The sequence below is a fragment of the Duganella sp. P38 genome (assembly GCF_050859475.1).
Lineage (GTDB): Bacteria > Pseudomonadota > Gammaproteobacteria > Burkholderiales > Burkholderiaceae_D > Rugamonas.
Genome location: NZ_CP193936.1, coordinates 3,962,162 through 4,019,832 on the forward strand (window position 1 = coordinate 3,962,162; position 57,671 = coordinate 4,019,832).

Sequence of the window (57,671 nt, forward strand, 5' to 3'; positions counted from 1 at the left end):
CCATCTCGATGATCGCCGGCGGCATGGGCATCTCCGAATCGATGGCCGGCCAGTTCATCACGCTATACGCCGTCGGCTCGCTGGTGGCGGCCATTCCGCTGACGGCGGCCACGCTACACTGGCGCCGCAAGCCGCTGCTGCTGGTCACGCTGGGCTGCCTGCTGCTGGCCAATCTGCTGACCGCCTTCGCCAGCCATCTGCCGCTGGTGCTGGCGGTGCGCTTTGTCGCCGGCGTCGCCGGCGCCATGATCTGGGCCATGGCCGCCGGCTATGCCCGCCGCATGGTGGCGGATCACCTCAAAGGCCGCGCGCTGGCGATCGCCGGCGTCGGTGCGCCGCTGGCGCTGTCGATCGGCGTACCGCTCGGCACCTTGCTGGGTGGGCACTTCGGCTGGCGCTTCGCCTTCATCATGCTGGCCGCGCTGACGCTGGCGGCCATGGTCTGGGTGGGGTTGGTGCTGCCGGATTATCCGGGCCAGACGGCCGCACGGCGCGCGCCGCTCACGCGGGTGCTGACGCTGCCCGGCGTGCGGCCGGTGCTGGCCGTATTGATGCTGTGGGTGCTGGCGCACACCATGCTCTACGCCTATATCGTGCCTTTCCTGGCGCCGCTGGGCATGGCCGGGCAAAGCGAAACGGTGCTGATGGCGTTCGGGCTGGCGGCGCTGGCCGGCGTCTGGCTGACCGGCATGCTGATCGACCGCCATCTGCACCGGCAGGTTTTATTGAGCCTGGGCGGGTTCGCGCTGGCAGCCCTGATGCTGGGCGTGGCAGGCGGGTCGACGCAAGCGATCTACGTGGCGGTGGTGTTGTGGGGCGTGTCGTTTGGCGGCTCGCCGGCGTTGCTGCAAACGGCGCTGGCGGAAGCGGCCGGCGACCATGCGGACGTAGCGCAATCCATCCTGGTCACCAGTTGGAACAGCGCCATCGCTGCCGGCGGCGTGGCCGGGGGCGTGTTGCTGGACAAGGCGGGCGTGACGGCGTTCCCGTGGTCGCTGCTGGCACTGTCCGCCGCAGCGATGCTGCTGGCCTGGCGCGCCGGCCAGCACGGCTTCGGCCGCGCGGCAGACGGCTTGCGTAGTACGCGGGCTAAAGGCGCCGCTGACGGCGGCGTGCCGGACACTCAGGCCGAGGGCTGCCGCTGACGGCGGCTAGCCAGCGCGCCCATCAGCAGCAGGCCGGCGCCGAGCATGGCGTAGGTTTCCGGCTCAGGCACCGCAGCCACTTGTTGCAGCGTATCGATACTGGCCTCGAACCGCACAAAATTATCGCCGTGCTGCCACAGCAACTGCAGCGTGCCGTCGAAGTCCCCCAGCGACAGCGCGGATGGCAGCGCCACACTGTTGAACGTGTTGTGGCCGTTCTTGCCGATCAGGGTGATTTGGCCTTGCTGCTCGATGCCGCCGTCAATGTTGTATGCGTACAGATACAACGCGTCGTTATGCCCCTCGCCTGCCGCATGGTAGTTTCGGATGTCGATGGTGGGCTGCAACAATGAATCAGCGGCGTTGGCACCAGGCGCAAAACTGTAGCCGGTATTGGCACTGAACGTCAGACTGGTATTCAGACTGTTATACGTCTTGCTATCGAAGTCGGTGCCGGACTGGCTAACATCCGGTGGCGTCGACAGATCGTAATAGAAGACGCCGCTGATTTTAGTGCCTTGCGCCAGCGCCGGGATGGCGCCAAGGTCGCCACCGGTCTGCGCCGTACTGCCGGTGGCAGTGAATTCAAACTTGACCACCTGCGCTTGACCGACACCGGCCAGCAGCACCAGCGCCATGCCGGACAGCATTTTTCCTGCGTTGATCCATTTCATTTTTATCCCCTGGTCTTGTTAAAAACGGAAACTCATTGTAGCAACGAAATGGTCTTTTGATGTATTTTTGTATATTGTTTATTGCAAGCTTCCGACTCGCCCCACGCCGCTCCCGTTTCGCCCCATGACGCTCGACCAGCGCCGCGCCGCTGGTTAATCTTGTGGCATCGAAAAGGAGCCCGCAATGAACCACCAACGCCTGTATTTCTTCGACTGGATACGCATCTTCGCCTTCTGCCTGTTAATCCTCTACCACACCGGCATGTATTACGTGACGTGGGACTGGCACGTGAAAAGTCCTTTTGCCAGCAGCGCCATCGAACCACTGATGATACTTTCCTCGCCATGGCGGCTGGCGCTGCTGTTCATGATTTCCGGCGTCGCCACCGCCTTCATGCTGAAGCGGATGCGCGTGGGCGCGCTGCTGCGGCAGCGCAGCTGGCGCTTGCTGGTGCCGCTGCTGTTCGGGATGTTCGTCATCGTGCCGCCGCAGGCGTATTTCGAAATCGTCGAGAAGATCGCCTATCAGGGCGGCTATCTTGAATTCATGCGGCACTATGTCAGCGCCTACAACGGCTTTTGCCGCGGCGACGACTGCCTGCGCCTGCCGACCTGGAATCACCTGTGGTTCGTTGCCTACCTGTGGGCTTACACCATGATCGGCGGATTGATCGCCTGGCTGCTGGGCGCCCGCGTTGACGCCGCCAGCGCGGCGCTGGACCGGCTGCTCAGCGGCTGGCGCATCGTCGTGCTGCCGGTGCTGGTGCTGGCCATCGCCCGCTACGCGCTGGTCGACCGCTTCCCCGCCACCCACGCGCTGGTCGACGACTGGTACAACCACGCGCATTACTTCTTCCTGTTCGCCCTGGGCGCGCTGATGGCGATGCAAGGCGGCTTCTGGGCGCGCGTCGAGGCGCAGCGCTGGAGCAGCCTCGGGCTGTGGCTGTGCAGCTGGGCGCTGGTGGTGATCTACTGGTCGATCCCTGACGCGCTGGCCAATACGCCCGCCGTGCAGCAATGGAAGCCGGTCATGCGCGCCGTGTATTGCGTCTGCCAGTGGAGCGCGATCCTGACCATGTGCGGCTTCGGCCGCCGCCACCTGAACTTCGACAGCGCAGCGCGCCGCTACCTGACGGAGGCCGTGTTCCCGGTCTACATCCTGCACCAGACGCTGATCGTCGCCATGGCCCACTGGCTCAAACCGGTGAAGCTGGCGCCGACCGTCGAAGGCGTGTTCCTGGTCGTGCTCACCTTCGGCGTCAGCTTCGGCGTGTTTGAAGCGGTGCGCCGCATCGCCGTATTGCGGCCGCTGTTCGGGCTTGGGCCGCTTACTTCACAAACGTCAGCGTATGCTGCGCGGGCCCCGGCAGCAGCGGCGACTCCCGCCCGGTGAGCCAGTCGGTGCGGCCATCGAGGAAGTACGGCGACAGCGGATGGCCGCTTTGCCCGCCCGGCATGTTGAAGATGCCCTGCTCTTCGCGCCCCGGCGATACCGTCAGGCGTTCCGACTGGCCGAAGGTGGGGCCGGCCACGCGCGGCATGTGCTGGTCGCCGGCCAGCATGTCCGGCGCCACTTTCAGATACTTGCCCAGCAGCGGAATGGCGGACGCCATCGGATGCGCGCTGGCCGCCGTATTGCGCTGCCCCCAGGTGGCGTTCTTCAGCGGCTGGCCGTCCCTGGTCAGGTCGGCGATCACGCGATCCAGCGCCGCCAGTTGCAGTTCCTGCCAGTTGGCGTATTGCGGCGGCAGCCAGCCGTCCGGCTGCTGGTCCAGCACGCGCGCCAGCACCACCGGCCAGCGCGACGTGACGCTGGCGATGGAGGCTTTCGGGTCCACCTTCGCCAGCTCCGCGTTGGCGTTCTCGTAGATGATGTCGTACAGCGCATACATAAAGCCGCGCGTGATGCGGTAGCCGGCCGAGTCCACGCTGGCCCTGCCGGTCCAGTTATCCTTCAGCAGCGCCAAGGCCTCGTCGCGCGGCGCGTGGCCGGCGACCGCCTTCGCATCCAGCGCGGTGATGGCGCGCTCGCGCCAGGCGGCGAGGAATACCGCGCGGTCATCGAGGCCGATGGCGTAGACCTTTTTCACGTCGGTCTTCGCGCCCAGCGCCGCCAGGCTGTCGCGCACCTGATGCGTGCGCGCGCCAAGATCGAAACCGCCGTCGCCTATCAGTGCCGCACCGGCGCCGGACAGCTGGCGGCTGTTGGCGGTGGCAATGTGGCCATCGGCGGGATTCACGATCCTGGGATATTCCGAGGCCGGCAGCCAGCCTTGCCACAGGCCCGCCGCGTCATAGGGCTTGAGCGGATAGGTCGATGCGCTGCCGGTGGCGGCGCGGCGCGGCAGCGGGCCGGCGATGGTCCAGCCGATATTGCCGCTGCTGTCGCCGCCGACGAAGTTCTGCGCCGGTATGCCCAGCGTCGGCGCGATGGCAAGCGCCTCGTCCAGCGTATCGGCCAGTTCCAGCTTGCCCACGTTCAGATTGACCGCGCCCGGCAGATGCGCCGCCCAGTGCACCGCGTAGCTGCGGCCGCGCACTTCCCGGATCGGTCCACGCGGGGTTTCGCGCACGGCGAGCTTGTACGCCGGAGCGCCTTTCACCAGGATGGTTTCGTCGTGGGTGACGATTTTCTCCTTGCCGTCGATCTCGATCAGGTCGAGATAGTCGCCATAGCTGTTGGTGAAGCCCCAGGCGACATGGCCATTGCTGCCCACCACGATAAACGGCGTGCCAGGCAGCGTAACGCCGACCATGCGGCGCTGCCCGCCCTTCCCGTCCGGGAACTGCAAAACGGCGCGATACCAGATGGCCGGCAGCTGTATGCCGAGATGCATATCGTCGGCGATGATGGCGGCGCCGGTGTCGCTGCGGCTGCCCGCCACCGCCCAGTTGTTGCTGCCTACGGTGTGGAGGAAATCCGCTTGCGCCACCTTGGCCGGCGACGGTGCGTCGGCGCTTTTCCGCTTGCCCCACCATGCCGGCGGCGCGGCCGGAATCACCACTTCGGCGGCGGCGATGGTGTGCGCATCGAGCGGCGCGTCCCATGGCGTCGAGTCGGGTGCGAGGAAGGCGCGCTGCGTCTCGTCGGTATTATCGCGGAACCAGCCGCGCGCCAGCTCGCGCGTTTCCAGGTTGCCTTGCAAATCGAAATACATGGCCCACACGGCCAGCAGCGTATCGGCCGGCGACCACGCGCGTGGCGGCAAGCCGGCCAGCGCGTATTCAAAAGGACGGGTGCTCAGCGCATTCAGGCCGTCGTTGACGCCGGCCGCGTAGCGTTCCAGCAGCGCGCGCTCCGCCGCCGGCAGCGCTTTCACAGCCAACTCCGCGCGGGCGCGGAAGCGATGCAGGCGGTGTGACTTGTCGATCGCCAGCGCCCGCTCGCCGAACAGCTCCGACAGCTCGCCGGCCGCCACGCGGCGCAGCAGGTCCATCTGGAAGTAGCGTTCCTGCGCATGCACGAAACCGGTGGCATACGCCACGTCGGCGCGGCTGCCGCCGCTGATGACCGGCACGCCGTGCGCGTCGCGCGCAACGCTGGCGGTGGCGTCAAGGCCGGCCGCCTGGCGGGCGCCGTCAAGCTGCGCAAGGCTGCCGCGCAAATACAGCCAGGCGGCGCCTATCGCCAGTACCAGCAACACCAACGCGGCGATCAGTATCCGCTTGGACCACACCAGCACCCGGCTCTTTTGCATAGCATCCCCGTTGTTACAAGATTCATATTGCCCATAGTGCCAGAGACACGGGCGACGGGCAATCGCCGGCATGCATTAAAAATGCGCCATGGACGCCGTTTAATGTTAGAGTAAGAACAACACGACTACGCGGCCGCCGCGCCGTCCCACGCCATGTTAGCTGCGCCGATCCCTCCGTATGACAAAGAGCGCGTCGCCGCCCTGCGCCAGATGCTGATCCTGGATACGCCGCCCGAAGAACGCTTCGACAAGGTGGTGCAATTCGCGGCGCAGGAGTTCGATGTGCCCATCGCGCTGATTTCGCTGCTCGACGAGAACCGGCAATGGTTCAAAGCCAGCGTCGGCGTGGATATCTGCGAGACCGGCCGCGATATCTCTTTTTGCGGGCATGTGATCCTGCAGCCGGACCTCTTCGTCATCAATGACGCGCGCAGCGACGAGCGCTTTGCCGACAATCCGCTGGTCACCACGCCGCCGCATGTGATCTTCTATGCCGGCGCGCCGCTGCGCATACCGTCCGGTTTCGTCATCGGTACGCTATGCATTATCGACCACGAGCCGCGCACGCTGGACGCCACTGAAATGGCGATCTTCACATCTTTGCGCGACCTGCTACTGGAAGAATTATCCAATCGTCCGGAGGCACTCCATGCCTGACGCACCATCCGGCAATGTCAACATGCTGCTGGTGGAAGAACAGCCGCTGCTGCGCAAGACCGTCTCAATGACGGCGCGTTCGCTGGGCATCGGCACCGTGCACGAGGCGGCCAGCGTGGAGGCGGCGGAGCGCCTGCTGCGCGAGCGCCCATTCCATGGCGCAGTGATCTCGATCGATTGCGGCGCCAATCCCGGCTGTTTTTACAACCTGGCCTTGCTGGACAAGGTCCGCAACGGCATGTCGGCCAGCGCGGCGAGCATTCCCATTGCGGTGATGGTGGACCAGGCCACGGCGGACCTGATGCGCGAGCTGCGCGACCGCCACATCAACCGCGTCATCCTCAAACCCTTCCGCGCCAAAATCCTGCTGGAAGCGTTTGAATCCTTTGGCGCGGCGCCCGCGCAAGGATAGGCAAGACACGGGGCTGCGGCACCGGCGCGCGCCATGGCGCGGCACGCTCAGTAAATTTCGCGCGCGACCTCGCGCACAGACTTGAGCAGCAGCTCCGCGCCCGGCGAAAGAATGTGGCCGTCGACGGTGATGATGCCGAAAGCGTCCATGCGGCACGGCAGCTCGATCGGCAGGATGTTGAGCACACCCTGCGATTCGTAGTATTTGGCCACGGCGATCGGCATGACGTTGAGCGCGTCGGTTTGCTGCAACAGCGGTTTAATCAGCAGCACCGCCGTGGTGTCGACCACGTTGACAGGCACTTCCAGCCCCGCGCGGCGGAACATCAGTTCGCAGCGCGCGCGCAGGATCGAGCCTTGCGGCGGCAGTATCCACGGCTGGTTGGCGATGTCGCGCAGTTGAAGGTTCCTGGACTTCATCAACGGATGGCCGACGCGCACCACGGCGCACGCCGGCTCGTCGCCCAGTTCTTCGTAGCTCAGCCCCTGCGCGCTTTCGCGTTCCGGAATGCGGCCGATCATGAAATCCAGGCGGCCGCGCTGCAACTGCTCCAGCAGCACGTTGGACAGCTCCATCTCGACGCCGATGCGCAGCTTCGGCGCCTGCTGCTTGGTGCGGGTAATGGCGTTAGGCAGCAGCGCGATCCCTGGCGTCATGATGGTGCCGATGTCCACCTGCCCGGTCAGCCCGGCCTTGATGGCGACGATGTCCTCGTGCGCCAGCGAGAGGCTGGTCAGCGCCATGCGGGCGTGGCGTATCATCGTCTCGCCGTAAATGGTCGGCTCCATGCCGCGCGGCAGGCGGTCGAACAGCTGCACGCCCAGCATCTCCTCCAGGTCCTTGAGCTGCTTGGACGCGGCGGGCTGCGTCATGTGCAGCTCCTCGGAGGCGCGGTGAATGTTGCGTTGTTCGTCCAGCGCGATCAGCAGCAGCAGCTGGCGCGTTTTCAGGCGCGCGCGCAGGAACCAGTTCGGGTTTGTATCCATACTCAAATGATATCATGTTAGATATTGATTTTTACTCAATATCGCAGTTTTCAATATCACTTGCACGCAGCGCTAGGGTTGGCCGCAGGGCCTTCCTTGGTCTGCTTGATGAACGGAATGGTGCCGTCGGCGTTGTACTGGAACTCCTCCACCGCTACCGAACGGCGATACTCGCCGCCGCCCGGCAGTTTGGCGTTGTGGTAGAAGATGTAGTTCTTGCCGTTGAATTCCACGATGGCCTGGTGGATGGTCTTTACCTTGTCGTTCTTCGACATGATCACGCCCTGGTACTTCCATGGGCCGATGGCGCTTGGGCCGGTGTAGTACGCGGTCTCCTCCGGGAAGTCGCGCGAGTACGACAGGTAGTAGGTGCCCTTGTGCTTGTGCAGGTACGGCGCCTCGGTGAAGCGGTCCATGCCCACGGTGTGGATCGGGCCATCGAATTCGATCATGTTCGGTTTCAGCTTGGCGTACTTCATCACCGTGTTGCCCCAGTAGAGGTAGGCCTGGCCGTCGTCGTCGATGAACACGCCCGGATCGATATCGTCCCAGGCGATCGGCGCTTCCAGCGTCATGTCGTTGGTGACCAGCGCCGAGCCGCGCGCGTCGACGAACGGGCCTTCCGGCTTATCGGAGACGGCAACGCCGATGGCGCGGCCTGGGATCTTGGCGTGATCGACGGTGGCGTAGAAATAGTATTTGCCGTCACGCTTGGTGATGTCGGCCGCCCAGGCGTCCACCTTGCCGATCGCCCATTTGAACGCCGACGGCTGGATCGGCGAACCACGGTCGGTCCAGTTCTTCATGTCGCAGCTGGAGTACATGCGCCATTCCTTCATCACGTAGTCCTTGTCGGTTGGCGATGCCTGGTCGTGGCCGACGTACAGGTAGACGGTGCCGTTTTCAACAAACGCCGCCGGGTCGGCGGTGAACAGATTCGGGAACAGCGGGTTGGCCGCGTGGGCGGCGCAGGCCAGCAGGCTCGCCGCGGCGAACATCAGACTTTTTTCAAGGTGCTCTCCAGTGTGTAAATATCGTCTTAGTTATTTTTTATTTCCGCGCATGGTCATCACGCGTTGTACTACGCAGAAGATGAACAGCAGACCGCCGATGACGATCTTGGTCCACCAGGAACTGAGCGTGCCGTCAAACGCGATCAGCGTCTGAATCGATCCCAGTACCAGTACGCCGGTCAGCGCGCCGGCCACGTAACCGTAGCCGCCGCTGAGCAGCGTGCCGCCGATGACCACGGCGGCAATCGCGTCCAGCTCCGTGCCCTGCGCATGCAGGCCGTAGCCGGACAACATGTAGAACGAGAACAGTACGCCGGCCAGCGCGGCGCAGAAGCCGGAGAAGGCATAGATCAGCACCTTGGTGCGCGCCACGCGCAGCCCCATCATCAAGGCCGATTGCTCGTTGCCGCCCACGGCGTAGATGGCGCGGCCGAACGGCGTGCAGTGCGCAACGTACACCGCCGCCGCCAGCAAGGCAACCGCGATCAGCGCGCCCGGCGAGATGAAGCAGTCGCCCACCGGCAGCTGCGTTTGCGACATGGCGACGAAGAACGGATCTTCGATGGTGATCGAGTTAATGCTGATCAGGTAGCACAGGCCGCGCGCCAGGAACATGCCTGCCAGCGTAACGATGAACGGTTGCAGCTTGAAGTAGTGGATCAACGCGCCCTGCGCGGCGCCGAACACGGTGCCGATGGCGAGCGCGATGGCGATGACCAGCAGCGGATTCCAGTGCCAGGCTTGCAGCATGTAAGCGCACACCATGGTGGTCAGCGCCAGCACCGAGCCGACCGACAGGTCGATGCCGCCCGACAGAATCACAAAGCTCATGCCGACCGCGATCACCAGCAGGAAGGCGTTGTCGATCAACAGGTTGAACATCACCTGCAGCGACAGGAAGCCGGGATAGGCGGCGCCGCCCGCGCCCAGCAGGACCACCAGCAGGAATAAGGTGATCAGGGATGTGAAGTACGGCGACGAGGTGATCGACGGCGCCGGAATGCTCATGCTGCTCATTATGCTTTACCTCCGCGCGCCGCCGGGAAGGCCCGGCGCCACATGTTCTTGAATTCTGCCGACTGCGAAACGCAGATGATGAAGACCACGATCGATTTGACGACCATGTTGACTTCCGGCGGCAAGCCGAGGGAGTAGATGGTGTAGGTCAGCGTCTGGATGATCAACGCGCCGATCACGCTGCCGGCCAGGCTGAATTTTCCGCCGGCCAGCGAGGTGCCCCCCAGCGTGACAGCGAGGATGGCATCCAGCTCCAGCAGCAGGCCGGCGTTGTTGGCGTCCGCGCTCTTGATGTTGGAGGTAATCATCAGCCCCGCCACGCCGGCGCAGGCGGCGCAGAAAACGTAGACGAAGAAAATCAGCGACGCGGTCTTCAGGCCGGCCAGGCGCGCGGCCACCGGGTTGATGCCGACCGACTGGATGAACAGGCCCAGCGCCGTCTTCCGCAGCAGCAGCGCGGTGACGATGAAGACCGCCGCGACGATGTACAGCGAAAACGGCAGGCCAAGCAGGTAGCCGCTGCCGAGGAAGAAGAACGGCTGGTAGTAGACGGTGACGATCTGGCCATCGGTGAACAGCTGCGCCAGGCCGCGGCCCGCCACCATCAGGATCAGCGTGGCAACGATCGGTTGCAGGCCAAGGCCGGCCACCAGCGCACCGTTCCAGGCGCCGCACAGCAGCGCCGCGCCCATGGCGACCGCCAGCGCGATCCACATCGGCGTGTTGGCGACGTATTCGGGCGTGCCGTTGTTCATGACCATGGTGCCGCCGACCAGCATCGCGGCGACTGTGCCGCTGATAGCGACGGTGGCGCCGACCGATATGTCGATGCCGCGCGTGGCGATCACCAGCGTCATGCCGATCGCCGCGAGGATCAGCGGCGCGGCGCGGTTGGCGATGTCAATCAGGCTGCCGTACAGGTGGCCGTCCTTGATCTCCAGGTGGAAGAAGCCGGGGATCATGATGAAGTCAATCAGCAGCAGGATCGCCAGCGCGGCCAGCGGCCGGAATAACGGGTGTTGCACAAACATGGGCAGACTCGATTTGGTGGATGCCGCCGCCGGCGTGCGTGCGCCGCCGGCAACGGCCGATGCCAGGGCGGCGGGCGCCGGGCGCGCCTCCGTCGGGGACTTATGCATGCTGGTCTCCCGCCGCGATCACATGCAGCACGGAGGTTTCGTCCAGCGCGCCGCGCGGGTATTCGCCGCCCTGCTTGCGGTCGCGCATGACGACGATGCGGTCGCTGACGCGCAGCACTTCGGGCAGTTCGGACGAAATGAACAGGATGGACATGCCTTTCTTGCACAGCGCCGAGACGTAGTCCATGATTTCCTGCTTGGCCCGCACGTCGATGCCGCGGGTCGGCTCGTCGAGGATCAGCAGCTTGGGATCGGTCACCAGCCAGCGGGCCAGCAGCACTTTTTGCTGATTGCCGCCGGAGAGCGAGCCGATAGGCGTTTCGATGCTGGCGGTCTTGATGCCGAGCGCCTTGACGTATTCTTCCGCCAGTTGCTGCTGGCGTTTCAGCGGAATGGCGCGCATGATGCCCATGCGGGCCTGCAGCGCCAGGATCAGGTTCTCGCGCACGGACAGGTCGAGAACCGCGCCCTCGTGCTTGCGGTCCTCCGAGCAGAAGCCGATGCCGGCGGCGATGGCGTCGCGCGGCGAAGTGAAGTTGTGTTCCTTGCCGTCGATGGTGATGGCGCCGCTGTCCGCCTTATCGGCGCCAAACAACAGGCGCGCAGCCTCGGTGCGGCCGGAACCCAGCAGGCCGGCAAGACCCAGCAGTTCACCCTGACGAATTTCCAGATCCATCGGCAGTAGCGCGCCCTTGCGGCTTAGCCCCACAGCGCGCAGGAACGACTTGAAGCGCGATTGTCCAGCGTCCCCGCCGCCAGTCGCCCCACCGCTGGCCTGCCCATCCGGCGCCACGCGGTCCGGCGCTCGCACGCCTTGCGCGCCGGCGGCGGCGCTGTCAGTGGCGGCGGTCGCACCGATCATCTTGTTGACCAGCTCCACGCGCGACAGGTCGGCGGCAAGGTACTCGCCCTCACGCTCGCCGTTGCGCATCACGGTAATGCGGTCTGAAATCGCGTATGTCTGGTCGAGGAAGTGCGTCACAAACAGAATCGCCATGCCCTGCTCGCGCAGGCCGCGCAAAACGCTGAACAGCAGGTCGACTTCCTTCTCATCCAGCGAGGAAGTCGGCTCATCGAGGATCAGCACCTTGGCCGACACCAGCAAGGACCGCGAAATCGCCACCATCTGCTGAATCGCCAGCGGATAATGCGCCAGCGGCAGCGTCACGTCGATACGAATCTGCATCCGCTCCAGCAGCTCGGCCGCCTGCTTCGCCATCCCGGCCCAGTCGATACGCCCGAACTTGCGCGGATAACGGCCAATGAAGATATTCTCCGCCACAGACAAATTCGGGCAAAGATTCACTTCCTGGTAAACAGTGCTGATGCCATGGTTCTGCGCGTCCAGCGTGGACTGCGGCTGAATCGAACGGCCAGCCAGCACAATCTCGCCATGGTCCGGCGTATAAACGCCGGTCAGCACCTTGATCAGCGTCGATTTGCCGGCGCCGTTCTGGCCCATCAGCGTATGAACTTCACCCGGATAGAGGTTGAGCGACACGCCATTCAAAGCCTGCACCCCGGTGAAGGCTTTGCTGATGCCGCGCAGCTCCAGCACCGGGGTCGCGGGTGCGGAAGAATTCGTCGTCATCGGTATCAGTATTTACGGTTCGGGAATTCCTTGGCCGCGACTTCGGCCGGGAACACGCCTTCCTGCGTCACAACGCGCTTAGGTACGGGCTTCTTGGCCACCACGTCTTTGGCGATCTGCATCAGCTGGGGGCCCAGCAGCGGATTGCACTCGACGGTCACGTTCAGCTTACCGGAGATCATCGCCTCGAAGGCGCCCTTCACGCCGTCGATCGAGATCACCAGAATATCCTTGCCCGGTTTCAGGCCGGCTTCCTCGATTGCCTGGATCGCGCCGATGGCCATGTCGTCGTTGTGCGCGTACAGCACATTGATCTTCTTGCCCTCGGCCTTCAGGAAGGCTTCCATCACCTCCTTGCCCTTGGCGCGGGTGAAATCACCGGTCTGCGAGCGGATCACCTTCAGCTTCGGATTGCCGGCGATGACTTCCTCGAAGCCTTTCTTGCGGTCCAGCGCAGGCGCGGAGCCGACGGTGCCTTGCAGCTCAACGATATTCAAAACGGCATCAGGCGCCTTCTTTTGACGCTCCACCAGCCAGCGGCCGGCGCGGCGGCCTTCCTCCACAAAGTCCGAACCGAGGAAGCTGACGTACAGCGAAGGATCGCTGACATTGACCGCGCGGTCGGTCAGTATCACCGGAATGTTGGCGCGCTTGGCTTCGCGCAGCACGGTATCCCAGCCCGACTCCACCACCGGCGAAAACGCGATCACGTCGACACGCTGGGCGATGAAGGAGCGGATGGCCTTGACTTGGTTTTCCTGCTTCTGCTGGGCGTCCGCGAATTTCAGCGTGATGCCCTCTTTCTTGGCCGCTTCCTTGATCGATACGGTGTTCGCGGTACGCCATTCGCTTTCGGCGCCCACCTGGGAGAAGCCAATCACCAGCGGTTTGGCGGCGAAGGCGCTCGGCACGCTCAGGGTGACGGCGGCGGCCAGTGCGGTGGCCAATACGGTTCTGCGATTGCATGTCATGGCAAGTCTCCTGATAAGTTTTTTTATAGTGTTATTCGGATCAATACTATGAGAAACATAAATATCTATCCAATGATATTTTCACACTCTGCAATATCTTTTTCGATATGTCAGCGCAGCAGGCGCACCCCATACAGGCCGCCGGCCACCGAGCCTTCCCGGGCCACGAACTTGACTACCAGTTTGCCAGCTACCGCAGCGCCAGCCGGAATCGGGTAATCGCGGGTGTAGAGTTCCTGCGGCGCGCCGGCGTCCAGGCGTACTTCCGCCAGCAGCTTGCCGTTGATTAGGATATCGAAGCGGCGGCCGGCGTCGAGTTTTGAATATGTCAGCCGCAGCACGCGGGCTTCGCCTTTCCTGTCGTTCAAGTCGTAGCTGAACCAGCCGGTCGCGTGGCGCCAATGCTTGCCTTTATTGATGCCGGCATCCGCACCTTCGCCCTTGAAGAAGTGGTCCGACTCGGGCTGCTGTTCGCCCGGCGCCACCTGGTCGATGGTCCGCGCGTCCAGCGCCAGGCGCTCCTTCTCGTCCGCCGCGGCCTGCGCGCGGCGCCTGGCAAGGTCCGCCGGCGTGGAATACGGCCAGTAGACGACATAGCGGGCGTCGTGCACGCGGAAGAACGGCACGAAGGTGGTCGGGCCGGCGCTCGTGGCCTGCACCAGGCCGGGCGCGGTGAATGTCAGCGGGCGGCCTGGCACTGGACGAAAGCGGCCGGTGAAAGCCGTGCTGTCGCTGACCAGCACCGGCGCCTGCTCCAGCGGCACCACGGGACCGCTGGCGATATGGCCCATGCGGCTGTCGTCGGCGAGGTAGTTGAGCTGCTCGCCGGGTAAAGGGTTGGTTTTCGCGGCCAGCACCACTGGGCCGTGCAGCACGGCGTAGTAGGCGGATTTGTCGGGCATCTGCTCCAGCCGTGTTTTCATCGGCAGCTGGATCTCTACCTTGTCGCCGTCGCGCCAGGCGCGGCGCAGGTTCACGTAACGGTCGGCGCCTATCGCTGCGGCGGCCTGCTTGCCGTTGACGTGGATGCGCAAGGCGCCACGCTCCACCCATTCCGGATAGCGGATCTTCAGCGTGAAGGTCTTGCTGCCCTTCACCGTGATAGTGCTGCGCGCCTCGTCCGGAAAGCGGTTGGACTGGCGGATCTGCACCCCCTGCTCGCGCCAGTCCAGCGACGAAGGGATGAACAGGTTGACGTACAGGTTGTCGCCCTTGTGCGCGTAGATGAATTCCCCGTACTTGGCATGGCTCTCGATACCGGAGCCGACGCAGCACCACATCGCCTTTTGCGGCTGCGAGTAAAACGCGGTAGTGGTTGGGCCGCATCGGCGTAAAGTAGACAAAGCCGCCGCTGTCCGGATGCTGCGACGACAGGATATGGTTGTACAGCGCGCGCTCGTAGTAGTCGGCGTAGCTGGCCCTGGCGTCGCCCTGGAACAGCAGCTCGGTCAACTTGAGCATATTGTAGGTGTTGCAGGTTTCAGGCCCCTCCACTTCGTCGATCATGGACGAGAAGTCCTGCGCGTCGTGGAAGTGTTCCTTGACGCTGTTGCCGCCGATGGCGACTGTGCGGTGATCGTGGACGGTCTGCCAGAAGAAGGCGGCGGCTTTTTGCCAGTTCTTGCGGCCGGTGATGTCGCCAATGCGCTTGAAGCCGATCACTTTCGGGATCTGCGTATTGGCGTGCAGGCCGGTAAGCTGGTCCTTTCCTTGTTCCAGCGGCTGCAGGATGGCCTGGTGTGAGAAGCGTATGGCCAGGTCCATGTATTTTTGCTGGCCGGTCATCTGCGCCACGTCCGCCAGCACTTCGTTCATGCCGCCGTGTTCCGCGCGCAGCATCGATTGCATTTGTTCTTCGCTCAGGCCCGCCGCCAGACTGATGGTCCAGTCGCACAGGGCGATCAGCATGGCGCGGGCATCTTCGTTGCCGGCGTAGGCGTAAGCGTCGCGCAGGCCGGCGTAGGTTTTGTGGAGGTTGTACCACGGGACCCATTTGCCGTTGACGGAAAAGTTGTCTGCCTGGAGCTTGCCGTTGGCGATGTCCTGCCAGGCGGCCGCGCCGCCCGGAATGCCGCCGATATAGCCGTTGCCGTTCGCCTGCTGGCAGCGTTTCAGTTCCGCGACGGCGTAGTTCAGGCGCTTATGAACTTCCTGATCGCCGGTGGAGGCGTACATCAGTGCCAGCGCGGACAGATAGTGACCACCCATGTGACCATCCAGCCCGGTGGACTCCCAGTTGCCGTAGGTCGGCTGCTTCAGCGGCAGGCCGGCTTCCCGCAGGAATGGCGCCAGCAGGCGGTCGGCATCCAGCGACAGGATGTAGCGCAAGTCCGTCTGTTGGGCTGCCAGAAAAGGACTCGGCCCGAGACGCACGGCGTTTAACGAAAACAGCGCCACCGCGCCTTCCGCGCGCGCGACTTCTGCGCCAGGCGCCGAGGCAGCTGGCGCGTCGGCAGCCGCGCTAGTACCCTGCGATCCGAGCGTGGCGGCGAGCGAACCGTGCGACGCGACCGCAGCGGCCGCGCCGGCGGCCAGCTTGAAGGCCTTGCGGCGCGGGGGCATCGGGGCAATGCGGCGTCCGGGCGCGGGGCGCTCATTATTTCGCTGGCAGCTGGTTGCTGCGGTATTTGTTGAGGTCCGCCTGATCGACGGTCGGCCGGCCGGCGGCGTCGAATCGCATCGGCATGATCTTCAGCTTTTGCAGGTAGTTGTCCGCCGTCTCGTAGGCATGCAGCACCAGATAGTCCTTGCCGTCGAAGGTGTAGGCGCTGTTGTGGCCCAGGCCCTTCCAGTCCTTGTCGCCAGCGATCACCAGCGAGCCGCCGCCTTTCATCATGTCGACGCCGTTCTTGTCCACGTATGGCCCGGTGACGGATTTCGAGCGGCCAACCATCACGTGATAGGTACTGTCGGCCTTCTTGCAGCACAAGCCGAACGACACGAACTGGTAGTAGTAATCGCCCTTCTTGAAGATATACGGCGCTTCGATCTCGCCAGCGCCGGCCTTGTCACCGGAGCCGGATGCGCCATTGGTGCGGCTGGCGATGGAGTGCCACTCCTGCGGCTCGGCCAATCCGGTCCACGCCTTATTCAGCTTGACGATTTTCAGGCCGCTCCAGAATGAACCGAAGGACATCCAGGCCTCGCCCCTCTCGTCCTGGATCACATTCGGATCGATGGCGTTCCAGTCGTCGCGGTTGGGCACCGACTGCAGCACCATGCCCTGATCCTCCCACTTGTAATCCGGAGAACGCGGGTTCAGCGTTTTATTGACAGTGACGCCGATGCCGGAGGTATTCTTGCCGAATCCCGAAACGGAATAGTACAGATAGTATTTCCCGTCATGGAACTGGATGTCCGGCGCCCAGATATGATCGTCGAACGTCGGCGCGGCTTGTTTCGCCCATACTGGCTGGCCTTTGAAAACGCGGCCCTCGGGCGTCCAGTTCTTCATGTCCTTCGAACTGTAGAAAGTGATGCCCGGCCCGGTGCTGAACACGTAGTAGGTATCGCCTTCCTTCGCCATCACAGGGTCATGCACGCTGACTTCCTTGGCCGTGCTGCCAGCCGCGGCCAGCGCAAACGCCGCCGTCAATACAACATACTTCATTTAACAACTCCTATCACCCCGTCGTTCCCGCGAAGGCGGGAACCCATAGAGCGCCAGCCCGCACGCCCCCTATGGATCCCCGCCTGCGCGTGGATGATGGGTTTTCTTAATTACCGGTCCGCGCACCCCAGATGGACACGCCATCCACCGACTGCGCAGTCCACGTCACCACAAACGCGTTGGCATTGGAATTCCACTGGCGCGACAACACCCCAACGAAAGTCCCCGCAGCACCCAGCGTCAAGGTAATCCTGTTACCGCCATCATGCTTCCAGGTGCCTGTCGCCGCGCCACTGACCGTACCATCCGCCGCCAGCACCACATTCGAAGACGTCTTGATCGTCGTCGAAATATCCTTGCCGTGGTTGATCATCTTGTACGTGCCCGCCGCATCGGCCGCCGTCACCACCGCCGACAACGCGGTCGCGTTCTTGCTCAGCGGCGCGTAACGGAACGGCGCCACCACCGGCCAGCCATCCGTATTGATGAACATCTCATGGACGCGGATCTGATGCAGCTCTCCCGTACCAGGGAAGCGCGTATGGAAGATCAGGAAGTACTGACCGGTCGCAGCGTCATAGTACGCCGAGTTATGGCCCGGCGACACATAGCCCAACGGCGTCCCGCTCTCGCCGGCAGCCAGCTGGAACCGGTGATTCCCCATGATCTTCTGGCCGAATGGCGCAATGGTCGCATCGTCGAACAGCGGCAGCGCGGGATTCGACTTGACGTTGGCCATGTCGTTGCCCTTCGCATCCAGATACGGGCCGTCCGGGTTGAGCGAGCGCGCCACGCGCATGTTGTACGCGCCATTCGCATCGAGGCCGCCGAAGGACGTGAACATGTAATAGAACTTTGATTCGGGACTGTACAACACATAAGCGCCCTCGATGCGGCTGTGGTTGCCGCCGATCAGATGCTTGCCATAGCCCTGGCCCGGCTTCTGCAAGCCGGTAGTGGTGTCCATCTCAAGAATGAAGATACCGCCCGAGTACGAACCATAGATCATCCATAGTTTGCCGTTTTGGTCGAAGAAGGTGTTCGGGTCCACCACGTTCGGCATGGTCAGCGCGTCGTACACATTCACGCCGTCTTCGCTGGTCTGGCCCCACATGCCGGATTTCAGCAGGATTTGCTTGTTGACGTAGGGCCCTTCCACCTTGTCGGCCACGGCGAGGCCCAGCGCCGAGCGCGGGGAATCGCCTTTGCAGGCGCAGTAGTAGTGATAAAACTTGCCATCGGCCAGGCGCACCACATCTGGCGCCCAGGTGTCGGTGACCTGTGCCCACGTGAAGGTGTCGGCCAGCGCCGTCACCACGTTGGTGAACAGCGGATTGGCATTGTTGACGCCATCGGCGATCTTGGTCCAGTTCATCAGGTCCGTCGATTTGGCAGCGGCCAGGTGTGAGCCGAACACATAGAACGTGCCATCCACCTTGATGACGGATGGATCGTGGACCGATGCTTCGCTGAAGGTGATGCTGGTTGGCGTTGGCGTTGGCGTTGGCGTTGGCGTTGGCGTTGGCGTTGGCGTCGGTGTTGGCGTAGGCGTTGGAGCCGGCGCTGGCGTCGGGGTTGGCGTGGCGCTGCCGCCTCCCCGCCGCCGCAACCGGCCAACACCAAGGCCACACCACCGGCGGTAATCACCTTGCGGCGGGTGAGCTTGATGTCGTCCATGGTCTTACTCCACCGCTACCACGATCACGGCCTTGGCCGGCACCTTGATCGACAGCTTGCCATCGGCGCCAGCGTTGGCGCTGAACGCGGCGGGCTTGATCGCCTGCGGCGCGGCGAAGGTGTTATGCGCATCCATCGCGGCGGCGGTCAGTACGCGGCCCTTGACCGACTTCACCGACTGGCCAGGAATATTCACCGCCACATCCGCAGGCTTGTTCGGATTGGTATTGACCAGCGCCAGATACACCTTGCCGTCCTTGGTGCGCGCCGCCGATGCGCTGATCTCAGGCACCTTGAAGCCGGCCGCCGAATAGTCGGGATTGTCCTTCAGCGTGATCGGCAGCGAGGTCGCGCCCTGGAACGGCACGTACATCTGATACGCATAATAGGTTGGCGTCAGCAGCATCTTGTCCTTGTCGGTGATGATCATCGCCTGCAGCACGTTGACCATCTGCGCGATATTCGTCATGCGCACGCGTTCGGCGTGAGCGTGGAAGATGTTGAAGTTCAGCGCCGCCACCACCGCATCGCGCAGCGTGTTTTGCTGGAACAGGAAGCCGGGATTGGTGCCCTTCTCCACGTCATACCAGGTGCCCCATTCGTCGACGAACAGGCCCAGTTTCTTCTCCGGGTCATGCTTGTCCATCACGGCGCTGTTCTTCTGGATATGGCTTTCCATGCGCAGCGTGTTGGACACGGTGGAGATCCACTCGTTTTCCTGGAAACCGGTCGAAGCGCCCTTGCCTTCCCATTTGCCGGTCGGGATGGTGTAGTAGTGGAAGCTGATGCCCTCGGTCTGCTTCTTCAATTCCTTGGACAGCACGTCGGACCACGTCAGGTCATTGTCATTGCCGCCGCTGGCGATGATCTTCGGACGGTACTGCTTCGGCGCGCGCAGGAAGGTTTCGACCTGCTTGTACAGGTCCGAGTAGTACTGCGGGCTCATATTGCCGCCGCAGCCCCAGGCCTCGTTACCGACGGCGAAGTAAGCCACCTTGAACGGCTTGTCGCGGCCATTCTTGCGGCGCAGGTTGGCCAGCGTGGATTTGCTGTCGGAGGTCATGTACTCGACCCACTCCGACATCTCTTGCGCGCTGCCGGTGCCCAGGTTGCCGTTGACATAGGCGTCGGCGCCCAGCAGGTCGACCAGATCGAAGAATTCATGCGTGCCGACGGCGTTGGATTCATCGACGCCGCCCCAGTTGGTGTTGACCTTGACCGGACGCTTCTCGCGCGGGCCGATACCGTCGCGCCAGTGGTATTCGTCGGCGAAGCAGCCGCCAGGCCAGCGGACCAGGGGCACCTGAATCTCCTTCAGCGCGCCAACCACGTCGTTGCGCCAGCCCTTGGTGTTGGGGATTTTCGATTTAGGGCCGACCCAGATACCTTCGTAGATGCCAGTGCCAAGGTGTTCGGCGAACTGGCCGTACACGTCCTTGTTAATCACCGCGCCAGGTTTGGCGGTATCGATGGTGATTTCGGCGGCGAAAACGCCGCCCGAAGCCAGCATGCACAAGGCGAGTACGCCGCGTTTGATTTGATTCATTCCTCAGTCTCCTGTTTTATAGTTGGATGACAAAGCCGCCATGCGGCTTGACGGTTACTGCCACTTTTTTACCGGCCGCGATACCGCGCTGGCTGAAGCTGCGGGCTTCCTTGCCATCGGTGATGACGACGCCCTGCTTGTTGCCGACGAAGGACAAGTCCAGCGTCAGCGTTTTCTCTTTGTCGGTGCCGTTGATGCCGGCGATGTACCAGGTGTCGCCGGCGCGCCGCGCGACGACGGCATACTTGCCCGGGTAGCCATCGACCAGGCGGCTGTCGTCCCAGCTGCGCGGCACGTCCTGCATGAATTTCTTCACGTAGTCCGGCACGGTCGCCATGCCTTCCGGCGTGTCGGCGAAGTGCTGGATCCCGGACAGGTACAGCACCGAGGTGGCCAGCTCAAAGCCGTTTGTGCTGGCGCGCCTGATTTTCGGGATGTCGCCGAAGACCACTGGCGTGAAGTCCATCGGGTCGAACAGGTTGCGGGTGAATGGCAGCATGGCGGCGTGGCCGGGCATAGCGTCCTGGTCCTTCTGCTCGAAGGTAGTGAACTCGAAGCCCTTGATGGCTTCCATCGTCATCAGGTTCGGCCAGGTGCGCTGCCAGCCGCGCGGCAGCGTGGAGCCGTGGAAGTTGACCAGCAGGCCGGCCGCCGCCGCGTCACGCAGGATGTCGTTGTAGTAGGCGATCATGGACTGGCCGTCGCCGGCAAAGAAGTCGATTTTCAGGCCCTTGACGCCAATCTCGCTGAGACGCTTGAATTCCTTGACGCGCTGTTCATGCGTGAGCAGCTGGCCCTTGGGCGAATACTCGGTCTTGTTCCATGGGCCGGACGAGTTGTACCAAAGGATCAGGCCTACGTTCTTCTTCGCCGCGTAGCCAGCCAGTTCCTTGATCTTGTCATAGCCGATGTTGCGGTCCCAGTTGACGTCGATCAGGGTGTATTCCCACTTCATGTCGGCGGCGTAGTCGATGAATTTCTTCTGCACGTCGTAGACGATGGAGTCATCTTTCAGGATCGCCCAGCTCCACGAGGCGCGACCCGGCTTCACGCGCGCGGCGTCGAAGGCGACAGCCGGTGCGGCGAGGTCCGTGCCTAGCGTGGAGTTGGTGACGGTGGCCAGCGAGCCGAGGGCGATGATGCGCCATGGGGACGTGAGCGTGCCCTCCACTTCCGCCATCAGGCCGCCGTTGGTGTAGACCTCCGCCGGCATCGGGTTGCCGATGCGGTATTCGCCGCCGCTGGAGTCTTGCGCCAGACGCGAGGCTTGCCAGCTGCCGTCCATATTGGCTTCCGAGATGGCGACCCAGTTGGAGCCGGTGCGGAACAGCGCGGGGAATACCCAACCGGCTTCGGTTGGCGACTTGGTGCCGGCCGCGATGTCCATCTGGTAGTGTTCTTCGTAAGACGGATTGGTATTGCTCCAGCCGGTTTGCGCGACCGACATCGGTTGCAGCCACGCCTTCGCGCCTTTAGGCAGCGCGAAGGTGGTGTGCTCCTGCACCAGTTTTTTCAGCGGCAGCGATGGCTCGGCGACGATATAGCGGAAGGCAACGCCGTCGTTCGAGACGCGGAACACAATGTCGATCTTCTGCTGCTTTGCGTTTTGCAGCGAGTAGGTCTGTTCGTTGGCGCGGTAAGTGATGTCCTTGCGTTTGCCGACGGCCATCTGGTAATGGTCTTCGATTGCGCGCGGCGTGGAGGCGGAAACCAGCGACAGGTCGCTGGCCAGGTCGGCGCCGGCCAGTTGCAGGCCAAGGCCGGAGGCTTGCAGCACAGGCTTGCCGTCGCGGGCGACCGTGTAAGTCAGCTTGCCGTCGGCCGCGCGCACGGTGACGGCGATATGGTTGTCAGGGCTGCGCAACGGGCCAGCGGCGCCCGGCGCGCCGGCGGAGGGCGATGGGTTTGATTGTGCGGCGGCCGGCGCGGCCGCGAGGATTGCAGCGGCGCAGGACAGCGCCGTGACTACGGTTGTATTCACCATGTTCCTACCATTTATCTATGGTTGAGATACCCCGCCGCCTCGATGTGCGGTTGTCTCCGGGGGCGAACAGTGCTACTGCAAGCGGCTTATACCCAGCCTGCGTCTACGATAAATTCCTGTGCGGTGCACATGGCGCCGTCGTCGGCGGCCAGGAACAGCACCATCGACGCCACATGCTGCGGCATCAGCTTATTCTGCAAGCACTGATTGCGCTTGATGTCTTCTTCGCCTGCGTCGTCCAGCCACAGATCGATCTGGCGCTGGGTCATGACCCAGCCCGGCGTGACGGTGTTGACACGGATGCCGTGGGCGCCGAACTCGCGCGCCAGACCGCGGGTCAGGCCGTGCGTGGCCGCCTTGGTGGTGGCGTAGGCCGGGTAGCCGGCGTTCTTGACGTGCCAGGAGATCGAGCCGACGTTGATGATGGAGCCGGCGCCCTTTTTCTTCATGCCTTCCAGGACAGCCTGGCAGGTGAAGAACATCGGGCGCTGGTTGACGGCGATACATTTGTCCCAGAATTCGGGCGTGACTTCGGCGGTGTCGTGGCGCTGGTCGTTGGCCGCGTTGTTGACCAGGATGTCGAAGTCGCCAACCAGGCCGGCCAGCTCGGTAATGGTCGCTTGCAACGCGGGGATGTCTGTGATGTCGCACTGGCGGAACAGCGGCTCGGGGTAGCCGGCTTCCTTCACGCGGCGCGCGAGCGCCAGGCTGGCGTCGCGGGCGATATCGACGAAGGCGACTTGCGCGCCCTGCTCGGCGAACGAGATTACCATCGCTTCGCCGATGCCGGTGCCGCCGCCGGTGATGAATACGCGTTTTCCGCGCAAGCTGCCAAACTTGGCCAGTTGGGTCATACAGTCTCCGTTATTTTTCGTCGCTCCCGCGCAGGCGGGAGTCCATAGAACGTCTGCTCAGCATGTATTGCCGCCTGCGCGGCAATGACGGTGGTTTAGTTGCGGGTCAGCTCACCTTCGCGGCGCAGCCAGGTGGCGCTGCCGTTATCGCGCAGGACTTCAGGCAGCAAGGCCTGCGACAGGTTTTGATAGCACACCGGACGCAGGAAGCGCGTGATCGCCCCCGTGCCAACCGAGGTGGTACGGCCATCCGAGGTCGATGGGAACGGGCCGCCGTGCACCATGGCGCTGCACACTTCCACGCCGGTCGGATAACCGTTGGCCAGGATGCGGCCCACTTTACGCTCCAGCACCGGCAGCAGCGATTGCGCCGCTTCCAGATCGCCTTCATCCATTTGCAGCGTGGCGGTCAGCTGGCCTTCCAGCTTCTCCGTGACCTGGCGCAGTTCCGCCACGTCCTTGCACGAGATGACCAGCGATGCAGGGCCAAAGATTTCCTCTTGCAGCGCGTGCTGCGACAGGAAGGACGCCGCGGTCGACACGAACAGCGCCGGAGCGCCCTTGCCTTCCGCCTGCGGCGCCAGCGCCAGCGTCTTCACATCCGCATGTTCGGCCAACTGGCTCACGCCGCGCGCGAAGTTGCCGGCGATCCCCGGCGACAGCATCGAGCAGGCCGCGCCGCCCACCAGCGCCTGCGAGGCGGCGGTGGTGAAGCGCTCCAGGTCAGGGCCCTCGATCGCCAGCACCAGGCCCGGATTGGTGCACATCTGGCCCACGCCCAGCGTCAGCGACGCCGCGAAACCGGCGGCGATGTCCTCGGCGCGGTTCTTCAGCGCGTTCGGCAGCAGGAACACCGGATTGATCGAACTCATTTCGGCGTACACCGGAATCGGCACAGGACGGGCGGCGGCGGCGGCCATCAGCGCCAAGCCGCCACCACGCGAGCCGGTGAAGCCGACCGCCTTGATGGCTGGATGACGCACCAGCTCAATACCCAGCTCGTTGCCAACGCCAGTCAGCAGCGAGAACACGCCGGCCGGCAGGCCGCAAATCTCAACCGCTTTGACGACAGCGCGGCCCACCAGCTCCGACGTGCCTGGGTGCGCGAAGTGCGCCTTCAGCACCACCGGGCAGCCGGCGGCCAGCGCCGACGCGGTGTCGCCGCCAGCGACAGAAAAAGCCAACGGGAAGTTACTGGCCGCGAAAACAGCCACAGGGCCAAGGCCGATCATGCGCATGCGCAGGTCCGGACGCGGCGGCGTGCGGTCTGGCAGAGCTTTATCGAAGCGCACATCGTGCCACGAGCCTTCGCGCAGCAGGTTGGCAAACAGTTTCAGCTGGCCGACGGTGCGGCCACGCTCACCTTCCACGCGCGCGCGCGGCAGGCTGGTTTCTTCCATCACGCGTTCGACCAGCACATCGCCGAGCGCCATGATCTGGTCGGCGATGGTTTCGAGGAAGACCGAGCGCCTCTCGTCGCTGAGGGCGCGGAAAGTGTCGAAGGCCTCGTCGGCCAGGCGGCAGGCCTGGTCGATCTGCGCCGTGTCCACGGTGCGGAACTCGGGTTCGATGACCTGGCCCAGCGCCGGATTGAAGGCGCGGACACCCGCGCCGGTGCCTTTGACGGCTTTGCCGCCGATCAGTGCGTCGCCGGTAATCATCATAAGGTTTTCACTTTCGCGACTTCGGTTTTGAACACGGACAGTTTGTTGCGCAGCGCCGGGCCGAATTGCGGCGCGTCGATTTCAAACGTTTCGCCAGGCTGCACCACGATGTTGTCGGCCACGCTCAGGGTGGCGGTGCCGAAGAAGTGCACGTGCACGTCGCCCGGACGCTTGAACAGCGGGTACTTGAAGTGGTGGTGTTCCAGGTTGGCGATGGTGTGCGACATATTTTGTTCGCCGCTGAAGAATGGCTTCTCCCAGCGTACCTTGCCTTCCTTGTCGTAGATGCGCGAGGTGCCTTCGATGCTGGCTGGCGCTTCGCCGACCAGCAGCGCCGGGCCCAGGCCGCAGACGCGCAGCTTGGAGTGGGCCAGGTACAGGTAGTTCTGGCGTTCGGTCACGTGGTCCGAGAATTCGTTACCGATGGCGAAGCCGACGCGATATGGCTGGCCGTCGTCGCCGATCACGTACAGGCCGGCGACTTCCGGCTCTTCGCCGCCGTCCAGCGCGAAGTCCGGCATGGCCAGGTCCTGGCCGCTGGCGGCCACGATCGAGCCGTCGCCCTTGTAGAACCATTCCGGCTGCACGCCGGCGGCGCCGGCGGCTGGCTTGCCGCCTTCCACGCCCATGCGGAACATCTTCATCGAGTCGCTCAGCGATTCGACGTCGCCGCCGATTTTCTTGTGCATGGCGTCACGGGTGTCGGCGGAGCCCAGGTGGGTCAGGCCGGTGCCGGTGACGTAGGTGTGGGCGTCGTCGGTGTGGTCCAGTGGGGACAGCAGGCGGCCGGCGGCGGCTACCGCGTCGAAGGCGGCGGTTTGGGCGCCTACCGATTTTTCAACCAGTGCGGCCAGGCCGACCGATTTGCGGATCGCATCCTGGGCCAGCGCGTAGGTGGTGCTGTAGCCGTCGATGATGCGGATGGTGTTCTGTTCCAGCACGCCGACCTGGCGCGCGCCTTGTTCGTTTTTGAATTGTACGAGTAACATCAGGAGTCTCCTAAGCGCCGTCATTCCCGCGAAGGCGGGAATCCATAGAACGCTTGCTCAGTATGGGTTCCCGCCTGCGCGGGAACGACGGTTAGTGCGAGTGGCGTGGGACTGCGGAGCCGCGATTGCCGACCAAGAAATCGAAGTCGCAACCTTCGTCAGCCTGCAGCACGTGCTCGATGTACAGCTGCTGGTAACCGGTCTTCGGTCCCGGCGCGCTGCCGGCCACGCGGGCCGCCTGGCGTGCAGCCATTTCCTCGTCAGAGATTTCCAGATCCAGCTTGCCGCCGGCGCAGTCCAGCGTGATCCAGTCGCCATCCTTGACGATGCCCAGCGGGCCACCAGCCATGGCCTCGGGAGCCACGTGCAGCACCACGGTGCCGTAAGCGGTGCCCGACATGCGCGCATCCGAGATACGCACCATGTCCTTGACGCCAGCGGCCAGCAATTTAGGCGGCAGGCCCATATTGCCCACTTCCGCCATGCCCGGATAGCCTTTCGGGCCGCAGTTCTTCATCACCAGCACGGAATCCTTGGTCACTTCCAGGTCCGGGTCCATGATGCGCGACTTGTAATGCTCGAAGTCCTCGAACACCACGGCCTGGCCGCGGTGCTGCATCAGCTCCGGCGTCGCCGCCGAAGGCTTCAGCACCGCGCCGCGCGGCGCCAGGTTGCCGCGCAGGATGCAGATGCCGCCATCCTTGCGGATCGGGTTATCCAGCGTGCGGATCACTTCCTCGTCGTAGATCGGCGCGTCCTGGCAGTTTTCCCAGATGGTCTTGCCGTTGACGGTCAGCGCGTTCGGGTGCGGCAGGATATTACCGTCGCCCATGCGGCGGATCACGCCCGGCAGGCCGCCGGCGTAGTAGAACTCTTCCATCAGGAAGCGGCCCGACGGCAGCAGGTCGACGATGGTTGGCGTGCCACGGCCAACGCGGGTCCAGTCCTCCAGCTCCAGATCGACACCGATACGGCCGGCGATGGCCTTCAGGTGGATCACGGCGTTGGTCGAACCGCCGATGGCGGCGTTGACGCGGATCGCGTTTTCGAAATTCTCTTTGGTCAGGATCTTCGACAGCTTCAGGTCCTGCTTCACCATCTCGACGATGCGGATGCCCGACATGTGCGCCAGCACATAGCGGCGCGCGTCGACGGCAGGAATGGCGGCGTTGTGCGGCAGCGAGGTGCCCAGCGATTCGGCCATGCAGGCCATGGTCGATGCGGTGCCCATGGTATTGCAGGTGCCGGCGGAGCGCGAGTGGCCCGCTTCCGCGCCGATGAATTCGTGCATCGAGATTTCACCGGCCTTGACCTGCTCGTGCAGCTGCCAGACGGCGGTGCCGGAACCGATGTTCTTGCCGTTCAGTTTACCGTTCAGCATAGGGCCGCCGGTAACAACGATGGTCGGAATGTCGACCGAGGCCGCGCCCATTAGCAGCGCCGGCGTGGTCTTGTCGCAGCCCACCAGCAGCACCACGCCGTCCATCGGATTGCCGCGGATCGACTCTTCCACGTCCATCGACGCCAGGTTACGGGTCAGCATGGCGGTCGGACGCAGATTCGATTCGCCATTGGAGAACACTGGGAATTCAACCGGGAAGCCGCCGGCTTCGTAGATGCCGCGCTTGACGTGTTCCGCCAGTTTGCGGAAGTGCGCGTTACATGGGGTCAGCTCGGACCAGGTATTGCAGATGCCGATAATCGGCTTGCCTTCGAATTCGTGATCAGGGATACCCTGATTCTTCATCCAGCTGCGATACATGAAGCCGTTTTTATCTTGGGTACCAAACCACTCGGCGGAGCGCAGCTTCACCTTTTTGTCATTCTCAGACATGCAATTCTCCTCAGTATTTTCCTTGTGCGAGGGCCTGAATGTCATGCCCCCGCATCGATAAGGCATACTAAGTCGTCCTGAGATAACTTTCCAATAAATTGTTTATCGATATCGATACCGAATTCGGTATAGCTCAGACCACGCTGAAGCGGTACGCCATGACCGTGGAATACTCTTCGTTCGGACGCAGGATCGTCGATGGGAAATCGGGACGATTCGGCGAATCCGGGAAGTGCTGCGGTTCGAGGCAGAAGCCGCTGCGATACCCGTAGATGCGCCCTTTTCCACTCACGCCGTCATGCAGGAAGTTCCCGCTGTAGAACTGGATGCCCGGCTCCCGGGTCAGCACTTCCAGCACCCTGCCGGACGCCGGATCGGCCACGCGCGCGGCCAACTCCAGCCCCTCCCCTTCCTTTTTGGAGAGGACGAAGTTATGGTCGTAACCCGAGCCGTAGCCCAATTGCTCATCCTGTTGATCGATACGCTCGCCGATGGCGTGCGGCGTGCGGAAGTCGAACGGCGTGCCCGCCACTTTCGCCGGCGCGCCGGCGGGAATCAGGCCGCTGTCCACCGGCGTAAAGGCGTCGCCGAAGATGGTCAGCTCGTGGCCCAGGATATCGCCCTTGCCGGCCAGGTTGAAATAGGCGTGGTTGGTCAGGTTCATCGGCGTGGCCTTGTCCGCGATGGCGTGGAAGGCGATGCGCAGCTCATTGTCGTTGCGCAGTTCGTAGATGACCGTAACTTCGGCCGTGCCCGGGTAGCCCTGCTCGCCGTCCGGGCTGATATAGGTCAGGATCAGGCCCGCGGATTTCGGCGTGTTGAAGGTTTCGGCGGTCCACAGGCGGCGGTGGAAGCCATCGGCGCCGCCATGCAGGTGATTGACGCCGTTGTTGACGTCCAGCTGATACTCGGCGCCATCCAGCGTGAAGCGGCCATTGGCGATGCGGTTGCCGTAACGGCCGATCAAAGCGCCGAAATAGTGCGAGTCACCCATGTAGGGCGTGACGTTGTCGAAGCCGTGGCAGACGTCGGCCAGTACGCCGTCGCGGTCAGGCACGTGCAGTTCGGTGATGACGCCGCCGAGATTGCTGATCCTGGCGATCATGCCGTTGGCGTTGGTCAGGGTGTAGAGGGTGGCTTCGCGGCCGTCCGGCAGCTTGCCAAATGGCGATTCGGTGATGGTGGCTTGCATTCTCTGGCTCTCTGATGACACGACGGCCGGCGGGGACTGGATCCACGCCGGCCGCTGCGCCGATGTTCTTTGGACTCCCGCCTTCGCGGGAGCGACGTCAGGCGATCGATGGCTTGCCGAATACCGGCATGCCCTGGTCGTCCCACTTCAATGGCTTGACGAACGTGTGACGGTCCGGATTCCACAGCGGGTCGCCGATAATTTCGGTGTAGGTGCGAGCATGATAAACCAACATCACGGTTTCGCCATCATCGGCCACGGTAAAGCTGTTGTGGCCAGGGCCGTAGATTTTGTGCTCGAAGCAGGTTTGCAGCACCGGCTCCTTCGACTTGGTCCACGATTTCGGGTCCAGCAGGTCGGCGTTTTCGTCCGCCCACAGCAGGCCCATGGCGTAGTTCTCGTCGGTGGCGCTGGCCGAGTAGCTGAGGAAGATCTTGCCGTTCTTTTTCAGGATCGACGGGCCTTCGTTGACCCAGAAGCCGCGGATCTCCCAGTCATATTCCGGCTTGGTCAGCATGACCGGCGCGCCGCCCAACTGCCACGGCGTTTTCATCGGCGCGATGTAGATGTTGGAGTTGCCTTCGATGGCCACGTCCTTCTGCGCCCAAACGTAGTACAGCTGCCCCTTGTGGGTGAAGGTGGTGGCGTCCAGGCAGAAGGTGTCGATGCCGGTGTCGATCTGGCCCATGAACTCCCACTCGCCTTCCAGCGGGTTGGCGTTGGTGTTGCGGATGGCGTACATGCGGTGCTGGAACAGCTTGTACTTGATTTCGCGGCTAGGGGCGGCGGCAAAGTACACATACCAGGCGCCGTCGTTGAAGTGCAACTCCGGCGCCCAAATCAGTTCGCTGTATGGGCCGGTGTCCGGCTTGTGCCAGACATCGACCGTCTGCGCATCGACCAGGCCGGCGATGGTTTTCGCGCGGCGCAGTTCGATGCGGTCGTACTGCGGCACCGAGGCGACGAAGTAGTAATAGCCGTCGGTATGGCGATAGATATGAGGATCGGCGCGCTGCTCGATCAGCGGAGTGAGTACGTTTTCCATTTCATCTTCCAAAAATTAGACTGCCACATGAGCCTTGGCTCCCATCTGTGCCTTGACCTCGCCGTAATATTCATCGTTGATGCGATATTTGAACATCAGCAGGCCCATCACGGTATGGAAGAAGCCAGGTATCAGTGTCAGCATCAATACAATACCGTGCATGGCGAAAGCCGTCTGCTGCTGGTTCGGATGGTATTCGAAATACGTCAGCAGCACGCCCACCAGCGCCCCGGCGATGCCCATGCCGGCCTTCTGGCACACCGAAATGCCGCCGAAGGCGAAGCCGGACACCCGCTTGCCGGTCTTCAGCGTGCCGTAGTCGATGGCTTCGGCGATGGCCGACCAGAACACCGGCGCATGCAGGTCCACCACGAAGGACAGCAGGAAGTACAGCACGAACGCCATTGCGGTATCGCCCGGCTTGACGAAGAAGTACATCGCCGCGCTGATTACGCCCACGGCGATCTGCGTCCAGCGGAACAGCTTGACCTTGCAATAGAACTTGGTGATCCAGGTCGAAGCGACCATGGACAGGATGGCCGCCGCCACGCCGGTCGACAGGAAGGCGGACACGGTTTCGGTATTCGCGCCCAGATAATACTTGGCGTAGTAGATGGCGACCGAGCCGCGGATCACGTAGCCGATGGTGCCGACCACGCACACCGCGCACAGGATCAGCCACTGGTCATTCTGCATCAGCACCTTGATCTGCTCCGTCAGCGGCTGGCGCTGGACCTTGTGCACCACGCGCTCCCTGGTGGTAAAGAAGCAGAACAGGAACAGCACCACGCCCATCGCGGCCATCACGCCCATCGCGGCCTGGTAGCCGATGGCGGCATTGCCGCCGCCCCAGCGCTCGGACAGCAGCGGCACCACCACCGTCACCATGAAGGCGCCGACCTTGGCCAGGAAGAGGCGGTAGCCGTTGGCCGACAGCACCTGCTGCGGGTCGTTCGACAAGGTGCTGGGCAGGGAGATATAGGAGACGCCGACGCCGGAAGTCATCAGCGTCATGATGATGTAGGTCGAATAGGCCCAGATCAGTTTTGCGCTGTAGCCCCAGTCGGGCGTGGAGAAGACGAGGAAGACGCTCAGGCCATAGGGCACGGCGAGGAACAGCAGCCATGGGCGGTAGCGCCCCCAGCGCGTCATGACGCGGTCGGTGATCTGGCCCATTACCAGGTCGCTGACGGCGCCGATCACCTTGACCAGCACGAACAGCAGCGCCAGGTCGGTGGTGGCCAGGCCGTAGACGTCGGTGTAGAAGAAGGTGATCATCAACATCATCGACGAGATCACCACGTTCAGCGCCATGTCGCCCGCACCGAATCCGATCTTTTCCAGCACCGGCATTTTTTGATTTGTCATCCTAGTCCCCTTAAATGCCGTCATTCCCGCGAAGGCGGGAATCCATGGAACGCCCGACTGCACGCTCAGCATGGATTCCCGCCTTCGCGGGAATGACGGGGTGTGTTACTTTAGATCTTCCAGTTCAGGAACAGGCCCACCGAACGATCATAGCGGCGAGTATCGCGCGGGTACACGCCCTTGTTGCTCCAATAGTCGGTGTACTTGAAGTTCAACAGGTTGGCGCCGGTCAGCGTGATCGACGTATTTTCGTTGATCTTGTAGCCGATCGAACCATCCAGCGACGACATCGGCGACGCGATCAGATCCAGGCCGGTGTCGCTATCGTTGTACACCTGGGTGAACTTCGACCGCCAGTTGTAAGCCAGGCGGCCCGAGATGCCGTTCTTCTCATACAGCGCCACCACGTTGTACGACCATTTCGACATGCCGGCGAACGGCTTGCCGTTGGCGACATTGCCCTCCACCGACGACGAAGTGGTTTTCCCTTCGGTGTAGGTCGCATTCGCCTCGACGCCGAAACCGCTCCAGAAGCCAGGCAGCTTGTCGAAGAAGGTACGGTACGACACCTCGGCGCCTTGCAGGTAGCCGTCGTCGGTATTGAACGGACGCGTGGTCAGATAAGTCTCGCCATTGAACACTTCCTTGGTCTGGGTGTTCATGATGTAGCCCTTGAACTCGTGGCGGAACAGCGCAACGCTGGCCATGCCGGTGGACGAGAAGTACCACTCCAGCGAGCCATCGTAGTTACGCGCGGTGAACGGCTTCAGTTCCGGGTTGCCGCCCGACGCGGTAGGATCGACGGTGGCGCTGGCCTTCACGTAGGCGGTGCCCGGATTCAGCTGGGCGAAATCGGGACGGGTCAGCGTCTTGGTCACCGACAGGCGGCCGATCAGATCATCGCGCAGTTGCAGCTTGAAGTTGGCGCTTGGCAGATAGGTCGTGTCGCTGCTCTTCTTTGAGGTCAGCACATAGGTGTTACCCACCAGCGAGTTGCCCAGCAAGTCGGAATCGGTCTTGGTGACGCGCATGCCGATTACGCCATCGACAGGAATACCGGCCATTTCCCAGCCCACGTGGGCCTTGCCGTACAGCGCGTAGTTCTTCTCTTCGTCGGCGAAGTACGATCCCGGGTCCAGCGCGCGGGCCGCGCTGGTGCCGGTAACGGCCTGGCGCACGTCGGCGGTGTTGGAGATCAGGTAGCTGGCGCACGGCGTGTACCACGAGGTGGTGCCCCAGTTGTTGTCCATCTGGGCGGTGCAGTTCAGCCCCGGCAGCGTGCTCACGCCGACGCCAGGCAGCGCGGCGGTCGAGCCCTCGAAGGTCTTGATCGAATCCGCGCGGCGCTTGGAAGCGCGCACGCCGAAGCCGAAGTCCTTGAAGAAGCCTTCGTTTTCCAGCGCATAGGTGCCGTCGGCGCGCCAGTCGGTCGAGGAACCGGTGTCGTGGCCGTAGCGGTCGAACAGCGCGTTGAACTGGTAATTCTTCGGATCGTTCAGGTCCATGCCGCCGTAGGCGACGTTGGCCGAACCATTCAGGTTGGTGTTGACGGCGGCATCCGGCACCACGGTCAGCGTGTCCAGAATCGGGTTCTGCCAGTCGAAGCGCGACAGCGTGCGGGCGATCTCGGTGCTCAGGCGCAGGCCGGGTGCGGCGTTCCAGCGGGCGCCAACGGCGTGCTGCTGGGTCACGTTGTCCTGGCGGTTGGCCTGGGTCGACATGATGGTGTTGACGTTCTTCGAATTCAGCGTCTGCAGCTGATCGGAACCAGGAATCTTGGTGCCGCTCATGGTGTCGCCAGGGCCCCACCATGGCAGCGCCACCAGGTAGTCGGTCTCGAAGTTGTTCAGGTAATGCGTGCCCAGGCCTTCGGCGTAGACTTCCAGGTCCTTGTTAGGCTTCCACTGCAAGGCGTAGTTGCCGGCCGCGCGACGACGGTCGCCGCCGATGTTCTGCAGGCCAAGCAGGTCGGGGCCGGTCAGGTTAGGCAGCAGCCAGCTCTTGTCGATCGGCTTGGTGTTGAAGACGCGCTCCTCGGCATAGTGGTTACGCACATACGATACGCCGAACAGCGCGCCGAATTCGCCGATGTCGGTCTTCCAGCGGTTCGAGATCATGCCGCTCAGGTTAGGGTCGGTGCGGCTGGCCAGCGAATTGTTGGTGGCGCCGCCATTGACCACGGCGGTGAAGCCCTTGAAGTCGAACGGACGGTTGGTGCGCACATCGATCACGCCGGCGATACCGCCGTCGATCAGGTCGGCGCTCTGCGATTTGTACACGTCCACGCGTTGCAGCATGGTCGACGGGATGTCTGCCAGCTGGATGTAACGGCCGGTGGTGGTAAACAGCTCACGGCCATTCAGCATGGTGGCAATGCCCGGCAGACCGCGGATCAGCACCGTGTTGGCCTCGCCGCCGTCGCGGCGCACCTGCACGCCGGTAACGCGGGCGATGGTCTGGCCGACGTTGGTGTCCGGGAACTTGCCAATATCGTCGGCGACGATGGAATCGATAACGTTATCGGCATCTTTCTTGATTTTTTGCGCGCTTTGCGCGGCACGACGCACACCAGTCACGGTCACCGTAGCTTCGGCCGCCACTGGCGCGGCCTCTTCGTTGACAGGCGTGGTAGTTTCTTGTGCTACGACTGGGAAGGCGCTCAACAGGCCAGCGGCCGCCAGGACAGCGACGCCGGATTTCAGGACGAGGCGATGCATCGCCTGGGACTGCGGGGTCCCGGATACGGTGTGTTTCATAAGTCTCCAGTGTATGTCGTTTTTCTCTAGAGAGCTGCATGACAGCAGCTTTCAGAAACGAATCTTAGGTGCTGATGAGAAAACAAACCAATCAATTTTTTGGGGTTTTTGATACCAAAAAGGGTATGGCTATTTTATTGACAACGACAACCCTGACAAATGATAATGATAGGCATTCTCAACAACTTCAGGAGCCCGCAGTGCCGCTGCATCAGTCCACGCCGTTCAACTATCGTCCCCTCGTCGCTGCCCTCTTGCTGATCTCCGTCGCGCCGTCGCAAGCGCAGGAAGACGCCAATAATAGTGTTGTAATTTCCGCGTCCCGCTCGAATATCGAGGTTGACAAGGCGCCGCAGACCGCCGTGGTCATCAAGCGCGAGGACATTGAACAGCAGCTGACCATCTCCAGCAATTCCTCCGATGTGTTGAGCAACATCCTGCCCTCCTACACGCCCAGCCGGGGAAAGATGAACGGTTCCGGCGAAACGCTGCGCGGCCGCACGCCGCTGATCCTGATCGACGGCGTGCCGCAATCGAATCCGGTGCGCCCGACCGGACGCGAAGCCCACACCATCGACTACGCCATGGTCGACCGCATCGAGATCATCCAGGGGCCGAACGCCGTCAACGGCCTGGGCGCCACCGGAGGCACCATCAACATCATTACGCGCCGCCCGGAGAAAGGCACGCTGAACCAGCGTATCGACGTGGCCGTGACCGCGCCGACCAGCGGCGTCGAGGGCGACACCCTGAACTACAAGACCAACTACCGCCTCGACGGCCGCATGGACAAGCTGGACTACCTGTTCGCCATCGGCTACGAAGACCAGGGGCTGCACCTGGACGGCCAGGGCCGCGCGATCGGCGTCGACATCACCCAGGGCGACCTGATGGACTCGCGCAGCTACGACGTGCTGGCCAAGCTGGGCTACCGTCCGGACAACCGCCAGCGGCTGCAGTTCTCGGTCAACCGCTACCGCATCAAATCCAAGGCCAGCTACGTCGGCGTGGCTGGCAACCGCCAACAAGGCATCCCGTCCACCTCGGTCGAGGGCACGCCACCCGGCACTCCGGCGTGGAACGACGTCTGGACCTCCAGCGCCAGCTACCAGCATGACGACCTGGCCGACATGGAGCTGTCGGCCATGGTGTTCAACCAGGAATTCGTCGGCCTGTTCGGCGCCGACAACTCGGCCACCTTCCAGGACCCGACCATCGCCCCGCGCGGCACGCTGTACGACCAGTCGCGCGCGGTGGCGTCCAAGTACGGCAGCAAGGTAGGCCTGACCAAGGCCGGGCTGTTGGATGGCCGCCTGAAGCTGACCCTCGGCTTCGACACGCTGTTCGACGAGGGCAAGCAGGACATGTACGGCACCGGCCGCACCTTCGTACCGGAATCGAAATACAGCAACCTGTCGCTGTTCACGCAGGCCGAGTACAAGCTGCTGGACACCGTGATGCTGCACGCCGGCGTGCGCCGCGAGAACGCCGATCTGAAGGTCGACACCTACCGCACGCTGGCCGCCTACAACAACACGCTGGTCCAGGGCGGCAAGATCAAATTCAACGAAACGCTGAACAACGTCGGCGTGGTCATCACGCCGGTGCGCGAGCTGACCCTGTACGCCAGCTACTCGGAAGGTTTCGGCCTGCCGGATATCGGCCGCACGCTGCGTTCGATCAACACGCCGGGCCAGAGCATCAACAGCCTGCGCGCACTGGAGCCTATCCTGACCGAAGGCGCCGAACTGGGCGCCCGCGTGCGCAAGGACAATTGGGAGCTGGACGCCGCCTATTACCGCTCCGATTCGGACTTCGGCACGCGCGTGGTGTCGGTCAACGGCGTGTTCTCGATGGCGCGCGAAAAACGCGGCTGGAAGGCTACGACGCCAGCGCCACCTACCGCTTCAGCAACGCCCATCGCGCCAGCCTGGCCTACGCCTATACCAAGGGCCGCTACGACAGCAACGGCGACGGCAGCCTGGATGCCCGCCTCGATGGTCTGAACGTCGCGCCGAACCGCGTCATCGCCAACTGGAACGCCAGCTGGAACGACAAGCTGTCGTCATTCATCCAGCTGCAGCACGCGTTCAGCCAGAATTTCGACGACGCGACCAAGCGCTTCAGCGGCTACACGCTGGCCGACGCCTCGCTCAACTACAAGCTGAATCAGGGCGCGCTGCGCCTCGGCGTCTCCAACCTGTTCGACAAGGACTACATCACCTACTACTCGCAGAGCGCACTGGTTGAACCGACCCGCTACTTCGCCGGCCGTGGCCGCACCGTCACGCTGGGCTATGCGCTGAAGTTCTGACCGGGGAAACAGCATGCAACGCCAGCCGACGCCACGCCTGTTGCCACGCCTGTTGCTCCTGCTCGCCGCCGTTGCCGGCGCCTGGCTGCTATCCGCGCTGGCGGTGGCCGGCATCGGCGCGGCGCTGGCCTGGGCCGGCCTGGCCCGGCCGGAAGCGGTGGTACTGGGCGCGATGCTCGGTTTCGTCGTCTGCCTGACGGCGCTGCTGTGGGGCTACCGCGCCGCGCTCGGGTGGCTGCACACCTGGGCCGGCGTGGCGCTGGGCGGCGTGCTGTTCGCCGTGTTCTGGATGGGCACCCTGAGCGTGTTCGATCGTGAAATCGACCGCTGGATGATGCCCGCCACGCGCCTGCAGGCGGCGCCGCAGCAGCTGTCGCTCGACCGCATCGCGGCGGCGGTGGCGCCGGCCGTGCCGGCCAAGGCCTCGCAATGGCGCGTCGATCTGCCCACCGCGCGCGTGCCGGTGCTGCGCTTCACATACAAAGCCGGCGCGGACGAGGCGCCGGTGCGGCAGCTCGATCCGGCGCGGCTGGTGCTGCTGCCGGAACCCGGCACGCTGGGGGCCAGCGGCTTTATCTTCCCTCTCCACTACGGCCTGCACATCAAATGGAATGATCTGGGCAAGTGGATCGTCGGGCTGGCGGGAATGGCGATGCTGGTGCTGCTGGTGTCCGGCGTTATCATCCACAAGAAGATATTCGTGCAGTTCTTTACCTTCCGGCCGCACAAGTCTTTGCAGCGCAGTAGCCTGGACCTGCACAACCTGACCGGCGTACTGGGACTACCGTTTCACTTCCTGATCACGCTGTCAGGGCTGATTATTTTCATCACGATTTACTATCCGCAGGCGCACACCAGCGTCTACGGCGACAACAAGGCCGCCTTCACCGCAGAAGCCTATGGCAAATTCTCGCGGCCCAAGGCCAAGGCGCCGGGCACGCTCGGCTCCATCGACGCCATGGCCGCGCGGGCGGAAAAGGAATGGGTTGGCGGGCGTCCCTACTTCGTGCGCGTATGGCATCCCGGCGATGCCAACAGCTATGTCGAGCTGCGGCGCTCCTACGCCAACGACGTTACCATGAACCTGGACCAGATCTACTTCGACGCCGCCAGCGGCGAAATCCTGAACCGTTTCGAGGCCGCGCCGGTCATGTCGGTGCAGCGCTTCATCTCCGGCATGCACTTCATCCAGTTCGAGCACTGGCCGCTGCGCTGGCTGTACTTCCTGGCCGGCTTGAGCGGCTGCGTGCTGATCGCCACCGGCTTCCTGTTCTGGATTGAAGCGCGGCGCGCCAGGCACGCCAGGCATGGCCTGGCCGGCGTGCGGGTGGTGGAAGGCATCGCCACCGGTAGTGTCACCGGCATCCTGATCGCCACGCTGGCGCTGTTGGCGGCCAACCGCCTGTTGCCGGCGGAGGCCAGCCTGGCCGGCGCGCAGCGCGCCTCGCTGGAAATGTGGGCATTCTTCATGACCTGGCTGGCGGCATACCTCCACGCCTGGCTGCGCGGCCGCGCCGCGTGGCGCGACCAGGCCTGGACCATTTGCGCCGGCGCGCTTGCCTGCGTCGCGCTAAACGCCATCACCACCGGCGACCACCTGCTGCGCGCCGCGGCCAACGGCCTGTGGGCGGTGGCCGGCGTCGACCTGATGCTGTTGCTGGTAGCCGCATTGTCCGCCAGCGCCGCCTTGCGGCTTCGGCCGCGACTCTACGTCCCCGCCGGCGCGGCGGCGCGGTGGAGGCAACGCCATGACCGCCGCGCTGCGACGCGCCCTGGCCAACGGCATGCCGCGCCGGACCGGCGGCACTCCAGAGCCTGCACCATGACGGCCGTCCTGCTGTTTCTGCTGGCGGGCGCCGCCGGCTATGGCGGCTTCGCCTGCCTGGCGCTGGCCATGCCGGATTACCGGCAGGTGGCGGCCGGCGGCGACGCCCACCAGCCGTCGCCTCTTCGCCTGCGGTTGGCCGGCGCGGCGCTGCTGACGATAACGCTGGCGCTTTGCCTGTGGCGCGATGGCCCCGGCTTCGGCGCCCTGCTATGGGGCGTCCTGCTGACGGCGGGCGCCATTGCCGTCGCGTTCACGCTGACCTGGCGCCCGCGATTGCTGGCCTTCCTTACTGGAAGGCGACCTCGGTAAAGCTGCGCAGTTTGCGGCTATGCAGCTTGTCCACACCGAGCGCCCGCAGCAGCTCGACCGCACGAATGCCGATGCGTAAATGCTGGTCCACCCGGTCACGGTAAAACTGGTTGGCCATGCCGGGCAGCTTGATTTCACCATGCATCGGCTTATCGCTGACACACAACAAGGTGCCATACGGCACGCGGAAGCGGAAACCGTTGGCGGCGATGGTAGCGCTTTCCATGTCCAGCGCGATCGCTCTGCTCTGGCTGAAGCGGCGCTCGGGCGTCCGCTGCGGCATCAATTCCCAGTTGCGGTTATCGGTACTGGCCACGGTGCCGGTACGCATCACCCGCTTCAGGTCATGGCCGGTCAGCTTGGTCACGTCGGCCACGGCGGCCTCGATCGCCACCTGCACCTCGGCCAGCGGCGGGATCGGCACCCACAACGGCAGGTCCTCGTCCAGCACATGATCCTCGCGCACATAGCCATGCGCCAGCACGTAGTCGCCCAGTTCCTGCGTGTTGCGCAAGCCGGCGCAATGTCCGAGCATCAGCCAGGCGTGCGGGCGCAGCACGGCGATATGGTCGGTGATGGTCTTGGCGTTGGCCGGGCCGACACCGATATTGACCATCGAGATGCCCGTGCCATCGGCGCGGATCAGATGGTAACCCGGCATCTGCGGCAGGCGAGGCAGCGGCGCCCCATGGGCGTCGCCCGGCTCCACTGCCTGTCCCACGCGGCGCATCACCAGGTTGCCCGGTTCGACGAAGGCGATGTAGTCGTTCCCCGGCTCGCCGGCCGGACTGGCCATCAGCTCGTGCCCCAGTTGGATAAACTCGTCGATGTAGAACTGGTAGTTGGTGAACAGGACGAATTTCTGGAAATGCTCGCACGAGGTGCCGGTGTAGTGGCGCAGGCGTTGCAGCGAATAGTCCACGCGCGGCGCGGTGAACAGCGACAGCGGCTGCGCCTCGCCCATTGGCACTTCGTGCGTGCCGTTGGCGATGCCGTCGTCCATTGCGGCCAGATTGGGCAGGTCGAATACGTCGCGCATCAGCAGGCGGCGCTCGGCCGTCAGGCTGCCCTCGATGTGCTCATGCTCGGCGAACGAGAAGTGGATCGGGATCGGCTGCGCGCTGACGCCAACCTCGATCTTGACGTGATGGCTGCCGTGGTTCTTCAGCAGCAGCTTGAATTGCTGGAGATAGTAGCGGGCAAACAGGTCGGGCCGGGTCAGCGTGGTTTCGTAGGTGCCCGGACCGGCGACAAAGCCGAAGGCCAGGCGCGAGTCGGCACGGGCCACGGTGTCGGTATGCACCCGGACGAACGGATAGCAGGCGCGCACATGGTCGCCGACGTTTTCGCCGGCGACAAAGCGCTTCATGGCGTCGCGCAGATAGGCGATGTTGGCGTCGTAGATCGCCTGCACCTGGTCGAGGGCGGCCTGGGCGTCGTCAAACTGGATCGGGGCGATGAATGGGCGGGTCGTAGACATGCGGCTCCTTCAGTTTTAGCTCGTATTACCTATTGTAAAGGCTGTAAGCGGAACTTGCATTCCCCCTCTAGGGGAACGATCTGCCGTACCGTACAATGACGCCCTGACACCGATAAAAGTTTCCGCATGAACCAGCCAGCATCACAGCCCCATTCCGACGTTCTTTTTGGCCCACAGCAGGAAAGCCTGCTGCGGGAGGAAATCCTGGCCGACCTGCTGGAGGCGACGGCCGCCCGCGTGCCGGACCAGCCGGCGCTGATTTTCGCCGATCGGACGCTGACCTACGGTCAGTTGAACGCGCAGGCGGACCTGGTGGCGGCGCGGCTGATCGCCGCCGGCGTGGGGCCGGGGCAGATCGTCGGCCTGTGGCTGCCGCGCGGGATCGAGCTGCTGGTGCTGCAGGCGGGCGTGGCCAAGGCCGGCGCCGCGTGGCTGCCGGTGGACGAGGGCACGCCGGTCGAGCGCCTGCAAGTGTGCCTGGACGATGCCGGCGGCGCCGGCGTGCTGACATGTGCCGCGTTTGCGCCGCGCCTGGCCGCGCTGGCGGAATTCGCGGCGTCCGGCCGCCCGGTGTGGACCGCCGAGACGCTGCTGGCCGCCCCCGCGCCCGGCGAAACGCTGGCGCGGCGCGGTGCGGTGTCGCCGGACGTGCCGGCCTACGTGATCTACACCTCCGGCTCGACCGGCAAGCCGAAAGGCATCCTGATCACCCAGCGCAGCATCTGCCATTTCCTGCGCAGCGAGAACGAGGTGCTGGGCGTGACCGGCGCGGACAGGGTGTACCAGGGCTTTTCGGTGGCCTTCGACATGTCGTTCGAGGAGATCTGGATTTCGTATCTGGTCGGCGCGACGCTGTGGATCGGCCCCAAGGAAATCAGCGGCGATCCGGAGACGTTGCCGCGCATGCTGGAACAGAACCACGTGTCGGTGCTGCACGCGGTGCCGACCTTGCTCGCGCTGTTCAACCAGGAGGTGCCCGGCCTGCGGCTGATTAACCTCGGCGGCGAGGCGTGTCCGGAATCGCTGGTTGCGCGCTGGTCGCGCGAGGGCCGGCAGATGTTCAACACCTACGGCCCGACCGAAGCCACCGTCTCCGCCAGCCTGGCGCGCCTGCAACCCGGCCATCCGGTAACCATCGGCCGCCCGCTGCCGAACTACGGCCTGCTGGTCATCGACGCCAACACCGATCCCCTGCCTGCCGCCACCGCAAATGCGGGCGGCGACCACGCCCTGACGGCGACGGCGGGCCACACGTCGCTGTCCGGCGCGCCGGCGGACAGCGACGCTCCCGCCGGCCCGGTGCTGCGCCTGCTGCCCCACGGCGAAGTCGGCGAGTTGTGCATCACCGGGCCGGGCCTGGCCGCCGGCTACCTTGGCCGCCCGGACCTCACGGCCGAGAAGTTCCTGCCTAATCCATGGTCCACCGGCCCGCACGACGCCCGCTTGTACCGCACCGGCGACCTGGCGCGCATCGGCCCGGACGGCGAAGTGACCTGCCTTGGCCGCGCGGACGATCAGGTAAAAATCCGCGGCTTCCGCGTGGAACTCGGCGAAATCGAAGCCCTGCTCGCGCAGCAGCCTGGCGTCGGCACTGTCGCAGTCCTGCTGCGCAAGGACGACGGCATCGACCAGCTGGCCGCCTACATCGTTGCGGACAACAGCGACGCCACCGCCACGCCGGGCCAGCCGCCGGCCGCTGCGCTGGACCCGCGCCAGCTGCGCGCCGCGCTGGCGGCCAAGCTGCCGCCGTACATGGTCCCCAGCCGCTACGAAATGCTGGACGCCATGCCGCGCCTGACCTCCGGAAAAATCGACCGTAAAACACTGAAAGCCACACCGCTCAGCACCCCGGCAGCCGGCAACGCCGAAGACTCCGACCTGCCCGAAACCCCGGCCGAAGAGGCGCTATTCGCCGCCCTGGCGGCCCTCTTCCCCGGCCAACCGATCCTGCGCCACGCCGACTTCTTCACCGACCTTGGCGGCCACTCCTTCTTCGCCGCCCGCCTGGCATCGTCGCTGCGCGCCGACCCGCGCTACGCCCACGTGACCGTGCGCGACATCTACCAGCAGCGCCAGATCGGCAAAATCGCCCAGGCACTGGCCGAAGCGCCCCGCGCCGGCAGCGAGGAACAGGACTGGACGCCGCCATCGCGCCTGAAACGCTGGATCTGCGGCGCCGCCCAAGCCGCCGCCATGCCGCCTATGATCACGCTGCGCATGGCGCAATGGCTGGCTCCCTTCTTCACCTACCACTTCTTCACCGGCGACCCTGGCGATTCGGTGGCGCGCGCCATCGCCGCCTCGGTCGGCGTGTTCCTGCTGGCGACCATCGGCGAATTCGCCATCGCCATCCTCGGTAAATGGCTGATCGCCGGACGCCTCAAGCCGGGCGTCTACCCGCTATGGGGCCTCACCTACTACCGCTGGTGGCTGGCCGACCGGCTGGTTGAATCGGCGCCGGCCTACCTGCTTAGCGGATCGTCGCTCAACGCCTGGTGGCTGCGGGCGCTCGGCGCCAAGGTCGGCAAGGACGTCACCATCGGCTCGATGACGCTGCGCGCGCCGGACCTGCTGCACATCGCGGACCACGTCAGCATCGGCAACGCGGTCAACTTCGAAAACGCCCGCGTTGAACGCGGCCAGCTGCACCTCGGCCAGGTCACGCTGGAACAAGACGCCTGCGTCAGCTCCTTCGCCATCATGGAGGGCAATACGCGGGTGGAAGCGCTGGGCCACCTCGAAGGCCAGTCCGCGTTGAGCGACGGCGGCGTGGTCCCGGCCGGCCGCGTGTGGGGCGGCTCGCCGGCACGCGACACAGGCGCCTTCGACAAGGCCTCGCTGCCGCCGCGACCTGCGGTCAGCGCCGCGCGCCGGGCCGCCGAAGCGGTATTCTTCGTGTTCGGCATACTGCTCATCGTTACGCTGTTCTTCATGCCGGTGTTCCCGAGCTTCGTGCTGATCGACTGGTTCGACGAAGCAGGCTGGATGCCATGGCTGCAAGGCGACGACATGCGCATCCAGCTGTTGCGCTACTTCCTGCTGGCCTTCCCCGCCAGTGCGGTGCTGATCATCCTGACCGCGCTGCTGTCGGCCGGCATCCGCTGGACCGTGCTGCCGCGACTGAAGCCTGGCCGCTTCGCCGTTCATAGCAATACCTACTGCGCCAAATGGCTGGTAAGCCAGATCCAGGAATCGAGCCTCAACGTCCTGCACGGCATCTACGCCACCGTGTTCGCGCCCTACTGGTATCGCCTGCTCGGCGCGAAGGTCGGCAAGGACGCCGAAATCTCCACCGCCCTCGGCGTGGTGCCGGACATGCTGACGCTGGGCGACGAAACCTTCATCGCCGATGCGGTCATGCTGGGCGACGAGGAAATCGACGGCGGCTGGATGACCATGCAGCCGACTGTGATTTCCAACCGCAGCTTCGTCGGCAACGGCGCCTACATCCCGGACGGCACCACGCTGCCGGAACAGGTGCTGATCGGCGTGCACTCGCGCGCGCCGCACAATGCGCAGATGAGCCATGGCGACACCTGGCTAGGTTCGCCGCCGATCAACCTGCCGGCGCGCGAGCAGACCAGCGGCTATCCGGAATCGCTGACCTTCCACCCTTCGCCGCTGCGCCGCCTGGGGCGCGGCCTGATCGAGGCCTTCCGCATCGTCGCGCCGCATGCGCTGGTGATCGCGGTCGGCTACACGCTGGTGCTGGCGGTGATGCCCGCCGCCGGCGCAGGACGCTGGGGCGAGGTGATCTGGGATTTGACGCTGGCAGGCCTGGTCTACGGCGTGGGTAACTATGTATTTGTGGTGCTGCTCAAATGGCTGCTGATCGGGCGCTATCGCAAACAGTCGGAGCCGATGTGGACGCCGTTCGTGTGGCTGTCGGAGGCGGTCACCAATCTGTACGAAGGCATCGCCGTGCCGAACTTCATGCGCTACCTGCGTGGCACGCCGTGGCTGCCGCTGGCGTTCAACTTCCTCGGCGCGCGGATTGGCAAAGGCGTCTACATGGACACGACCGATATCACGGAATTCGACTGCGTGCAGATCGGCGACGACAGCGAGCTGAATGCGCTGACCTGTCCACAGACGCACCTGTTCGAGGACCGTGTGATGAAGATCGATCATGTGGTCATCGGCGAGAAGGTCTATATGGGGCCGCGCGCGGCGGTGCTGTACAGCGCCGCCGTCGGCAACAACGCGCGCCTCGGCGCGCTGACGCTGGTGATGAAAGGTGAAACCATCCCGGCCAACGGCAACTGGGCCGGCTGCCCGGCCGCGCCGGCGCGCCAATGAAAGCAATGGCCGTCCACGTCTGGCCCGGGCCCACGCCGGCGCCACAGGACGGCCTGTTCGCAATCCTGCTCACCACCTCCGCTGGCACGCTTGGCGACGGCGCACCGAGCCAGAGCGGCATTGCGCCGAGCCAGAGCGCCCCCGCGCCGGCGTCAGGCGATGCCTTACCGCGCCTCAGCGGCGTCGTGCCAAGCCTGGGCGATGCCGCGCCGAGCCAGAATGATGCCGGGCCGGGTGCCGGGGCGCTGCGGGACGCCGCCCGTCGCCGGATACGCCTCGCCGCGCGCGAGGCGCTGTCCGCCGTGCTGCGCATCCCTGTTGGGGACATCAGCATCACCTCGCGCCCCGGCGAGGCGCCATCAATCCTGCTGGCCGGCCGCCCGAGCGCCATCGGCATCTCCTTCACCCACGACGACATCCACTCACTGGCCGCCATCAACCTGCAAGGCCCGATCGGCGCGGACATTATGCGCGTACAGGACATCCCCGACTGGCAAACCGTCGCCCGCGACTACCTCGGCCCGGCAACCGCAGCCAGGCTGCAAGCCCTGCCCGCCAGCGAACGCCCACATGCATTCGCCCTGGCCTGGACCGCGAACGAAGCGCGACTGAAACTGGAAGCCCGCCACCTCACCGAATGGCAGCCCTGCGCCACAACAGCACAAACGCAATCACTTATACTACCCGCAGGTATGGCCGGCACGCTGGCCACACGCCTTTAGCGTTAAAAAAATAAACAAGGAGACAAAAGTGATCAAAGCCCTGCTGCCAATGCTATTGATATCCGGCCTCGCCAGCGCAGCCGAATGCGGCCCGGATAAGCTGAACACCGAGCGCACCATCACCCTCAAGCGCGAAGGCGTGGCCTACGGCGCACACCAGCACACCGCCCTGCCGCTGGCCGACAAGGAAGTCGTCCTCACATTCGACGACGGCCCATCGCAGGAGAACACGCCGCTGGTGCTCAAGGCCCTGGCCGACCAATGCACCAAAGCCACCTTCTTCCTGATCGGCGAACATATCACCCAGCAACCGGAGCTGGCGCGCCGCCTGATCCGCGAAGGCCACTCCACCGGCATCCACAGCAACACCCACCCTCACCTCGCATCGCTGCCGGTCGAACAGCAGCTGGACGACCTGGCGCGCAGCCGCGCAGCCTACCAAGCCGTCTTTGGCGTCGAGACGCCAGCCTACCGCTTCCCCTTCCTCGAAGAGACGCCCGCCATGCTGGCCGCGCTCAAGCAAGCCAACATCACCGTCGCCTCGATTGACCTCGGCATCAATGACTGGATACCGGAAGACACCACCGACATCCTCGCCAGGCGACTGACGGAAAGCCTAGACAAGGCAGGACGCGGCATCATCCTGATGCACGATGCGAACGGCCCCACCGCCAAGGCCCTGCCAACACTGCTCAAGGTCCTCAAGGACAAGGGCTACAAAGTGGTCCACCTGGAATGGGAGAAGGCCAAATGAACTGGGAGCCTGAATTTGCCGCGCTGCGCGACATCGTCAGCAGCTGCGGGCTGGAAGAAACCGTCAAGTGGGGCCAGCCCTGCTTCACACTCGACGGCCGTAATGTAGTGCTGATTCACGGCTTCAAGGAATACTGCGCGCTGCTGTTCTTCAAAGGCGCGATCATGCAAGACCCGAAGAACATCCTGGTGCGGCAGACAGAAAATGTGCAAGCCGCGCGCCAGATCCGCTTCAGTGGCATCGACGACATCAAGCGCCTGGAGAAAACCCTCAAGGCCTACGTCAAGGACGCCATGGCGCTGGAACAATCCGGCGCCAAGGTGGAGATGAAGAAGACGGCCGAATTCTCCTTCCCGGAAGAGCTGGAGCGCAAGATGGACCAGATCCCCGCCTTGCGCACCGCCTTCGAACAGCTGACGCCCGGCCGCCAGCGCGCCTACCTGCTGCACTTTTCGTCTGCCAAGCAATCCAAAACGCGCGAGTCCCGCATCGAAAAATGCGCACCGCGCATCCTGGACGGCAAAGGACTAGACGACTAATTCAGGTTTTCGCCGAAAAAGCGCACCACCGAGGCATTAAATGTCTGGTGAAACGCGGCCCGGTCGAAGCCTGCCGCGCTCTGGCAAATTGGCGGTGCGATCTTCGCCAACGCATCGCTGCACGGCGCCAGAAAATCGAAGTGCCCAGCGTTGGGCACGACGTGATAGTCCGGCGCCACGGGAAGCGCCTGCCGCACCGCTTCCGCGTAGCGCGGATGCGGCAATACCACATCGTCTTCGGCGCGCCAGAGCTGCACCGGTATCCGCACGTTATTCAGGCCGTCCGGGGATAGCGTAAAGCCAAGCGCCGGCGCGGCCACCACGGCGGCCCTGATGCGCTTATCCCATACATCCCGCTGATCGGGCGCCGCGATGCTGTCGCCTGCCTTCGCCATCAACTGGCAAGCGAAATCGGACGGGTGGAGGCGACACATGGGCGCCATCCTGGCGAAATCCGGCTTTCCGCCTATGTTGACGAGCGTGGTGAAACCGCCGGCGGAGAATCCAAACATGCCAATGCGACCAGCATCGATAACACCACCTCCGCCCCAACTGGTGCGCATGTAATCGATGACCCGGCTGATCTGCACCGGCCGGTCCATGATGTATGTGGCGCGACGTTGGTCGGCGTAGTTATCGCCGCCGTGCGTCACCGCCGCAACGACATAGCCGGCATCTGCAAGGGCGATGGCTGTGTCATGGTGATCCAGCATCGAGCCGCCGGTGCCGTGGGATATCACAATCATGGGCAATGCACTTCCGTCGATTGGCGCCTCCGGTGCCACCGGCATGATCGTAGTTCCCATTGTAAACGGCCTGGTCGCGGCCTGGCTGGGATACCAGATGCCGACCGCCAGCGGTTTGCCATTCGGGTCGGCAGCAAATGCGCGCTGAAATCCAGCGGCTTGCGCGCCAACGGCGCACAGCGCCAGAAATGTCAGCAGGATCGGTTTGAGCTTGAACATCGTTGAATAACCAGAGAAGCGTTAAAGCACCAATTCTCTGGTTATCCAACGATGGCCGGGTGCGCGTGCGACGAAGCGCACCTTGTCTTCGCCAGATGCGTTGGCGAGGCGCGAAGTGCGGCCTCGAAGTGCTGCCTCGAAGTTCTACCTACTTCTTGCCCATGATGACGTCCAACATCTGCTTCTGGACTACAGGCTTGGAGTTGGCTGGGAAGCCGCTGATGCTGGCTTTGCCGTTGACGCTGCCGAGGATGAAACCCGGCGTACCGTGAATGCGCAGCATGCCAGCGATGTCGGTGCTGGTTTCAACGCTCTTGCGCGGATCGCAGTTCGCGGTATCGACCTTGGCCACCTTGTAGTTTGGATTGGTCATCAGCTCACGCCATGCTGCGCCGGGATTCGGGCCGCACCAAACATTGCGCACGAGGTTGACGTTTTCCGGGCTTTTCACCAGCGCGGTCGGCAGAATGTGCACCGTGGCGTTGTACTCCTGATTGTACTTTTTGAGCACGGCGTCGAAGTCGCGGCAGTGCGCGCAGTCCAGCGCATCCAGTACCACGACCACGCGGCGCGTCGGATCACCGATCTTGTAGCTCATATCCAGATCTAGCGGCAGCTTGCTCAGGATCAGCTGCTTGTCCAGCTGGAGCTGGGCCGGGTCGCCCTTGACCAGCGCCAGTTCCTGTCCCTTTACCTCGTGCCAGCCGCTGGCCTGGATAACGTAATCCAGGCCGTCGTGCACGTAGAACAGCGTCTTGTCGCTTGCCGGATCGACCGCCTTGTACATGTCCGCTACTGCAGTCGCGCGCAGCACCGTCGACGACAGCGTCGTGCCGCCTATCTTATAAGTCTTTAATGCCGGGGATTTTTAACCAGCTCCTGAGTCTCCACCAGTCCGGCATGTGCCAGCGCCATCGTGAAACTGAGTGAAGCCAATAATGCGGCGTAGCGAAACTGCAAATCGTTCTCCTTTGATGCAATAACAATATCGACCGCAACAATACAATGATCGACGCAGCAGCGCAAATGACAGCGCTGCCTACCGTGCGAGCCATACACGCCATCCGGGCCAATAACGCGCGATGCCGGCTTTTAATCTGCGTCGGGGGCATTAATGACCCAAGCCATTTTCTGCAATTGGATGTGAGGATGGCTTTCCAGCGGCTCCCATTGCGGCAGGAAGGTGAAGCCTTGTCTTCGATAGAAGGCTGCGGCACGGGCGTTTTCCGGGGATACGTCGAGCAGGATGCGCGAGTGCTTGTGCGCGACAGCATGCGCTTTCACCGCATCGACCAGGCGCGCCGCTGTCGGTGTGCCGCGCAGCGATGGCGCCACCCACATTGCGATCAAATTCAACGCGCCTTCTGCCACTGGAAGGTGGGCGACAATGCCGGCTGCCGCAGCGCCGTCGAAGGCCAGGATGTAGCGCGCAGGGCCGCGACCTGCGGCGCGGTCGCGCCACGCCTGATCGGTGTAGGCGGCCGCGGAAGCGTGCGTCACGCCGAATGCCGTCGGCGCGTCCAGCAACGCCGCCAGGCGCACCTGCTTCAATTGCTGCCAGTCGTCTTCGGTGATGTAGCGGATATCAATCATTTGGCCTTTTCCTTGAGTCGCTTGCGAACGGCGCGGGTGGCCGCCGGCTCATATCGACTGATCGACCAGGCCGCAGTGGCCGCTGCGGTGACAGGCTTCAGCGTCATGCTTCGCTCCGGGCGAGGTATTCGCCTATCTCGCGCTGCATCAGGCCGGGGGTGGCGATTTCGCGGCCAGCCATGGCGCGCAGTTCTTCATTCTCGATGCCGGCTAGCGCAGCTGCCTGCAGGGACTGTGCATCGGCTTCGCGCCCAAGGCCCCGGTGTGCTGCCATCAGCAAGCTGACACTGTTGACGAAGTTATGCAGTTCGGCCCATGTGCGCGGCGGCTGGCCGCGTAACGGATAAAGCGGCGCCGCGCGCGCCTGCGCATTCAGGCTGTCAAGATCCGTCAGCGGGTCGCCAAGATAGCTCTCGGCCCGCGTGTAGTCGCCAACGTCCACCATCGCCGGCAGCACGCGGAAGACGTGGCGACGCGCCTCTTCGGGCGCAACGTCCAGCAGCTGGATGAAAGTGTCGTAGCTTGAACGGCTGTCCTTCAAATTCGCATTCATATCGAGGATCACGTCCAGGCGTGATAGCGGCCATGTCTGATCCTGCGCGCCGAAGATGAATTCGCCGGCCAACAGGCGCGCGCGCTGTTCGTCGCGCACACGCATCATGGCGTCACGCGCCGGTGCGTAGCCGACATCGATCAGCCGCTCCCACGTGTACGTCACCATGAAGTCCAGTCTCGGCCCGCCAAGCCCCGAGGCCGCACTCTCGAACGATTCGAGGATCAGCCACAGCGCCTGGTCGTAGCGCCCTGCGGTGTACGCATCATCGATGTCCGTCATTTGAAGGCTTCGATGACGACCTTGGCTACCTCTCCATGGATATCGCCGCGCGCCTTGTCGTCCTTGTTCGGCTGCGTGAGGTAGACCGACAACACAACCGGTGGCCTGGAAGGCGGCCAGATGATGCCGATATCGTTCACCGTGCCGTAATCGCCGGCGCCGGTCTTGTCGGCCACCGTCCAGCCGGACGGCACGCCAGCGCGGATGCGCAACGCGCCGGTGGTGTTCCCGATCATCCAGTCCTTCAGCTGGCGGCGCTGCGCGGCCGGCAGGCTCTCGCCCAGCACCAGCTTGTGCAGCGAACGCGCCATCGCCAGCGGCGTGGTGGTGTCGCGGGCATCGCCGGGAATAGCGGAATTAAGCTCGGTCTCCCAGCGCTCCAGCCGGAACTCATGGTCGCCGATGGATCGCGCAAACGCCGTCACGGCAGCCGGGCCGCCGATCTGCTTCATCAACAGGTTGGCGGCGGCGTTGTCGCTGTATTGCAGCGTGGCCTCGCACAGTTCGGAGACTGTCATGCCCTCGCTCACGTGCCGGCCCGTCACCGGCGAATGGGCCACCAGGTCGGCCTTGTCGTACTGGATACGCTTCTTCATCAGCGCCGGATCGCGCGACAGCATCGCCGCCGCCAGCATCATCTTGAAGGTGCTGCACAAGGGGAAGCGCTCGTCGGCGCGATGCAGCACCAGCCGGCCGTCGGCCGTGTTCAGCGCCGCCACGCCAAGCCGGCCGCCGGAGTCCTTCTCCAGCCGCGCCAGCAGCGCGGTCGAGGACAAGGTAGCGTTGGCGGGCGCCTGATCCAGCAGGTCTGCCGCCCGCGCGAGCGGCGCGCTGGCCAGCGCCAGCATCAGCGCGCGGCGGGTTGTGAAATTACTCATCAAGCCAAGTATCACAGTTAAGAAAAAATAAACATAACACAGCCTTGGCGAAAAAGCCAATGCAAAGGCGCAGCTCAAGCGCGCGCCGCAATCCACGGTGACGGTAGACTCGCTGCATGGCTACTCAAGTGCTCATCGTCGGCGCCGGCCCCACCGGCCTGGTACTTGCCATTGCGCTGGCAAGACGGGGCGTTTCTGTGCGCATCATCGACAAAAACAGCGGGCCGGGACTGGCTTCGCGCGCCATGGCGGTCCATGCGCGCACGCTGGAGTTCTACCGCCAGCTGGGCTTCGCCGACGTGGTCATCAACCAGGGCATCAGGATCGAGGCGATCCACCTGCGCGAACACGGCGAAGGCATCGCCGCGCTGCCGCTCAAGGACATGGGCGCCGGCCTCAGTCCCTACCCTTTCGTGCTGGCCTATCCGCAGGATGACCACGAGCGCCTGCTCACCGCCCAGTTGCAGGCCGAGGGCGTGGCCGTGGAATGGAATACCGAACTGGAATCGTTCACGCAGGACGAATGGGGCGTGCGCGCGGTGCTGGACACGGCCGGCGAGCGCCGCGCATGCAGCGCCGTCTACCTGTGCGGCTGCGACGGCGCCCGCAGCCGTGTGCGCGAATCGCTGAAACTCGAATTCACCGGCGGCACCTACCAGCACCTGTACTACGTGGCCGACGTGCAGACGGCCGGCCCGCCCAACCAGGACTTGGTCGCTCACCTGGGCGCCAACACCTTCGCGCTGATGCTGCCGGTACGCTCGCGCGGCATGCAGCGGCTGATCGGCATCCTGCCGGACGACGCGCAAAGCCAGCCGCCCACCTTTGAGACAGTGCGCCCGGTGCTGGAACCGCTGCTGGGCGTCACGGTGGAGCAGGTGAACTGGTTCTCCACCTACCGCGTGCACCACCGCGTGGCGTCGCGCTTCCGCATCGATCGCTGCTTCCTGGCCGGCGACGCCGCCCATATCCACAGCCCGGCCGGAGGCCAGGGCATGAACACCGGCATCGGCGACGCCATCAACCTGGCATGGAAGCTGGCGCACGTGCTGCAAGGCCGCGCCGACGCCGCACTGCTCGACACCTACGAGGCCGAACGCATCACCTTCGCGCGCAAGCTGGTCACCACCACCGACCGCGCTTTCCAGCTGATCGTCTCGCAGGGCAGCGGCGGACAGCTGTTGCGCAACTGGCTGGTGCCGCATGTGCTACCGGTGCTGGGCGGCTTCGCGGGCGCGCGCCGCACGCTGTTCAAAACGCTGTCGCAAATAATGCTCCATTATCCCGACAGCGCCCTGAGCGCCGGCCGCGCCGGGGAGGTAATCGGCGGCGACAGGCTGCCGTGGGTGCCGGACAACTTCACCGCGCTGCAAACGCTGGACTGGCAGTTGCATGTCTACGGCAAACCCAGTCCGCTGCTGGCCGCCGCCGCGCACGCGCTGCGCCTGCCGCTGCGCGCCTTCCCGTGGAGCGCGGCGGCGGAACATGCGGGCTTGCTGGAAGACGCGGCGTATCTGGTGCGGCCAGACATGCACATCGCCCTCGCCCTGCCGCGCCAGGAGGTGGACGTGCTGCAGGAGCTGGCCACGCGCTTCCAGCTGCGATTCAGCCGCGATAGCTAAAAGGCATTGACATCGCGTCGCCGGGCGAGCTAAGGTCAGCGTCGCGCTGATTCTTCACCTTACCTACTCAAGGATGCCATGACCCACTCCCGCCGCGATTTCCTTTTGGCCGCCCTCTCCGCAACCGCCGCCGGCACGCTGCCCAACCTGGCCTGGGCCGGCGACGCCGATGCGGGCTTCAACCAACTGCTGGCCGACATCGCGGAAGAAGTGCTGGTGCTGTCACCGACCGGCGCCACCGGCCTGGGTCTGGACAAGGATCAGCGCGCGGGCCTGAAATCGCGGCTGGAAGACGTTTCACCCGCCGGCGACGCCCAATGGGCGGCGCTGGTCAAGTCGATCGACACGCGCCTGCGCGCCATCGACCGCAAGGCGCTCAGCGCCGACGCGCAAACCCGCTACGACACCATCGCCTACGCCGCCGAATCGGGCCGCCAGGGCCTGCGCTTCCCGTTCGGCGGCGCCGCCAGCGGCTTCTTCGGCGGCACCGCGCCCTTCCCTGTCACGCAGCAGGACGGCGCCATCACCCGCATTCCGGAGTTCCTCGACTCGCAACACCAGATCGCCAACGCCGCCGACGCCGAGGCCTATCTCGCCCGCCTGCAAGCGCTGTCCACGGTGCTGGACCAGGAAACCGCCCGCATCGCCGAGCAAGCCGGCAAAGGCATCGCGCCGCCGGACTTCATTTGCAAGACAGCGCTGGGCCAGTTGCAGGACTTCCGCAAGACCCCAGCTGCCGGGCAAAAGCTGGTCATCTCGATCACCGAGCGCACCAAAAAGCTCAAGCTCGCCGGCGACTGGCACGCGCGCGCACTGAAACTGGTGGAAGGTTCCGTCTATCCGGCGCTGGAACGCCAGATCGCCGCCTTCGGCAAGGCCGCCGCCAAAGCCACCAGCGTGGCCGGCGTGCACCGCCTGCCCGACGGCGCCGCCTATTACGAGTGGGCGCTGCGCCTCGGCACCTCGACCACCCACAGCGCGCAGGAGATCCACGCCGTCGGCCTGGAACAGAACCAGCAGCTGCAATCGCGCATCGACGCCATCCTGAAAAACAGGGCATCGGCAACGGCACCGTGGGCCAGCGCCTGCTGGCCTTGTCGAAAGACCCGGCGCGCTTCTACGCCGACAACGACAAGGGCCGCGAAGAGCTGATCGCCTACTGCAACGACCGCGTGGCGGCCGTGCGCAAGCTGATGCCGCAGATTTCGCACCTGGACCTGAAGGTGCCGCTGCAGATCAAGCGCGTGCCGGTCGATATCGAAGCCGGCGCGCCGCTGGGCTATATGAACTTCGCCGCGCTCGACGGTTCGCGCCCGGCCATCTACTACATCAACCTGAAATCGACCACGCTGTGGCCGAAGTCGGAAATCGCCACGCTGACCGCGCACGAAGGCCTGCCGGGCCACGCCTGGCAAGGCGCCTACCTGGCCGAGCGCCACGGCGAGCTGCCGCTGATTTCCTCGCTGATCGGCTTTAACGCCTTCATCGAAGGCTGGGCGCTGTACGCCGAGCAGCTGGTCGACGAATTCGGCCTGTACGTCAACGATCCGTTCAGCCAGATCGGCTATCTGCAGGCGCAGCAATTCCGCGCCTGCCGCCTGGTGGTGGACACCGGCATGCACGCGATGAAGTGGACGCGCGAACAGGCGATCCGCTACCTGGTCGAGAATACCGGCCGTGGCGAGCAGGCCATGACCAGCGAAATCGACCGCTACACCGTGTCGCCGGGCCAGGCCTGCGGCTACAAGATGGGCCACAACGAAATCATCCGCCAGCGCGAGCGCGCCAAGCAGGCGCTCGGTGGAAAATTCGACCTGGCCGGTTTCAACGACGCGCTGGTGCAAAGCTGCGGCGTGCCGCTGACGGTGCTGCCGAGCGTCATCGACCGCTACATCGTCAAACAACAACAGAAGGCATAAAAACCTTTTGACGGCCGATGGTTTTCTTGTAAGCTTGTTTGTCCATTATGAAAACCATCGCCATCATCGGCGGCGGCGTCACCGGCGTGACCACCGCCTATGCCCTCGCTAAGCGCGGCTTCGCCGTCACCGTGCTCGAACGCCATCGCTATGCGGCGATGGAAACCTCCTATGCCAACGGCGGGCAGCTGTCGGCCTCCAACGCTGAAGTGTGGAACCACCGCTCGACCATCGGCAAGGCGCTGCAATGGCTGCTGCGCGGCGACGCGCCGCTGCTGGTGCACCTGCATCCGACCTGGCACAAGCTGTCGTGGTTCGCTGAATTCATCGGCGCCATGCCGCACTATCACGACAACACCATCGCGCTGGCGCGCATGGCCGTCGGCGCGCGCGCGCACCTGTTCCAGTGGGCGGCCGAGGAAGGCATCGAGTTCGACCTGCAACAGCGCGGCATCCTGCACCTGCACCGCGACCGCGAGGAATTCGACCACGCCGTCACCGTCAGCAAGCTGCTGGCGCGCGCCGGCGTGCCGCGCCGCGCCGTGACGCCGGACGAGATGCGCGCCATCGAGCCGGCGCTGCAAGGCGACTACTACGGCGGCCACTACACCGAAAGCGACAGCAGCGGCGACATCCACAAATTCACCACCGGCCTGGCGCAGGCGGCGCAGCGCCACGGCGCGCAGCTGCGCTACAACCAGCAGGTGGTGCAGCTGCGCGCCGGCAGCGGCGGCGTCGATGTCACCGTGCTGCAAGGCGACGGCGCCGACACCAGCCGCTACGACGCGGTGGTGATCTGCGCCGGCGCCGCCAGCCGCGACCTGGCGGCGCAACTGGGCGACAACGTCAATGTCTATCCGGTCAAGGGCTACTCGGTCACGCTGCAGCTGGACGACGCGGCCAGCCGCGCGGCCGCGCCCAACGTCAGCCTGGTCGACGACACCGTCAAGCTGGTATGCAGCCGCCTCGGCGCGGACCGGCTGCGCGTGGCCGGCACGGCCGAGTTCCACGGCCAGAACCGCGACATCCGCGCCGACCGCATCGCGCCGCTCACCGCGTGGGTGCAGCAGAACTTCCCGGACATCAGCACGCGCAATATCACACCGTGGGCGGGATTGCGGCCGATGATGCCGGACCTGATGCCGCGCGTCGGCCCCGGCAAGGCGCCGGGTGTGTTCTACAACACCGGCCACGGCCACCTCGGCTGGACCTTGTCGGCCGCCACCGCGGAAAGCGTGGCCAGCGCCATCGCCGCCGGCCACGACGCCCCGCAAACGCCGGCCGCCGCGCCGCTGGAACAGGTTAAGGCACAGCCGTCAGCCTAGCCAGACGCGCGCTGGCGTTGGCATTCTTCGGGTTGAGTTCCAGCGAGCGGCGGTAGCTCGCAATGGCGGCTGCGGTGTCGTGTTTGTTATCGAACGCTTCGCCGAGGCTGTCGAACAGGTTGAAGCTGTCCGGGTACAGGCCGGTGCCGAACTGGAACATGGCGATGGCGTCATCCAGTCCGCCTTTTCTTTCCATCAGCGCGTAGCCCCACGTATTGATGTCCATTTCGGACAGCACGAAGGTGGAATCGCGTGCCTGCAATTCGCGGTAGAGGCCGGCGGCCTGGTCGAAGCCCTTCAGCCGCAGCGCTTCGGCGAAGCCTTCGCGGGTCGGCAGCGGGCCAGCCTGCGCGGCGGTGCGCTGGATCGTCGCCATGTGGCGCGGCACGCCATTGTCGGCCGGCTTGCGGTCGAGGAAGGCGCGGGCAGAGGCCTGCTGTTTCACGGTCGCGTTGAGGAATTCCAGCACATAGCGCACGGTCCAGTGATAGGCCTGTTCCACCTCGGCGCGGGAATACTCGTCGAAATAGCCGGGGCGCTGGATGCGCAAGGCTGCCGCCGAAAAATCGACGTGCTGCATCGGATACATCACCATCTGATAAACGTCCGCGTGTTTCAACACATTCAAGAGGCTGAACGAGGTGTCGATACCCTGACGGGCCAGTTCGGACACGATGCTCGGCCGGCGCTGGATGTAAAGCCAGGGCACGGTGACACGATACGGCGAGATGCGCTTCGTATATTCCGGCTCGCGCGTGCCGTCAAAGCTGACCAGTGCGCGGATGCGGCTATCGCGCTCGGCCGCGAACACATTGGCCATGCCGCCCCAGCTCCAGCCGGCGACCGCCAGGCGGCTGACGTCCGCGTACGGCAAACCCTGCGCGTAAGCGATCAGGAACTGGATGTCGCGCATTTGCGCATCGATGCCGTCCAGGTTGATGTCCATCATCAGCGTGCGGGTGCCGAGGTTGCGGCTGGCGATGACCACGTAGCCATGGCTGGCCAGGTATTCACCGAGATCGGCCTGGTCATGGCCGCTGCCGCCAACACCCGGCGCGTAAATGACGACCGGATATTTGCCGGCCAGCGCGGCGGCGTCGCGCCGGGCCCACATGCGCTGGCCGAGGACCTGCGCGGCTTGCGCGGCGCCGATGCGTTGTGCCACGTCCTTGCGGGCGGCGGCGAGGGCGGCATCAAGCTCGGCCGGGCTGCGCGAAAAATCATCTTCGCTGGCTTCGGTGCGTACGTAATCGGCGTAGGTGACGGCCGGTCCCTGGGCGCGCGCCGGATACCAGATCTGCGTCTGGATCGGCCGGGCGCGCTCGCCGCGTGTCGGTTCGCCGCTGACGAGGTCGGCCTCGCCCTTGTAGGTGCGCGCGTAATCGTATTGCTGGACCAGCTTCCAGCCGACCGCCAGCGGACCGCGTTGCAGGCCGGCGAAGCCGGTGGCGGGAACCGCCTCCTGTGCCGAGGCGAGGACAGTAAACGAGGTTAAGAATGAAGCTAACAGGACACGAATCATGAGGAAAATATCACCCAGCTTTGACGGATGCATTAAAAAATGCCAGCATAGCAATGCGATGACAGGAAAGTAAGCTGTAATTTCCTACAGATGATCCGGCATCCGAAAGCGATATATTTAATGCATCCACACAATCGGTGGCAACAGGGCTGGCAAGAACACCTGGCAAACGTGCAGACGGAGGCAGAGCTGGGCGCCGTGCTGGGACAAGCGGCCAGGCAACTGGGCTTTGAATCGTATGCCATCGGGATGCGTCTGCCGCTGCCGCTGTCGAATCCGAAGATCATCACCCTGAACGACTACGCGCCGGCATGGCGCGAGCGCTACGCGGCAGCGCGCTATCTCGGCGTCGATCCGACCGTCGCGCATGCGCTCGTATCGACCCGGCCGGTGCTGTGGTCGGACCAGGTGTTCGCCAGAGCCCAGGATTTCTGGGATGACGCCCATGGCCACGGCCTGCGCATCGGCTGGGCACAGCCAGCCTGCTGACGCTGGCGCGTTCGCACGACGCCACCTCAGCGGCGGAACTGAGCGACAAGGCGCCGCAAGTGGCCTGGCTGGCGCAGGCAAGCCATGAAACCCTGGCCAGGATGCTGGCGACACGGCCCGGCAGCCCCGCCGCGATCAAGCTCACCGCGCGCGAAACGGAGGTGCTGCGCTGGGCCGGCGACGGCAAGACCGCCGCCGAAACAGCGGATATCCTGGGCGTTGCCGAACGCACGGTGATCTTCCACATCGATAACGCGCTGCGCCGCTTGGGCGCGGCGAACAAGACCGCCGGCGTCCTCAAGGCCGCCCTGCTGCGTTTGCTGTAGCAGTAACGCGCCGAGGTGTGCGACCGCACCTACTTAAGTCTTGGCTAACTTTCACTTTCTTGAAATTGGCGTAAACTATCTCCATCTGAGGCCTGTCTTCACTAGGAGGTATGACATGACGGCTAAATCA

Annotated in this window: 43 protein-coding genes and 2 pseudogenes (2 of these 45 running past the window's edge); 16 read left to right on the forward strand and 29 right to left on the reverse strand. The window is 64.1% G+C overall.

The window, feature by feature from the left end; all coding sequences use genetic code 11:
- Positions 1 to 1,145: the 3' portion of an MFS transporter gene (locus ACRQ5J_RS18420; RefSeq protein ID WP_432378713.1), read on the forward strand. It extends 85 nt beyond the left edge of the window; the window shows 1,145 of its 1,230 coding nt (coding positions 86–1,230); its start codon lies beyond the left edge, outside the window; its stop codon occupies positions 1,143 to 1,145.
- Here the strand turns inward: ACRQ5J_RS18420 and ACRQ5J_RS18425 are convergent.
- Positions 1,124 to 1,795, reverse strand: coding sequence for a PEP-CTERM sorting domain-containing protein (locus tag ACRQ5J_RS18425; protein ID WP_432378715.1), 672 nt, complete (start codon positions 1,793 to 1,795; stop codon positions 1,124 to 1,126). The two genes, ACRQ5J_RS18420 and ACRQ5J_RS18425, sit on opposite strands and share 22 nt — an antisense overlap.
- A gap of 208 nt (positions 1,796 to 2,003) precedes the next feature.
- Here ACRQ5J_RS18425 and ACRQ5J_RS18430 point away from each other — a divergent pair, with 208 nt between their 5' ends.
- Positions 2,004 to 3,212, forward strand: a complete 1,209-nt coding sequence (locus ACRQ5J_RS18430; protein ID WP_432378717.1) for an acyltransferase family protein — start codon at positions 2,004 to 2,006, stop codon at positions 3,210 to 3,212.
- Here ACRQ5J_RS18430 and ACRQ5J_RS18435 read toward each other — a convergent pair.
- A complete protein-coding gene (locus ACRQ5J_RS18435) occupies positions 3,148 to 5,517 on the reverse strand; it encodes a penicillin acylase family protein (protein ID WP_432378719.1) in 2,370 nt (789 codons plus the stop codon). The genes ACRQ5J_RS18430 and ACRQ5J_RS18435 overlap by 65 nt on opposite strands.
- A gap of 153 nt (positions 5,518 to 5,670) precedes the next feature.
- Between ACRQ5J_RS18435 and ACRQ5J_RS18440 the strand changes: the two genes are divergently transcribed.
- Both ACRQ5J_RS18440 and ACRQ5J_RS18445 read left to right on the forward strand, forming a co-directional pair.
- The gene (locus ACRQ5J_RS18440; RefSeq protein ID WP_432378720.1) at positions 5,671 to 6,174 is read left to right on the forward strand and encodes a GAF domain-containing protein; all 504 of its coding nucleotides are present in this window, start codon (positions 5,671 to 5,673) and stop codon (positions 6,172 to 6,174) included.
- Positions 6,167 to 6,586 (forward strand): response regulator, encoded by a 420-nt coding sequence (locus ACRQ5J_RS18445; RefSeq protein WP_432378722.1) that lies wholly within the window; start codon positions 6,167 to 6,169, stop codon positions 6,584 to 6,586. The genes ACRQ5J_RS18440 and ACRQ5J_RS18445 overlap by 8 nt, the downstream gene beginning before the upstream one ends.
- A 47-nt stretch (positions 6,587 to 6,633) precedes the next feature.
- On the opposite strand, the gene ACRQ5J_RS18450 is transcribed toward ACRQ5J_RS18445, so the two are convergent.
- The 20 genes and pseudogenes from ACRQ5J_RS18450 to ACRQ5J_RS18545 all read right to left on the reverse strand — a co-directional run bounded on the left by ACRQ5J_RS18450 (position 6,634) and on the right by ACRQ5J_RS18545 (position 33,783).
- Positions 6,634 to 7,572, reverse strand: a complete 939-nt coding sequence (locus ACRQ5J_RS18450; protein ID WP_432383682.1) for a LysR family transcriptional regulator — start codon at positions 7,570 to 7,572, stop codon at positions 6,634 to 6,636.
- Between the two features lie 56 nt (positions 7,573 to 7,628).
- Entirely contained in the window at positions 7,629 to 8,570 is a 942-nt protein-coding gene (locus tag ACRQ5J_RS18455; RefSeq protein WP_432378724.1) for a glycoside hydrolase family 43 protein, read from the reverse strand.
- 45 nt (positions 8,571 to 8,615) lie between these two features.
- The gene (gene yjfF / locus ACRQ5J_RS18460) at positions 8,616 to 9,602 is read right to left on the reverse strand and encodes a galactofuranose ABC transporter, permease protein YjfF (protein WP_432378725.1); all 987 of its coding nucleotides are present in this window, start codon (positions 9,600 to 9,602) and stop codon (positions 8,616 to 8,618) included.
- On the reverse strand, positions 9,602 to 10,633 hold the full coding sequence (locus ACRQ5J_RS18465; RefSeq protein ID WP_432383683.1) for an ABC transporter permease: 1,032 nt from the start codon (positions 10,631 to 10,633) through the stop codon (positions 9,602 to 9,604). The genes yjfF and ACRQ5J_RS18465 overlap by 1 nt, the downstream gene beginning before the upstream one ends.
- Positions 10,634 to 10,733: 100 nt before the next feature.
- A complete protein-coding gene (locus ACRQ5J_RS18470; RefSeq protein ID WP_432378727.1) occupies positions 10,734 to 12,332 on the reverse strand; it encodes a sugar ABC transporter ATP-binding protein in 1,599 nt (532 codons plus the stop codon).
- Between the two features lie 5 nt (positions 12,333 to 12,337).
- Positions 12,338 to 13,303 carry an ABC transporter substrate-binding protein gene (locus tag ACRQ5J_RS18475; protein WP_432378729.1) on the reverse strand — a complete coding sequence of 322 codons (966 nt, stop codon included), beginning with the start codon at positions 13,301 to 13,303 and terminating at the stop codon, positions 12,338 to 12,340.
- A gap of 110 nt (positions 13,304 to 13,413) precedes the next feature.
- Entirely contained in the window at positions 13,414 to 14,646 is a 1,233-nt protein-coding gene (locus tag ACRQ5J_RS18480) for a DUF6805 domain-containing protein (protein ID WP_432378731.1), read from the reverse strand.
- A gap of 22 nt (positions 14,647 to 14,668) precedes the next feature.
- Positions 14,669 to 15,865 (reverse strand): annotated as a pseudogene (locus tag ACRQ5J_RS18485) (beta-L-arabinofuranosidase domain-containing protein); the annotation flags it as partial.
- A gap of 34 nt (positions 15,866 to 15,899) precedes the next feature.
- Positions 15,900 to 16,913, reverse strand: a complete 1,014-nt coding sequence (locus ACRQ5J_RS18490) for an arabinan endo-1,5-alpha-L-arabinosidase (RefSeq protein WP_432378733.1) — start codon at positions 16,911 to 16,913, stop codon at positions 15,900 to 15,902.
- 106 nt (positions 16,914 to 17,019) lie between these two features.
- Positions 17,020 to 18,522 (reverse strand): glycoside hydrolase family 43 protein, encoded by a 1,503-nt coding sequence (locus tag ACRQ5J_RS18495; RefSeq protein WP_432378735.1) that lies wholly within the window; start codon positions 18,520 to 18,522, stop codon positions 17,020 to 17,022.
- Between the two features lie 72 nt (positions 18,523 to 18,594).
- Positions 18,595 to 20,136: an alpha-N-arabinofuranosidase gene (locus ACRQ5J_RS18500; RefSeq protein ID WP_432378736.1), complete on the reverse strand. Its 1,542-nt coding sequence runs from the start codon at positions 20,134 to 20,136 to the stop codon at positions 18,595 to 18,597.
- A 16-nt stretch (positions 20,137 to 20,152) separates the two neighbouring features.
- Positions 20,153 to 22,117 carry a glycoside hydrolase family 97 catalytic domain-containing protein gene (locus ACRQ5J_RS18505; RefSeq protein ID WP_432378738.1) on the reverse strand — a complete coding sequence of 655 codons (1,965 nt, stop codon included), beginning with the start codon at positions 22,115 to 22,117 and terminating at the stop codon, positions 20,153 to 20,155.
- Positions 22,118 to 22,206: 89 nt separating this feature from the next.
- The gene (locus ACRQ5J_RS18510) at positions 22,207 to 22,974 is read right to left on the reverse strand and encodes an SDR family NAD(P)-dependent oxidoreductase (protein WP_432378740.1); all 768 of its coding nucleotides are present in this window, start codon (positions 22,972 to 22,974) and stop codon (positions 22,207 to 22,209) included.
- Between the two features lie 95 nt (positions 22,975 to 23,069).
- Positions 23,070 to 24,638: an aldehyde dehydrogenase (NADP(+)) gene (locus ACRQ5J_RS18515; protein ID WP_432378741.1), complete on the reverse strand. Its 1,569-nt coding sequence runs from the start codon at positions 24,636 to 24,638 to the stop codon at positions 23,070 to 23,072.
- Entirely contained in the window at positions 24,635 to 25,627 is a 993-nt protein-coding gene (gene araD1 / locus ACRQ5J_RS18520; RefSeq protein WP_432378743.1) for an AraD1 family protein, read from the reverse strand. Before araD1 ends, ACRQ5J_RS18515 begins: the two co-directional genes overlap by 4 nt.
- Before the next feature lie 91 nt (positions 25,628 to 25,718).
- Positions 25,719 to 27,461 carry an IlvD/Edd family dehydratase gene (locus ACRQ5J_RS18525; RefSeq protein WP_432378745.1) on the reverse strand — a complete coding sequence of 581 codons (1,743 nt, stop codon included), beginning with the start codon at positions 27,459 to 27,461 and terminating at the stop codon, positions 25,719 to 25,721.
- 133 nt (positions 27,462 to 27,594) lie between these two features.
- A complete protein-coding gene (locus ACRQ5J_RS18530; RefSeq protein ID WP_432378747.1) occupies positions 27,595 to 28,653 on the reverse strand; it encodes an aldose epimerase family protein in 1,059 nt (352 codons plus the stop codon).
- A gap of 97 nt (positions 28,654 to 28,750) precedes the next feature.
- Complete coding sequence (locus ACRQ5J_RS18535; RefSeq protein WP_432378748.1) at positions 28,751 to 29,698, reverse strand: glycoside hydrolase family 43 protein; 948 nt, start codon at positions 29,696 to 29,698, stop codon at positions 28,751 to 28,753.
- Positions 29,699 to 29,713: 15 nt separating this feature from the next.
- Positions 29,714 to 31,066, reverse strand: a complete 1,353-nt coding sequence (locus ACRQ5J_RS18540) for an MFS transporter (RefSeq protein WP_432378749.1) — start codon at positions 31,064 to 31,066, stop codon at positions 29,714 to 29,716.
- A gap of 110 nt (positions 31,067 to 31,176) precedes the next feature.
- Positions 31,177 to 33,783, reverse strand: coding sequence for a TonB-dependent receptor (locus ACRQ5J_RS18545; RefSeq protein WP_432378751.1), 2,607 nt, complete (start codon positions 33,781 to 33,783; stop codon positions 31,177 to 31,179).
- 239 nt (positions 33,784 to 34,022) lie between these two features.
- On the opposite strand from ACRQ5J_RS18545, the gene ACRQ5J_RS18550 reads away from it, so the two are divergent.
- Positions 34,023 to 35,828 (forward strand): TonB-dependent receptor, encoded by a 1,806-nt coding sequence (locus ACRQ5J_RS18550; protein WP_432378753.1) that lies wholly within the window; start codon positions 34,023 to 34,025, stop codon positions 35,826 to 35,828.
- Between the two features lie 321 nt (positions 35,829 to 36,149).
- On the forward strand, positions 36,150 to 38,273 hold the full coding sequence (locus ACRQ5J_RS18555) for a DUF3325 family protein (RefSeq protein WP_432378755.1): 2,124 nt from the start codon (positions 36,150 to 36,152) through the stop codon (positions 38,271 to 38,273).
- On the opposite strand, the gene ACRQ5J_RS18560 is transcribed toward ACRQ5J_RS18555, so the two are convergent.
- Positions 38,251 to 39,753 (reverse strand): AMP nucleosidase, encoded by a 1,503-nt coding sequence (locus ACRQ5J_RS18560; RefSeq protein WP_432378757.1) that lies wholly within the window; start codon positions 39,751 to 39,753, stop codon positions 38,251 to 38,253. The genes ACRQ5J_RS18555 and ACRQ5J_RS18560 overlap by 23 nt on opposite strands.
- A 126-nt stretch (positions 39,754 to 39,879) precedes the next feature.
- Between ACRQ5J_RS18560 and ACRQ5J_RS18565 the strand changes: the two genes are divergently transcribed.
- Genes ACRQ5J_RS18565 through ACRQ5J_RS18580 form a run of 4 tightly spaced genes read left to right on the forward strand, consistent with a single transcriptional unit; the run spans position 39,880 to position 46,067 of the window.
- The gene (locus ACRQ5J_RS18565) at positions 39,880 to 44,052 is read left to right on the forward strand and encodes a Pls/PosA family non-ribosomal peptide synthetase (RefSeq protein ID WP_432378759.1); all 4,173 of its coding nucleotides are present in this window, start codon (positions 39,880 to 39,882) and stop codon (positions 44,050 to 44,052) included.
- Positions 44,049 to 44,774 (forward strand): 4'-phosphopantetheinyl transferase superfamily protein, encoded by a 726-nt coding sequence (locus ACRQ5J_RS18570; RefSeq protein ID WP_432378761.1) that lies wholly within the window; start codon positions 44,049 to 44,051, stop codon positions 44,772 to 44,774. Before ACRQ5J_RS18565 ends, ACRQ5J_RS18570 begins: the two co-directional genes overlap by 4 nt.
- Before the next feature lie 28 nt (positions 44,775 to 44,802).
- Positions 44,803 to 45,528, forward strand: coding sequence for a polysaccharide deacetylase family protein (locus tag ACRQ5J_RS18575; RefSeq protein WP_432378763.1), 726 nt, complete (start codon positions 44,803 to 44,805; stop codon positions 45,526 to 45,528).
- A complete protein-coding gene (locus ACRQ5J_RS18580; RefSeq protein WP_432378765.1) occupies positions 45,525 to 46,067 on the forward strand; it encodes a YdeI/OmpD-associated family protein in 543 nt (180 codons plus the stop codon). Before ACRQ5J_RS18575 ends, ACRQ5J_RS18580 begins: the two co-directional genes overlap by 4 nt.
- On the opposite strand, the gene ACRQ5J_RS18585 is transcribed toward ACRQ5J_RS18580, so the two are convergent.
- The 5 genes from ACRQ5J_RS18585 to bla form a co-directional block, all read right to left on the reverse strand.
- Positions 46,064 to 47,032, reverse strand: a complete 969-nt coding sequence (locus ACRQ5J_RS18585) for an alpha/beta hydrolase family protein (RefSeq protein WP_432378767.1) — start codon at positions 47,030 to 47,032, stop codon at positions 46,064 to 46,066. The two genes, ACRQ5J_RS18580 and ACRQ5J_RS18585, sit on opposite strands and share 4 nt — an antisense overlap.
- Before the next feature lie 148 nt (positions 47,033 to 47,180).
- Entirely contained in the window at positions 47,181 to 47,846 is a 666-nt protein-coding gene (locus ACRQ5J_RS18590; protein WP_432378769.1) for a thioredoxin fold domain-containing protein, read from the reverse strand.
- Between the two features lie 278 nt (positions 47,847 to 48,124).
- A complete protein-coding gene (locus ACRQ5J_RS18595; RefSeq protein WP_432378771.1) occupies positions 48,125 to 48,625 on the reverse strand; it encodes a GNAT family N-acetyltransferase in 501 nt (166 codons plus the stop codon).
- Between the two features lie 103 nt (positions 48,626 to 48,728).
- Positions 48,729 to 49,460, reverse strand: a complete 732-nt coding sequence (locus tag ACRQ5J_RS18600; RefSeq protein ID WP_432378773.1) for a hypothetical protein — start codon at positions 49,458 to 49,460, stop codon at positions 48,729 to 48,731.
- A complete protein-coding gene (bla, locus tag ACRQ5J_RS18605; protein ID WP_432378775.1) occupies positions 49,457 to 50,338 on the reverse strand; it encodes a class A beta-lactamase in 882 nt (293 codons plus the stop codon). The genes ACRQ5J_RS18600 and bla overlap by 4 nt, the downstream gene beginning before the upstream one ends.
- 116 nt (positions 50,339 to 50,454) lie before the next feature.
- Between bla and ACRQ5J_RS18610 the strand changes: the two genes are divergently transcribed.
- The 3 genes and pseudogenes from ACRQ5J_RS18610 to ACRQ5J_RS18620 all read left to right on the forward strand — a co-directional run bounded on the left by ACRQ5J_RS18610 (position 50,455) and on the right by ACRQ5J_RS18620 (position 55,204).
- Positions 50,455 to 51,960: an FAD-dependent monooxygenase gene (locus tag ACRQ5J_RS18610; protein WP_432378777.1), complete on the forward strand. Its 1,506-nt coding sequence runs from the start codon at positions 50,455 to 50,457 to the stop codon at positions 51,958 to 51,960.
- 78 nt (positions 51,961 to 52,038) lie between these two features.
- Positions 52,039 to 53,879: pseudogene (locus tag ACRQ5J_RS18615) on the forward strand (DUF885 domain-containing protein).
- 47 nt (positions 53,880 to 53,926) lie between these two features.
- A complete protein-coding gene (locus tag ACRQ5J_RS18620) occupies positions 53,927 to 55,204 on the forward strand; it encodes a D-amino acid dehydrogenase (RefSeq protein ID WP_432378778.1) in 1,278 nt (425 codons plus the stop codon).
- Here ACRQ5J_RS18620 and ACRQ5J_RS18625 read toward each other — a convergent pair.
- Complete coding sequence (locus ACRQ5J_RS18625) at positions 55,182 to 56,726, reverse strand: dienelactone hydrolase family protein (RefSeq protein ID WP_432378780.1); 1,545 nt, start codon at positions 56,724 to 56,726, stop codon at positions 55,182 to 55,184. The two genes, ACRQ5J_RS18620 and ACRQ5J_RS18625, sit on opposite strands and share 23 nt — an antisense overlap.
- Positions 56,727 to 56,897: 171 nt before the next feature.
- Between ACRQ5J_RS18625 and ACRQ5J_RS18630 the strand changes: the two genes are divergently transcribed.
- From ACRQ5J_RS18630 to ACRQ5J_RS18640, 3 genes are all read left to right on the forward strand, one after another.
- A complete protein-coding gene (locus tag ACRQ5J_RS18630) occupies positions 56,898 to 57,215 on the forward strand; it encodes an autoinducer binding domain-containing protein (RefSeq protein WP_432378782.1) in 318 nt (105 codons plus the stop codon).
- Positions 57,216 to 57,274: 59 nt separating this feature from the next.
- Positions 57,275 to 57,541 (forward strand): helix-turn-helix domain-containing protein, encoded by a 267-nt coding sequence (locus ACRQ5J_RS18635; protein WP_432378784.1) that lies wholly within the window; start codon positions 57,275 to 57,277, stop codon positions 57,539 to 57,541.
- A gap of 115 nt (positions 57,542 to 57,656) precedes the next feature.
- On the forward strand, positions 57,657 to 57,671 hold the 5' end (the start) of the coding sequence (locus ACRQ5J_RS18640; protein ID WP_432378786.1) for a tetratricopeptide repeat protein. 939 nt of this gene lie beyond the right edge of the window; 15 of the gene's 954 nt are visible here — the first part of the coding sequence; its start codon is at positions 57,657 to 57,659; the stop codon falls past the right edge of the window.

What these genes read in the sequence shown, in the direction of transcription:
- ACRQ5J_RS18425 (WP_432378715.1), bottom strand. Translation starts at nt 1,795, where the DNA reads ATGCTGTCCGGCATGGCGCTGGTGCTGCTGGCCGGTGTCGGTCAAGCG.
- ACRQ5J_RS18430 (WP_432378717.1), top strand. Translation starts at nt 2,004, where the DNA reads ATGAACCACCAACGCCTGTATTTCTTCGACTGGATACGCATCTTCGCC.
- ACRQ5J_RS18435 (WP_432378719.1), bottom strand. Translation starts at nt 5,517, where the DNA reads ATGCAAAAGAGCCGGGTGCTGGTGTGGTCCAAGCGGATACTGATCGCC.
- ACRQ5J_RS18440 (WP_432378720.1), top strand. Translation starts at nt 5,671, where the DNA reads ATGTTAGCTGCGCCGATCCCTCCGTATGACAAAGAGCGCGTCGCCGCC.
- ACRQ5J_RS18445 (WP_432378722.1), top strand. Translation starts at nt 6,167, where the DNA reads ATGCCTGACGCACCATCCGGCAATGTCAACATGCTGCTGGTGGAAGAA.
- ACRQ5J_RS18450 (WP_432383682.1), bottom strand. Translation starts at nt 7,572, where the DNA reads ATGGATACAAACCCGAACTGGTTCCTGCGCGCGCGCCTGAAAACGCGC.
- ACRQ5J_RS18455 (WP_432378724.1), bottom strand. Translation starts at nt 8,570, where the DNA reads ATGTTCGCCGCGGCGAGCCTGCTGGCCTGCGCCGCCCACGCGGCCAAC.
- yjfF (WP_432378725.1), bottom strand. Translation starts at nt 9,602, where the DNA reads ATGAGCAGCATGAGCATTCCGGCGCCGTCGATCACCTCGTCGCCGTAC.
- ACRQ5J_RS18465 (WP_432383683.1), bottom strand. Translation starts at nt 10,633, where the DNA reads ATGTTTGTGCAACACCCGTTATTCCGGCCGCTGGCCGCGCTGGCGATC.
- ACRQ5J_RS18470 (WP_432378727.1), bottom strand. Translation starts at nt 12,332, where the DNA reads ATGACGACGAATTCTTCCGCACCCGCGACCCCGGTGCTGGAGCTGCGC.
- ACRQ5J_RS18475 (WP_432378729.1), bottom strand. Translation starts at nt 13,303, where the DNA reads ATGACATGCAATCGCAGAACCGTATTGGCCACCGCACTGGCCGCCGCC.
- ACRQ5J_RS18490 (WP_432378733.1), bottom strand. Translation starts at nt 16,913, where the DNA reads ATGAAGTATGTTGTATTGACGGCGGCGTTTGCGCTGGCCGCGGCTGGC.
- ACRQ5J_RS18500 (WP_432378736.1), bottom strand. Translation starts at nt 20,136, where the DNA reads ATGAATCAAATCAAACGCGGCGTACTCGCCTTGTGCATGCTGGCTTCG.
- ACRQ5J_RS18510 (WP_432378740.1), bottom strand. Translation starts at nt 22,974, where the DNA reads ATGACCCAACTGGCCAAGTTTGGCAGCTTGCGCGGAAAACGCGTATTC.
- ACRQ5J_RS18515 (WP_432378741.1), bottom strand. Translation starts at nt 24,638, where the DNA reads ATGATGATTACCGGCGACGCACTGATCGGCGGCAAAGCCGTCAAAGGC.
- araD1 (WP_432378743.1), bottom strand. Translation starts at nt 25,627, where the DNA reads ATGTTACTCGTACAATTCAAAAACGAACAAGGCGCGCGCCAGGTCGGC.
- ACRQ5J_RS18525 (WP_432378745.1), bottom strand. Translation starts at nt 27,461, where the DNA reads ATGTCTGAGAATGACAAAAAGGTGAAGCTGCGCTCCGCCGAGTGGTTT.
- ACRQ5J_RS18530 (WP_432378747.1), bottom strand. Translation starts at nt 28,653, where the DNA reads ATGCAAGCCACCATCACCGAATCGCCATTTGGCAAGCTGCCGGACGGC.
- ACRQ5J_RS18535 (WP_432378748.1), bottom strand. Translation starts at nt 29,698, where the DNA reads ATGGAAAACGTACTCACTCCGCTGATCGAGCAGCGCGCCGATCCTCAT.
- ACRQ5J_RS18540 (WP_432378749.1), bottom strand. Translation starts at nt 31,066, where the DNA reads ATGACAAATCAAAAAATGCCGGTGCTGGAAAAGATCGGATTCGGTGCG.
- ACRQ5J_RS18545 (WP_432378751.1), bottom strand. Translation starts at nt 33,783, where the DNA reads ATGCATCGCCTCGTCCTGAAATCCGGCGTCGCTGTCCTGGCGGCCGCT.
- ACRQ5J_RS18555 (WP_432378755.1), top strand. Translation starts at nt 36,150, where the DNA reads ATGCAACGCCAGCCGACGCCACGCCTGTTGCCACGCCTGTTGCTCCTG.
- ACRQ5J_RS18560 (WP_432378757.1), bottom strand. Translation starts at nt 39,753, where the DNA reads ATGTCTACGACCCGCCCATTCATCGCCCCGATCCAGTTTGACGACGCC.
- ACRQ5J_RS18565 (WP_432378759.1), top strand. Translation starts at nt 39,880, where the DNA reads ATGAACCAGCCAGCATCACAGCCCCATTCCGACGTTCTTTTTGGCCCA.
- ACRQ5J_RS18570 (WP_432378761.1), top strand. Translation starts at nt 44,049, where the DNA reads ATGAAAGCAATGGCCGTCCACGTCTGGCCCGGGCCCACGCCGGCGCCA.
- ACRQ5J_RS18580 (WP_432378765.1), top strand. Translation starts at nt 45,525, where the DNA reads ATGAACTGGGAGCCTGAATTTGCCGCGCTGCGCGACATCGTCAGCAGC.
- ACRQ5J_RS18585 (WP_432378767.1), bottom strand. Translation starts at nt 47,032, where the DNA reads ATGTTCAAGCTCAAACCGATCCTGCTGACATTTCTGGCGCTGTGCGCC.
- ACRQ5J_RS18595 (WP_432378771.1), bottom strand. Translation starts at nt 48,625, where the DNA reads ATGATTGATATCCGCTACATCACCGAAGACGACTGGCAGCAATTGAAG.
- ACRQ5J_RS18600 (WP_432378773.1), bottom strand. Translation starts at nt 49,460, where the DNA reads ATGACGGACATCGATGATGCGTACACCGCAGGGCGCTACGACCAGGCG.
- bla (WP_432378775.1), bottom strand. Translation starts at nt 50,338, where the DNA reads ATGAGTAATTTCACAACCCGCCGCGCGCTGATGCTGGCGCTGGCCAGC.
- ACRQ5J_RS18610 (WP_432378777.1), top strand. Translation starts at nt 50,455, where the DNA reads ATGGCTACTCAAGTGCTCATCGTCGGCGCCGGCCCCACCGGCCTGGTA.
- ACRQ5J_RS18620 (WP_432378778.1), top strand. Translation starts at nt 53,927, where the DNA reads ATGAAAACCATCGCCATCATCGGCGGCGGCGTCACCGGCGTGACCACC.
- ACRQ5J_RS18625 (WP_432378780.1), bottom strand. Translation starts at nt 56,726, where the DNA reads ATGATTCGTGTCCTGTTAGCTTCATTCTTAACCTCGTTTACTGTCCTC.